Annotated in this window: 44 protein-coding genes (2 of these 44 running past the window's edge); 2 read left to right on the top strand and 42 right to left on the bottom strand. The window is 33.1% G+C overall.

The genetic code is table 11. The features are described 5' to 3' along the window. From HPY57_01785 to HPY57_01830, 10 genes are all read right to left on the bottom strand, one after another. On the bottom strand, positions 1 to 155 hold the start of the coding sequence (locus tag HPY57_01785) for a tetratricopeptide repeat protein (protein NPV10507.1). The gene continues 376 nt to the left of window position 1, outside the view; the window shows 155 of its 531 coding nt (coding positions 1–155); it begins with the start codon at positions 153 to 155; its stop codon lies off the left edge, out of view. Between the two features lie 16 nt (positions 156 to 171). After that, positions 172 to 897, bottom strand: coding sequence for a PEGA domain-containing protein (locus tag HPY57_01790; GenBank protein NPV10508.1), 726 nt, complete (start codon positions 895 to 897; stop codon positions 172 to 174). After that, positions 866 to 1924, bottom strand: a complete 1059-nt coding sequence (locus tag HPY57_01795; protein NPV10509.1) for a PQQ-binding-like beta-propeller repeat protein — start codon at positions 1922 to 1924, stop codon at positions 866 to 868. Before HPY57_01795 ends, HPY57_01790 begins: the two co-directional genes overlap by 32 nt. 74 nt (positions 1925 to 1998) lie before the next feature. Continuing rightward, the gene (locus HPY57_01800; protein ID NPV10510.1) at positions 1999 to 4836 is read right to left on the bottom strand and encodes a hypothetical protein; all 2838 of its coding nucleotides are present in this window, start codon (positions 4834 to 4836) and stop codon (positions 1999 to 2001) included. Continuing rightward, positions 4802 to 5833 carry a bifunctional phosphoglucose/phosphomannose isomerase gene (locus tag HPY57_01805; GenBank protein ID NPV10511.1) on the bottom strand — a complete coding sequence of 344 codons (1032 nt, stop codon included), beginning with the start codon at positions 5831 to 5833 and terminating at the stop codon, positions 4802 to 4804. The genes HPY57_01800 and HPY57_01805 overlap by 35 nt, the downstream gene beginning before the upstream one ends. After that, positions 5820 to 7592 carry a phosphoenolpyruvate--protein phosphotransferase gene (ptsP, locus tag HPY57_01810; protein NPV10512.1) on the bottom strand — a complete coding sequence of 591 codons (1773 nt, stop codon included), beginning with the start codon at positions 7590 to 7592 and terminating at the stop codon, positions 5820 to 5822. The genes HPY57_01805 and ptsP overlap by 14 nt, the downstream gene beginning before the upstream one ends. Next, entirely contained in the window at positions 7582 to 7848 is a 267-nt protein-coding gene (locus HPY57_01815; protein NPV10513.1) for an HPr family phosphocarrier protein, read from the bottom strand. The genes ptsP and HPY57_01815 overlap by 11 nt, the downstream gene beginning before the upstream one ends. 3 nt (positions 7849 to 7851) lie before the next feature. After that, the gene (locus HPY57_01820) at positions 7852 to 8847 is read right to left on the bottom strand and encodes a polyprenyl synthetase family protein (protein NPV10514.1); all 996 of its coding nucleotides are present in this window, start codon (positions 8845 to 8847) and stop codon (positions 7852 to 7854) included. 23 nt (positions 8848 to 8870) lie between these two features. Then, a complete protein-coding gene (locus tag HPY57_01825) occupies positions 8871 to 9995 on the bottom strand; it encodes a dipeptide epimerase (GenBank protein ID NPV10515.1) in 1125 nt (374 codons plus the stop codon). After that, entirely contained in the window at positions 9992 to 11125 is a 1134-nt protein-coding gene (locus tag HPY57_01830; protein ID NPV10516.1) for a C40 family peptidase, read from the bottom strand. Before HPY57_01830 ends, HPY57_01825 begins: the two co-directional genes overlap by 4 nt. Before the next feature lie 326 nt (positions 11126 to 11451). Between HPY57_01830 and HPY57_01835 the strand changes: the two genes are divergently transcribed. Next, the gene (locus HPY57_01835; protein ID NPV10517.1) at positions 11452 to 13026 is read left to right on the top strand and encodes a sodium-dependent transporter; all 1575 of its coding nucleotides are present in this window, start codon (positions 11452 to 11454) and stop codon (positions 13024 to 13026) included. 167 nt (positions 13027 to 13193) lie between these two features. On the opposite strand, the gene HPY57_01840 is transcribed toward HPY57_01835, so the two are convergent. The 19 genes from HPY57_01840 to HPY57_01930 all read right to left on the bottom strand — a co-directional run bounded on the left by HPY57_01840 (position 13194) and on the right by HPY57_01930 (position 41714). Continuing rightward, positions 13194 to 14240, bottom strand: a complete 1047-nt coding sequence (locus HPY57_01840) for a 6-phosphofructokinase (protein NPV10518.1) — start codon at positions 14238 to 14240, stop codon at positions 13194 to 13196. Between the two features lie 31 nt (positions 14241 to 14271). Continuing rightward, the gene (locus tag HPY57_01845; protein ID NPV10519.1) at positions 14272 to 16464 is read right to left on the bottom strand and encodes a UvrD-helicase domain-containing protein; all 2193 of its coding nucleotides are present in this window, start codon (positions 16462 to 16464) and stop codon (positions 14272 to 14274) included. Positions 16465 to 16696: 232 nt separating this feature from the next. Then, entirely contained in the window at positions 16697 to 19432 is a 2736-nt protein-coding gene (locus HPY57_01850) for a T9SS type A sorting domain-containing protein (protein NPV10520.1), read from the bottom strand. A gap of 13 nt (positions 19433 to 19445) precedes the next feature. Further along, the gene (locus HPY57_01855; GenBank protein NPV10521.1) at positions 19446 to 19880 is read right to left on the bottom strand and encodes a hypothetical protein; all 435 of its coding nucleotides are present in this window, start codon (positions 19878 to 19880) and stop codon (positions 19446 to 19448) included. Between the two features lie 11 nt (positions 19881 to 19891). Further along, positions 19892 to 20467, bottom strand: coding sequence for a hypothetical protein (locus tag HPY57_01860; protein ID NPV10522.1), 576 nt, complete (start codon positions 20465 to 20467; stop codon positions 19892 to 19894). 9 nt (positions 20468 to 20476) lie between these two features. After that, entirely contained in the window at positions 20477 to 22348 is a 1872-nt protein-coding gene (locus HPY57_01865) for a family 10 glycosylhydrolase (protein NPV10523.1), read from the bottom strand. Position 22349: 1 nt separating this feature from the next. Then, positions 22350 to 23813 (bottom strand): DUF4159 domain-containing protein, encoded by a 1464-nt coding sequence (locus HPY57_01870; protein ID NPV10524.1) that lies wholly within the window; start codon positions 23811 to 23813, stop codon positions 22350 to 22352. Continuing rightward, positions 23810 to 25126, bottom strand: a complete 1317-nt coding sequence (locus HPY57_01875; protein NPV10525.1) for a DUF4159 domain-containing protein — start codon at positions 25124 to 25126, stop codon at positions 23810 to 23812. Before HPY57_01875 ends, HPY57_01870 begins: the two co-directional genes overlap by 4 nt. 10 nt (positions 25127 to 25136) lie before the next feature. Next, positions 25137 to 25550 (bottom strand): biopolymer transporter ExbD, encoded by a 414-nt coding sequence (locus HPY57_01880; GenBank protein ID NPV10526.1) that lies wholly within the window; start codon positions 25548 to 25550, stop codon positions 25137 to 25139. A gap of 1 nt (position 25551) precedes the next feature. Then, positions 25552 to 26421, bottom strand: a complete 870-nt coding sequence (locus HPY57_01885) for a MotA/TolQ/ExbB proton channel family protein (GenBank protein NPV10527.1) — start codon at positions 26419 to 26421, stop codon at positions 25552 to 25554. A 19-nt stretch (positions 26422 to 26440) separates the two neighbouring features. Continuing rightward, positions 26441 to 29593 (bottom strand): tetratricopeptide repeat protein, encoded by a 3153-nt coding sequence (locus HPY57_01890; protein NPV10528.1) that lies wholly within the window; start codon positions 29591 to 29593, stop codon positions 26441 to 26443. Between the two features lie 6 nt (positions 29594 to 29599). Next, positions 29600 to 32566: a hypothetical protein gene (locus tag HPY57_01895; GenBank protein ID NPV10529.1), complete on the bottom strand. Its 2967-nt coding sequence runs from the start codon at positions 32564 to 32566 to the stop codon at positions 29600 to 29602. A gap of 25 nt (positions 32567 to 32591) precedes the next feature. Then, positions 32592 to 33500 (bottom strand): hypothetical protein, encoded by a 909-nt coding sequence (locus HPY57_01900; GenBank protein ID NPV10530.1) that lies wholly within the window; start codon positions 33498 to 33500, stop codon positions 32592 to 32594. A gap of 14 nt (positions 33501 to 33514) precedes the next feature. Further along, on the bottom strand, positions 33515 to 35227 hold the full coding sequence (locus HPY57_01905) for a hypothetical protein (GenBank protein NPV10531.1): 1713 nt from the start codon (positions 35225 to 35227) through the stop codon (positions 33515 to 33517). 115 nt (positions 35228 to 35342) lie between these two features. Beyond that, positions 35343 to 36299 (bottom strand): aminopeptidase, encoded by a 957-nt coding sequence (locus HPY57_01910; GenBank protein ID NPV10532.1) that lies wholly within the window; start codon positions 36297 to 36299, stop codon positions 35343 to 35345. Between the two features lie 10 nt (positions 36300 to 36309). After that, on the bottom strand, positions 36310 to 37566 hold the full coding sequence (locus HPY57_01915) for an MFS transporter (protein ID NPV10533.1): 1257 nt from the start codon (positions 37564 to 37566) through the stop codon (positions 36310 to 36312). 81 nt (positions 37567 to 37647) lie between these two features. After that, positions 37648 to 39108 (bottom strand): aminoacyl-histidine dipeptidase, encoded by a 1461-nt coding sequence (locus tag HPY57_01920; protein NPV10534.1) that lies wholly within the window; start codon positions 39106 to 39108, stop codon positions 37648 to 37650. A gap of 2 nt (positions 39109 to 39110) precedes the next feature. Beyond that, a complete protein-coding gene (locus tag HPY57_01925) occupies positions 39111 to 39482 on the bottom strand; it encodes a PqqD family protein (GenBank protein NPV10535.1) in 372 nt (123 codons plus the stop codon). 228 nt (positions 39483 to 39710) lie between these two features. Beyond that, positions 39711 to 41714: an oligopeptide transporter, OPT family gene (locus HPY57_01930; protein NPV10536.1), complete on the bottom strand. Its 2004-nt coding sequence runs from the start codon at positions 41712 to 41714 to the stop codon at positions 39711 to 39713. A gap of 295 nt (positions 41715 to 42009) precedes the next feature. Here HPY57_01930 and HPY57_01935 point away from each other — a divergent pair, with 295 nt between their 5' ends. Next, positions 42010 to 42390 (top strand): NifB/NifX family molybdenum-iron cluster-binding protein, encoded by a 381-nt coding sequence (locus HPY57_01935; protein NPV10537.1) that lies wholly within the window; start codon positions 42010 to 42012, stop codon positions 42388 to 42390. Positions 42391 to 42521: 131 nt separating this feature from the next. Here the strand turns inward: HPY57_01935 and HPY57_01940 are convergent, their stop codons facing one another. The 13 genes from HPY57_01940 to HPY57_02000 form a co-directional block, all read right to left on the bottom strand. Then, positions 42522 to 43295: a TIGR02757 family protein gene (locus HPY57_01940; protein NPV10538.1), complete on the bottom strand. Its 774-nt coding sequence runs from the start codon at positions 43293 to 43295 to the stop codon at positions 42522 to 42524. Then, entirely contained in the window at positions 43288 to 44004 is a 717-nt protein-coding gene (locus HPY57_01945) for a pyridoxine 5'-phosphate synthase (GenBank protein NPV10539.1), read from the bottom strand. Before HPY57_01945 ends, HPY57_01940 begins: the two co-directional genes overlap by 8 nt. A gap of 219 nt (positions 44005 to 44223) precedes the next feature. Then, positions 44224 to 45771, bottom strand: a complete 1548-nt coding sequence (locus HPY57_01950; GenBank protein ID NPV10540.1) for an efflux RND transporter periplasmic adaptor subunit — start codon at positions 45769 to 45771, stop codon at positions 44224 to 44226. Then, positions 45768 to 47066, bottom strand: a complete 1299-nt coding sequence (locus HPY57_01955; GenBank protein NPV10541.1) for a TolC family protein — start codon at positions 47064 to 47066, stop codon at positions 45768 to 45770. Before HPY57_01955 ends, HPY57_01950 begins: the two co-directional genes overlap by 4 nt. Position 47067: 1 nt before the next feature. Then, positions 47068 to 50412, bottom strand: a complete 3345-nt coding sequence (locus HPY57_01960) for an efflux RND transporter permease subunit (GenBank protein NPV10542.1) — start codon at positions 50410 to 50412, stop codon at positions 47068 to 47070. A gap of 75 nt (positions 50413 to 50487) precedes the next feature. After that, positions 50488 to 50934, bottom strand: a complete 447-nt coding sequence (locus HPY57_01965; protein ID NPV10543.1) for a hypothetical protein — start codon at positions 50932 to 50934, stop codon at positions 50488 to 50490. An 84-nt stretch (positions 50935 to 51018) separates the two neighbouring features. Next, positions 51019 to 51276, bottom strand: coding sequence for a hypothetical protein (locus tag HPY57_01970; protein NPV10544.1), 258 nt, complete (start codon positions 51274 to 51276; stop codon positions 51019 to 51021). After that, positions 51273 to 52055 (bottom strand): hypothetical protein, encoded by a 783-nt coding sequence (locus HPY57_01975; GenBank protein NPV10545.1) that lies wholly within the window; start codon positions 52053 to 52055, stop codon positions 51273 to 51275. Before HPY57_01975 ends, HPY57_01970 begins: the two co-directional genes overlap by 4 nt. A 250-nt stretch (positions 52056 to 52305) precedes the next feature. Beyond that, positions 52306 to 53913 (bottom strand): T9SS type A sorting domain-containing protein, encoded by a 1608-nt coding sequence (locus HPY57_01980; protein ID NPV10546.1) that lies wholly within the window; start codon positions 53911 to 53913, stop codon positions 52306 to 52308. After that, positions 53910 to 56048: a TonB-dependent receptor gene (locus tag HPY57_01985; GenBank protein ID NPV10547.1), complete on the bottom strand. Its 2139-nt coding sequence runs from the start codon at positions 56046 to 56048 to the stop codon at positions 53910 to 53912. The genes HPY57_01980 and HPY57_01985 overlap by 4 nt, the downstream gene beginning before the upstream one ends. Positions 56049 to 56110: 62 nt before the next feature. After that, entirely contained in the window at positions 56111 to 56656 is a 546-nt protein-coding gene (locus tag HPY57_01990; GenBank protein ID NPV10548.1) for a hypothetical protein, read from the bottom strand. Positions 56657 to 56764: 108 nt separating this feature from the next. Beyond that, entirely contained in the window at positions 56765 to 57556 is a 792-nt protein-coding gene (locus HPY57_01995; GenBank protein NPV10549.1) for a Gfo/Idh/MocA family oxidoreductase, read from the bottom strand. Between the two features lie 43 nt (positions 57557 to 57599). Beyond that, positions 57600 to 57671, bottom strand: partial view of a hypothetical protein gene (locus HPY57_02000; protein ID NPV10550.1) — the end only. Its footprint extends 99 nt past the window's final position; the window shows 72 of its 171 coding nt (coding positions 100–171); its start codon lies off the right edge, out of view; its stop codon occupies positions 57600 to 57602.

Raw genomic sequence — 57671 nt, forward strand, 5'->3', positions numbered from 1 at the left:
ACTAATTTTTCTAAATTTTCAATTGCTGCTTGAGTATTTCCGTTTTTAATGTCTTCGAGCGCGGTTTTGTAAATTCCTTCTTCTTTCTGTTTTTCACAACCAAAAAGATTAAAAACCATTATAAAAACGATTAGCATTTTCAAAATATTTTTCATTTAGAAGTCTCCTGATTTATTCCTGCAATAATAAGTACACAAAAATACCAAAACTTATTTCCATACCAATGGTAAAAATTCCCGAATATCGATCATAAACTTTAACTTTTCGTAGATCTTCATCACTTCTATCTAACTTGTAGAAAAATTTATTTGCAAGCTGCTTAGTATATGCAGCCAGCGCTCCACTTATAATTGTAGAAGTTAAGGCAATATATTTATAATCAAATACGAATGATGGCTTTTCAAATTTTTCCTTTTCGAGGTTGATGAAAAAATCGTAATTATAAAAATCGCTAATATCTTCTTGATGCACTTTATAACCATTTTTTCTCAACTCAAGAAGTGTCGGTTTAAAAAGTAATTTGAGATTTAGAGGAGTTGCTCCGAAATACAATGAATCAAAATAAACCTGAGCGTCATCTGGATTACTCCGAACATTTACAAAGTAAAAACTATCTAAACGAATAATTAGATCAGCGTTGAGATAAACAATTTTCTTAAAAATGTTTTTAATCGGTTCATCTTCTAAAATATATGCCTCAATCTTATAAACATCAGTTTGAAGTAATGTATCAAAATATAAGTGTGTACCGAACGAGAAATCGTTTAGAAATAACTCAAATGGTTTTTCCGCAATGATTTGTAATCTGTGCTTTTCTGTCTGTGAAAACCCGGCAGAAATAAAAATTAACAGAACTAATAAAGCTTTAATTAGAAAGTGCAATAACTTTTTTATCATCACATCCAACAATAATTTTTTTATCTACAAAAACTGGAGATAATTTTACTCTGCCCTCCATCTCTATTTCTTGTAAAATTTCTCCCTTTGACTTATCGAGAACTAAAATTTTTTTGTGAACATTAGGAACTATTAACTTATCTCCTGCTATTAAAATTGAATTATTGATCAACCCACCATAATTTTTCTTCCATTTTATTTCACCATTTAATCTACTTAGACAAAAAATATTTCCAGATAAATCTCCAATAAAAATATTTTCATCATCTATTGATGCAAGAGATTTGAATGAACTTCCTACTTTTTTCTGAAAAAGAACTCGCCCTGATTTATCGACACAATAAAGATATCCTTTATCGTCACCAAAATATACTCTTGAGTCCTTAATCGTAAAACCAGAGTTAATTGAACCCTGAGCGACAAATGATGAGATTATCTTCCCATCCTTCGACACAAAATATACTTTCCCCGATAAGGTTCCTGCGACAATAAAATCTTTTGTTAAGGCAATGTGGGAATTTATTGATGAACTTAAATCAAGTTTCCATTCAATGTTATAATCTTTATCAAATTTGTAAAGCAATCCATTTGTAGTTACCAGATATAATTTTTCTTCTTCAAGAATAGGATCTTTTTCAACCGAACCGTCCAAAGTTATTCTCTTTTTTTCATCGCCCTGGATCAAATTGTAAATCAATAAAAACGATTTTTTATCTTTTGAACCCGCTACAGGAATAATTAATTCATTCTCTTTCACCAGTATTGAAGTAAGGATGGGTTGTTTGTAATTCATATAATTTTTGATAATGCCTGTCTTCAAATCAATTTTGTAAACATACCCTTTCGTATCTCCAACAAATATTGATCCATCCATCACAGTAACTGATGAGTAATTCAAACCAGATTTGAGTTCAGTTTTAAATAGAACTTTTAAAGGCAGATTTATTGAATCCTGAATGAAAAAAACTCTCTCAGGTGTTTGACCAAACATTATCCAGGAATTTTCATTCTTTAAATAATTATTCAAAATAATTCTCTTACCGCATGAAAACAGAAATACTAAAGCAAACAATATTGAGATTTTCTTAACAACAATTTTCATTAAAAATCCCAGCCAAAGAAAAATTGATAAAAGAGACGATCTTGAAATCGTCTGAAACCGTCTTCAATTCTCTTTCCAATATCGTAACGCAAAACGAGTACTCCAAACAAATTCATCCTTACACCAAATCCAACACTCCCTAAAGTTTGGTTATACTTTATATCCCAGGCATTTCCCATATCAAAGAATGCTGCACCTCTAAATTCAAATAAATTCATAGTGAGAAATGGAAATTTAATTGTAATTTGATCAACTAATGGAAATCTTAGTTCAAAAGATGTAAGCCATAATTTTTCGCCTCGAATTGACCAACGCGGATAACCTCTTAGGTCCCAATTGCCGCCCATAAAAAATCTTCTTGCTTCTCTTCCTTCATTAAAGAAAAACTGAAACCTTGTTGCAAATGCGCTTTTCAAGCCAAGTCGTAAATAATAACGATAATCCAGCATAAAACTGTAATAATTTACATTTGAAAATTTGATATCATTTGTCTGCCCAAGCAAAATCATAAATCTTGAACCATCAATTGGTCCGGAAGAAGCCCAAAGGCTGTTATCAAATACATAAGAAATTGAATTAGTGAGAAGCAAAGCTTTGCGACTCTTGGTAGTAAAGAAAACTTCCTTGTCTGAATTTGCCAGTGAGATACTCGCTTCAAGTCTGCGGAAAAAAGAGAATGGATAGCTTAAAGCAAAATAAGCACCAAAACTTCTTTCGTAGAAATATTCATCTGAATCTCTGATATCATATCTTCGTCCTGAAAAATGAAAAACACCAAAGGCGTAATTAACTTTCTGAGATAGTGAAATTTTTGAGATTGCGACATTAAAACTCTTCAGAAATTCATCACGACTTTGAGCCGTGTTGAAAATTAAAAACTGATAATGATCATCACTCAATAAGTCGCTGATTGAAAATAGTGCACCGCCGCTTGTTCCATAAACTGGATTAGTTGTTATATGACTTTGGGCAAAATCTAAATTATATTCTCTTTCATATTTTATTCTTTCTCTGACTTTTATTCCATCAATACCCTTTGCCACCCAATTCAGTCTTAAAGAATCAGCCGATTTATTCTTCGACTGATTGATTTTCTTTATCTCTTCATAAGCATCGTTGATCTTATAAATTTGAAAACTAAAATTTTCAAAAGCACAGAAATAAATTGAACTATCGACTATCACTGGATCATACACATTGGAAGTAAAAGAAGTAACTTTTTGCATTTTATCTTCAAAGTAAAGCTCATCATCTTTCTTAATTACATTAATCATCCAGATATTTGAGACTTTGTCAATGTTAGAGGTGAAAAATAATTTAGATCCATCTTCAGAAAAAACAGGGTATGTTTGATCAAAATCGAGAGAGGTGACTTTGAAAATTCTAAGATCTGATATTCTCAAAAGAAATAGATTGTAGAAAAATTTACCATCTTTTGAAGTTCTATCAGAACTAAATACAACATAATTGTTATCAATATATAAGGATGGATTGCGATCATCATAATAATCATTAGTTAACCGAATCAAATTATCTCTATCAATTTCATAGACATATAAATCACGGTAACCTTTCAAATCAATGCCGCTGAACACAACCCGATTTCCATCTTTTGAAAATTTTGGATTTGAAATACTTAAAATATGTTCAAAGGATTTTGAAATTGAAATCTTATTTTCTTTTAGAGTATAGAAATTCAAACGATCTCTTCCCTTTGATTTAGATGAAAAAACAATCACTCCATTTTTTGATACATCAATGCTGCTTCTAAAAAGATGAAATGATTCAAATTCATCTGATTTTTCACCTTGAATTATCAACTCAGGTTTTGAGAAACCTTTACCTTCTAATTTTAAACGATAAATAGACGAGTATCCATCTCGATTTGCAAGAAATATTAAATACTCATCATTTTTATCTTTGAAATAAACAGGACTGAAGTTAAAACCAAAATCTGTAATTTTATTTGAAGCATAACCGGGCAGGTCATTTTCTCCAACAACTGGTAGATATTTTTTTTGAAGATAGTATTTCCATTCTTTATCAAATTCTGAATAATCAACACCGAGTGTGACTTTCCAAATATCTTCAAAATTGTTTGATTTCCAGAAATTTTCTAAAAGCAGTAGTATTTTATCTTCACCATATTTTTCAGCGACAAATTCAAGAATTTTTTGACCAACTTTGTACATTAGAAAAGTACCCGAGATTCTATCAATATCTTTTAAACCGACAATGTAACCATTCAAAACAGCATCTCTCAAAATCATTTCAGCTTGATCATCCCATTCAGTTGACCAGAACTCTGCCAATCCTTCAACAAACCAGAGTGGAGGCAACAAATCGGAAGTGATTCGAAAATCGGTCTGAATTCTCCGCACTTTATTAGTCATAAAAACATGAACAAGCTCATGTTTTATAACATGTTTAAATTGTCTCAAAGAGCCATCAAAAGGAAGGACTACTCTTCCTTTCATGAATTCAAAAAATCCACCAACACCTTCAGGAAGAAGTCCAGGCGTTGTGTTTGTTTGCTCAAAATGAAGATGAGTATTGTAAAAGATGAGAGGAATTCTTTGAAGGACGATGTGATTAAATTTTACTTTTAGATTTTCATAAGATTCTTCAGCGTATCTCGCTCCAATCTCTGCGATCTCAGTGAATTCAGGATAGTAATAAATATCAAAATGTTCAGTTTTTATTACCTGCCAATTGAAAGTATCGTACTGAACTTTATTCCTACCAAAATAGGTAAATTGAGCTTCAACACTTGCAGCAAAAATCAGAACAAGAGATAAAACCTCAATTAATTTTTGACAAAGCTTCTTTGAGAGCATTTATATTCTTGATTGGTGTTGGATCGACCTTTCTCATTACTGCAAGAAAGAAACTGACCCAGTCAACGAAATAAATTAAATCAAAAACTCTTAGATAAAATTTCTGTTCTTCACTTTTTAGCCTTAGAATTTCAACCTTAACTTCACTTAAAATATCTCTGGTTATATCAAATCTCAGTTTATTTCTTGGATGGTCATTTTCATCAATCATCTGAATTAGAATTGCAGGGAAAAACTTTTCATCAAATTTTTCCCAGGCAATAATTTCATTGTGATTAAGTTCTGGAATAATTCCTGAATAAGCTAAAACCTTAGAATTTTCAGCAAGTTGTGATCTAAATCTAACATTAAGTGACTGCAATAATTCGGTTGAGTGAATAACTGGAAATTTTCCAATCAACTTTGTGGCAAATTCGTAAGGTGAGCCATTTTCTGTAGAATAAGTCTCTGATTTGTTTTTGAGCAGATTAATTACATTTTCATAAAAACCATTTTCAAAAAATATAAATCCACTCTCTTCAAGAAATTTAATTAATGTGGTTAACATCAAACCAATTGCACATCTCGGCTGATAACCGCTTTCAACTTCAAGATGCAAGAGATTATGCGATAATGCTTTGTCTTTTAATTTTCCGCCTGAGCTAATCGTTACTACTTTACAATTCTTTGCAATTGCTTCATCAAAACTTGATAAAGTTTCTTCGGTATTTCCAGAATAACTACATGCGATAACGAGTGTATTTTCATCTGCAAATTTTGGAAGATTATAATTCCTATTGACAATAAAAGGAATTGAAAGTTGATCTTGAAAAAGAGTAAATACAACATCTCCTGAAATAGCAGAACCGCCCAAACCCGTTACAATTATTTTCTCGATTCTCGAATAGATAGTTTTATCAATCTCTAATTTTTTATCAGCGACCGACTGAACCTGTTTGTAATAATTTTTAAGGACATTAAACATATCTCCAGAATCATATTGCTTATAAGGATTCATTATTATCACCTTTTATTTTTTTGTAAAATTCGTTAATTAAATTAATGATTTCATTTTGATTTGCAGCCTGTAAACATTTAACAGCTAATTTTTTACAATCACTCAGCTTAATGTTTAGAATTAGTTTTTTAATTTCCGGTAAAAGATATTCACTCACACTCAAATTATTATAACCCAGACCAATCAATAAAGGTACAGCTTTAAAGTTTGAAGCAATTTCTCCACAAATACCAATTTCCACTTTTGTTCTATTTAATTCCTTTATAATTTGCCTCAATACACGAATTAATGCAGGATGAAATTCTTGATACGAACTGAAGACTCTTTCATTTCCTCTATCAACAGCGAGTAGATATTGAGTTAAATCATTTGTTCCAACACTAATAAAATCAATATACTTAGAAGCTTCTTTTAAGCAATACACGATAGATGGAATTTCAACCATTATTCCAAATTTAATCTTTTCATCAAATTTTATTCGAGCTTCTCTTAATTCTTTTTTTGCCTCTTCAAAAATTTCCTTTGCTTTAATGATTTCATCAGTTGATGAAACCATTGGAAGCATTACACGAATATTTCTATATGTTGAAGAAATTAGAATAGCTCTAAACTGAGTCTTAAGTACCTCAGGCATATCAAGTAAAAGTCGAATCCCCCTCCAACCTAAAAATGGATTATTTTCTTGGTATTCTTCATCTAAAAAAATTTTGTCTCCTCCGAGATCAAATGTTCTGATCGTAACAAAGTAGGGATAAAATTTTTCAGCTAAATCGATGTAAGCTTCAACTTGTTCCGCTTCTGTAGGGAATGAACCTTTCTGGAAAAACAAATTTTCACTTCTATAAAGACCGACACCTTCTGCACCAGAAGAGATTGCAAAAGGAATTTCATCGAGAAAATCAATATTCGCTAAAAGAGTTATCCTATGGTTATCTTTTGTCTTACATTGAATATTTCGTAGTTCTTCGTATTTCTTTTTTCGTTCAGAGTATTTTTGAATTTTCTGTTCATAAACTTTTAGAGTTTCTTCATCTGGATTAGAAATAATTAAACCATCAAATCCATCAATAATAACTGTTTCATCATTTTGTAATTCCTTTGATATATTGTGGATACCAACCACTGCCGGAATATTCAAAGCTCTTGCAAGAATTGCTGTGTGAGAGGTTAAACCTCCCATTTCAGAAATGTAAGCCAAAACATCATTCCTCGTAAAAAGAATTGTATCTGCTGGTGTTAAATTCTTGGCGACAATTATAACAGACTTTTTTAATTTCGATTCCCATCTTTTTCTTTGAATGTTTCGAATGATCCTCGATTTAATATCTTCAATATCATTGGCTCTTTCGTGCATTGATAATTCGTTTGACTGCTTCATTAAATTTATGTATTGATTAAATTCTACCTCGACAGCATATTCAGCACTATGTCGTTGATTTTTTATCTTATCTCGAATTGAAGAAAGTAAATGTTCATCTTCCAATATCAATAAATGGGCTTCAAAAATTCCGGAGATAACTTCATTCAATTTCTCTTTAGATAAATCAACTATTTTTTTTAATTCTTTTTTTGATCGTTCTATAGCAAATTCGAAGGCGCTTAATTCTTGATCTATATCAAGCGAAACAGAAGGATATATCTCAATATTTTCTTTTTGATAAATATAAACAGGACCTATAGCATAACCCGGTGCTGCTGGTATACCCTTAAAGATTTTGTTTTTTTGACTATCTAATTTTTGAGATCCATTATAACTCATCGAAACCTCTATTGAAATATTCAACTATTTCTTTAGCTGCTTCTTCTTCATCTTCTCCTTCAAATCTTAATTTTAATTTACTGCCCTGCTCGGCGCATAGAGTCATGACACCAATAATGCTCTTCCCATTTACCACCAGATTGTCTTGAATAATGTAAAAATCTGATCTGTATTTTGAAGCTAATTTCACCAAAGTGGCAGCCGGTCTAGTATGCAAACCTGCTCTATTAAGTATAGTGACTTCTTTTTCAATCATTCTTCAATAATTACGATTGATTATAAATTCAAGAAAATTATTCAAATCGTTGATATCGTATTTTTTGTTCAGAATTTCTAAAGTATCTTTTGCTTTTTGGTAATATTTTGAAATTTCTTTTTTTGTTAATTCAATTATTCCCAGGTTTTTATATATATCAATGTATTTATATATTTCATCAGGCTTAATGCCTTTATTTTCAATAAGTTTTAGAAGTCTATCTAAATCTTTTCCTGTAGCCTTTTTTAATGCACTTATCAACAAGAAAGTCTTTTTACCTTCTATCAAATCAAGAGCTTTTGTCTTGCCAAACAATTTTTGTTCACCTACAATATCCAGTAAATCATCCTGCAGTTGAAATGCAATGCCAAGATATTCGCCGTACTCACCAAACCTTTTCAAGTCTTCGATACCAACCTTTTTATTAGCTGATAGTGCTCCAATTTTGCAGGCAGATTTAATCAATGCTCCAGTCTTCATAGAGATCATTTGAAAATATTGCTGCAAGCTAACTCGATTTCGTGTTTCAAATTCTTTATCCAAAGCCTGACCTTCGCAAACTATTCGCAGAGCACTTGTAAATTCTTTGCAAATCATCATAGAATTTTCAGTTAATTCTTTATCCAAAAACTCATAAGCAATGGAGAGCAAAGCATCACCCGCGAGAATAGCTGTACTTAAATCATATTTTCGATGCAAAGTGGGTTTGTTATGGCGCTTATCAGAATTATCCATTACATCATCATGGATAAGAGTAAAATTGTGAAGAAGTTCAATTGCAATTGCCTGGTTCAACGGTAAGGATTTTAAATTTTTGTTAATTGATTTCGCAACCAATAGAACTAAAATTCCGCGTAATCTTTTACCGCCTGACTTCAAAAAATAGTTCAATGGAGCGTAAAGTGATTTCGGTTTTCTTTTACTTAATTCTAAAAAAATTTGATTGTTGATTTGTAATTTTAATTCGTCTAATAATTTGGTAAAAGGTTCTTTGGTCATAAAAAAATTAAGTTTGTATAAAATTATATTTTCTTAATTCCAATACCGGGCAGATTTGTCAAAGTTACTTTACCGTCAATGATTTTTGCACCATCGAACAAATCATTCGAGATCAATTCTGCACCATCGAGGTCAGCCCAATCTACCAGTGGCGAAAGCTGTGCTGCTGCAGAGATTGCACAGGAAGTTTCTGTCATACAACCAAGCATAACTTTCATTTCCAGAGCACGGGCAAGAAGTATCATTTTATAAGCTTCTCTCATTCCGGTGCTTTTCATCAATTTTATGTTAATACCATCATAAGCACCGTAAGCTTTTTTGACATCCGGTAATCTTTGAACACTCTCATCCGCAATAATTGGTAAAGGACTTCTCTCCCTTAACCACGCATGTTCGTCATACCATTCCTTAGGCATAGGTTGCTCAACGAATTCAACATTTTTATTGGCGAGCCACTCGATCATCTTCAATGCTTCTTCTTTATTTTTCCAGCCTTGATTTACATCGCATCGAATTGGTTTATCCGTAACTGAACGAATTGTCTCAATCATTTCTTTGTCATTATCAAGACCAAGTTTGACTTTCAAAATTTTATACTGTTCTGCTTCTTTAACTTTTTGTCTAACTACATCTGGTTTATCGATGCCAATCGTAAATGAAGTGTAGGGTGTTTTTTCAGGATTTAATCCCCAGATTTTATACCAGGGCTGTCCGATTAATTTACCAACTAAATCGTGAAGTGCAATGTCGATTGAAGCTTTTGCTGCTGGATTACCCGGTGCGATTGAATCAACATAGTTAAGAATTTCTTCTATTCGAAATGGATCATCAAATTGAGATAAATCAACCTTGGATAAAAATTCAGATGCAGTTTGGTGTGATTCTCCAAGATACGGAGGCATTGAAGCCTCTCCATAACCGATCATGCCATTATATTCTATCTCTGTCATCATCACTGGAGTAGTTTTTCTTGACGCAGTTGCAACAGTAAAAACATGTTTCAATTCAAGTGTATAAGGATAAAATCTTAGTTTCATCTTTTCCCCATCTCTTTTGGATTTCTTCGCTAAAATTTCTGGAAACTTACCAACCAGAGGAGTTCCCAGTGAAATTAGTGCACCTGTTTTAAGAAAGTCTCTTCTCTTCATTTGTAAAATTCTTCCCTATAAAATTTATTGTTCTTGATTTTAAGTTCTTCTAAAATTTCTGCTTGATCAAGAATTCTTTTTACTCTTACAATTGTATTTAATCTATATTCATTATAATTAGGGTCATCTTTATCGAAACTATCAAGTCTAACTCTACCTGAACTGTGAATAAATCTTTTATCACCAAGATATAATCCAACATGAGTAATTCTCTCTGGTCTGGTTTCCGAAGCTCTCCTTCCGAAAAATATTAAATCACCCGGTTTTAATTGAGAAAAATCAGGATCAAACGGAATTTCACTCCCGAGCAGAGCTTGCTGATTTGCATCACGAGATAAAATTAGTCCATTTAAGAAAAAGATCGTTTTCATAAATCCAGAACAATCAATTCCTTTAATTGAAGTTCCACCCCATAAATAAGGAAAACCCATCATTTGTTTAGCGGTCTTTATAATTGAAGCAGCTTGAAAATCAAGTGAATTGTACCAGTCATCAAATAACTTTGCCTCTTTTCTATTGATATAACCTTTTCTGCCATCTGGTAATTCGACTTCAAAGGTTTTTTTATCTGAATTAACTAGTTTTAAAATATTCCCAGCTACTATATCACTAATTTTCTCGCTAAAATTTTTGTCTGAATAGATGAAGCCGAAAAATTCTGTATAAATTATTTTTTTCGATTTCAGCCAGTTTATCATTTCTTCCGCATTGTAGCGAGCAATACCGTCATCATCAACCCACCCTAAGTAATCATCGGGTGTTTGAATCAAAAACCAGCCATTGGATTCCTTCAGTATTCGAACAGGCGTTCCCATTAATGCTTGGGTAGAAAGCTCTTCTGGATGGTCTGGCTTCGATCTAATGTTACATACACTCAAATTTACAATACCATAGATCCTTGAACCTAATTTTTTCGACGGCAGAACTTCAATATTATCTACTATGGTATAATTTGGATTGGAACTAAGTTCGTTCAATAATTTTTCTTTAAATAATTTATCAGAAACTTCACCTTGAAGAATCAATTGACTGCCTTCTTGTAAATAAGAGACACTGAAAATAGCTGTTCTTTTATCAGGTGCTAATCTGGACTTTATTTGTCCGATAATTTCTTCAATATCTTGATTCATTGCACTTATATAAGTTGTTAATAGAAGGTTTATTAAAAACAGTAATATTTTCATAAAAACAAAATAATTAAAAAGGTCTATAATTTCAATTGATGTGAGACAATGAACTTGTTGAAGAATTTTACTCTAATGAAATAGAATTTATCGATTAAAAAGGTTCAATTAATTAAATGCGTTCAAAAATTTCGTTTAGCTGTCTGAATTAATTAAAAAACTTTAGAAAATTTTTTAATGAGCATTAGAGAAAATTTTTACAAAATATCATAAATTAGATGAAAATTTATCTCTTTTAGAAAAGATAACTTCAAACAAATCGGAGAGCCTAAATGAGTGAAGAAGCAAAAAAAAGAGAACAATGGGGAAGCAGAATAGGACTAATTTTAGCCGTTGCAGGGAATGCAATTGGCCTTGGAAATTTTTTGCGTTTCCCTGTTCAGGCTGCTCAAAATGGCGGCGGCGCTTTTATGATTCCATATTTTGTCGCCTTTTTATTACTTGGAATTCCATTAATGTGGATTGAATGGGGAATTGGAAGGTATGGTGGAAAGTTCAGACATGGCAGTGCCCCTGGTATGTTTGATGTACTGTGGAATCACAAACTCGCTAAATATTTAGGTGCGACTGGTTTATTTATATCTTTAACGATTATGATATACTATACTTACATTGAGTCCTGGACGCTTGGATACAGTATTTTTTCAATTTTAAAGATGTATTTCGTCAGTAATCCCACATTTGAAAATATGAAAGGATTTTTAGATGCTTATCAAGGTATTCAAAGCGGACATGGTTTTGATTCTTTGTGGACTGCTTATATAATTATGTTGATTACATTCTCCATAAATTTCTTTGTACTTTATAAAGGCATATCTGCAGGAATTGAAAAACTGGCAAAGATTGCCATGCCGATGCTCTTTATCTTTGCTATTATTTTAGTAATAAGAGTTTTTACATTGGGAACCCCTGATCCAGCGAAACCTGAGTATTCTGTATGGAATGGTTTTGCCTTCATCTGGAATCCTGATTTCAGTAAACTTAATGATCCAAAAATCTGGTTAGCTGCAGCTGGTCAAATATTTTTCACATTAAGTGTAGGAATGGGTACAATTCACGCTTATGCAAGTTATCTGAAACCAAAAGATGATATTGCATTATCAGGACTTTCAACTGCTGCTACCAATGAATTTGCTGAAGTTGTTCTTGGTGGAAGTATTGCAATTCCAGTTGCGGTTGCATTCTTTGGTGTTGCAACAACACAGGAAATTGCAAAAGGTGGAGCTTTTAACTTAGGATTTGTGTCGATGCCTATTATTTTTCAAAAACTTCCAATGGGTGAAATTTTTGGATTTCTTTGGTTTTTACTTCTATTCTTTGCTGGTATTACTTCATCGGTGGCAATGGGACAACCAATTATCGCTTTTCTTGAAGATGAGTTTGGTTTCTCAAGAAAGAAAGCCACATTTTCACTTGCCGCATTCACACTAATTTGTGTTCAGTTTGTTGTATTCTTTTTGAAATATGGATTTCTCGACGAGATGGATTATTGGGCTGGTACATTTGGTCTTGTGGTATTTGCATTGATGGAAACAATTTTATTTATGTGGGTTTTTGGTGCTGATAAAGCTTTTGAAGAAATAAATTCTGGAGGTGATATCAAAATCCCCATTATCTTCAAGTATATTATGAAGTATATTACACCATTAATTTTGCTTGTAATCATGATTTGGTGGTTTGTAAATGATGCAATCCCAATTTTATTACTTGAAGATGTTCCTGCTGAAAAAGTCCCATATATTTGGGGTGCAAGAATCTTGATGCTCGTCATCCTTGGTTTGATTTTATTAATGATTCATTTAGCATGGAAAAATAAAAATTTAAATAAAGTTGAGGAGGTAAAATGAAATTAACTACCGAAGGTATACTCTTCTGGATTTTTGGATGGAGTGTGGTTATAGGACTTGTTGCCTTTTGTTTTTATAAAATTCTTAAAAACCCAAACGGAAACAATTTAAACGAAGAATAATAGATTAAAGCGAATCGGTCTTAAAAGACCGATTCGCAATTGATTTTATCCAAAAAATACTTCTGCAACTTCAAACAATTTCAGATCAACTAATTTCAATTCACCGACAGCATCCTTAAGTGGGACATCGACAATTTCATTACCTTTTAATGCAACCATCCTACCAAATTTGCCATCTTTAATTAAATCAACAGCAGCAACACCAAATCGAGTACCCAAAACACGATCATAAGCAGTTGGGCTTCCGCCTCTCTGGATATGACCTAAAATTGTAGCTCTTGTTTCGAAACCTGTACGTTTTTCTATCTCTTCTGCTAAAACATTACCAATGCCACCCAACCTTACATGGCCAAATTCATCTTTCTTCAAACTACTCAAAATCAATGAGCCATCTTTATCAACTGATTCTTCAGTTTTAATTTTAGCTCCTTCACTAACAACAACGATACTAAAGTTCTTTCCTCTTTCATGTCTTTTCTTGATAATATTTGCAACCTCATCAAGATCGAAAGGTCTCTCAGGAATTAAAATCACATCTGCACCACCAGCAAGTCCAGCATATAAAGCAATCCAGCCAGCATGACGACCCATAACTTCAACAACGATAACTCTATTGTGACTTTCTGCTGTTGTGTGGAGTCGATCAATTGCTTCCATCGCAATGTTGACAGCAGTATCAAAACCGAATGTAAAATCTGTTGCGTTCAGATCGTTATCAATTGTTTTTGGAATACCGACGACTTTAATTCCCTTTTCGGAGAGTTTGTATGCAACTCCTAAAGTGTCTTCTCCACCAATTGCACAAATTACATCGATATTAAATTTTTCTAAATTTTCTCGAAGTTTTTGTTCACCTTCAGGGACTTTGAATGGATTAGTTCTGGAAGTTCCAAGTATAGTCCCGCCACGATGAAGAATTCCACTGATTGAATTTAAATCTAAAGGTTCGATTGTGCCTTCAATCAAACCTTTCCATCCATTGCGAATGCCCTGACAACTATAACCGTAATTTAATGCTTTTCTCACCACAGCTCTAATAACGGCATTAAGTCCAGGGCAATCACCACCACCAGTTAGAATACCAATGTTCATTTTTCAACTCCTCTATTTGTTTAACATTGATTCATTTTATTACTTTTAGTTTAGCATATTTAACCATTAAATGCTTTCTTACACCACTATTAAATTCTACGATTACTTTTTGATAATCACCATATCCATCGAGATAAACCACTCTTCCTTTTCCAAAAACATCATGCTCAACGATAGAACCAGGCTTTATTTGTTTTGAAATCTGAGAATACTCATAATCTTCAAATGGATCAACCTGACTAAATTCGTCAGTAATTATACTTCTACTTTCTAAATTTTTCTTCAAATAAATTTCAGCAAGTGGAGTAGCCGAAATGTCAACAAATGTTTTATCTATTTCTTCGATAAATCTTGAATGAATTTGCGGATAGGAATTTCCAAACCTGTTTCTATTTCTTGCGTAACTAATGAATAAATGTTTTTTCGCTCGAGTACAACCGACATAGAAAAGTCTTCGCTCTTCCTCGATATCCTCAATTTCGCCATCTCTTTTAAGCGGGAGTAATCCTTCTTCACATCCAACAATAAACACAACATCGAACTCAAGTCCTTTGGCTGAATGTAATGTCATAAGCACTATCGCGTTTTTACGATCTTCCCAATTATCAATATCAGCAATAAGCGATATTTCAGAAAGATAATCTACCAAAGTTTTATCTGAATTTGCAGCTTGAAATTCTTGAATTGAATTTAGTAATTGAATGATGTTTTCATAACGCTGGATTGAGTCTTCTGTCCCCTCTTCCTTAAATAATTGTAAGATGCCAATTTCATCTATTAATGTTTTGATAACTGAATAAAAATCTGATTGATTAACTAAATCCTGATATTTTATGATTAATTCATAAAATGCTTTGAAATTTTTCTTTATTCTATCGGATACATTTTCAGAATTAATTAAATCTGGAATAGCTAAGAACAAAGATTTTTCTCTTTGTAAAGCAATAGTTCTTAATGTTTCAATCGAGACATCACCAATTCCCCTGGCTGGGAAATTTACAACTCGTAAAAAGCTTTCATCATCTTTTGGATTAACTAACAACTTAAGATAAGCAAGAACATCCTTAACTTCTTTTCTTTTATAAAATTCAACTCCACCTACAATGACATAAGGTATTGAACTTTTTATTAATGTTTCCTCAAAATATCTTGATTGAGCGTTTGTCCGATAAAGTATAGCAATATCTCTAGGATTATATTTTTTTGAATTTATTAACTCGACAATTTTCTTTGCGATATAATTTGCTTCATCTCTTTCATCAAAACAGACAGTCACAGTAACTTTTTCGCCTTGCTCGTTGCTTGTCCATAAAGTTTTTTCAATTTGATAAACATTGTTTTTGATAACTGAATCAGCTACAGCCAGTATTGATTTGGTTGATCTATAATTTTGTTCAAGTCGAATGATTTTGGTTTCAGGGAAGTCTTTATTAAAATCTAAAATATTTCTGACCTCAGCTCCACGCCATTTGTAAATACTCTGTGCATCATCACCGACACAACATATATTTTTATTATCGTTCACTAACATCTTCAGGAGATAATATTGAGCAACATTTGTATCCTGATATTCGTCGACAAGAATGTAATTAAATCTTTCTCGGTATTCTTGCAAAAGTTCAGGATAATTTGAAAACAATTCTATTGGTTTAATGAGAAGATCATCAAAATCCATTGCGTTTGAATTTTTAAGACGCCTGTTATATTCCTCGAAAATTTCTGAAAGCTTTTTATTATATGAACCGAAGAATTTTTCAAACCCATTTTCTTTGAAAAGCAATTTATTTTTTGCTTTTGAAATAACATTTTGAATGAATCTGGGTGAAAGATGATTTTCTGAAATGTTAAAATCTTTTAATATACCTTTTATTACATTTTCTTGATCATCAGTATCATAGATGGAATAATCTTTCGAATAACCAATTAAATGTGCTTCTCGTCTTAGAATTCGTGCAAATATTGAATGAAAAGTCCCCATAAAAATGTAATCAGCTCTTTTGCCAACGAGATTGCGAATTCGTTCTTTCATCTCGCTGGCTGCTTTATTTGTAAAAGTTAAAGCAAGAATTGATGAAGGCGAAATACCAAGTGAAATTAAATATGCAATTCGATAAGTTAAAACTAATGTTTTCCCACTCCCAGCACCAGCAACGACAAGAACCGGACCTTCAGTTGTAGTTACTGCCTCTTTTTGTTTTGGATTTAATCTATCAAGATTTATCAAGCTGATTTCCTGTATTAGTTATACCAATAAAGCAATTTTAATTTACAAATATAAGATTAAAGTAAATTTTAAATGACAGAATTTTTAATAAAAATCGTTCAACAAACAATAAAAAAGTTGTCATCCATAAACAAACGTTACGGATGACAACTTGAAACGAAAAATTTCTAAAGAATGAATAAACAAAGCGCCTGATTGAAAGAAAACAACCAGACGCTAAACATTATAAAAATTATTTCAGCATCATCATTTTCATTGTCTTTACAAACTTACCAGCTACCATTCGATAAATGTAAATACCACTCGAAACTCTTGAACCATAATTGTTTGTTCCGTCCCATTCAACACTATGATAACCTGGTCTTAATTCTTCATTTATTAAAGTTTTAACTTCTCGTCCTAAAACATCATAGACTTTAATTGTGACTTTTTCTGCAACCGGCAAACCAAATCTGATTATTGTACTCGGGTTGAATGGATTCGGGAAGTTTTGACTCAAGAAGAATGTATTTGGAACAACATTCGGATCAATCACACTAACCTGTCCTGATGCTTCCTGGAGAATTATTGCATCTGCACGAGTTACGAAACTATCCTGTAATGCACGATTAACTACACTATCTTGATAATAAATATTTACTTCATTATGGTCATTAATCAATTTAATATTTCCAAATATAGTTCCACCGCCATACATATCCTGGCCACCTCTTAAGAATATATATCGACCTAAATAAATTCTACCATTGGATGGAACATCACCACCATAAGCAGTTGAGTTTTGATTCTTCTTTACAATAGTTGTTCCCTGAGTATGGTTAATTTCATAAACAGCAACTGGGTTTCCAGTGCTTGAACCGGCTGGAACAACTGCCCAAACATCGAAGCTGTCTGGTTCAACGGGTGGATGTCCAGGTTTTGATGGAAATCTTGGGAACCACTGAATAAATCTTAATGGATCGTTTGGAGTTCCGTTATATTGACTTCCATAGATATAGGTAATTAATCTTTGATTGTTAGTTCCGCTGCCAGAGATTCTCTGCCATTGATTGAGGTTAGTTGGATTTGTTGGATTCCAATCAACGATTGGTGTACTTACATAAGTTGTTGGATCTGAATCATCAACTAAGATATTTGTTCCAACACCCTGACCGGAGAGCGTAATGTTGATGTATCTGTTATTAACAGTATCATTAGTCCACATTCTCAAGGTTGCTGAATGAAGTCTTATTGAATCAGGTAAGAATGAGATTGTCAGGTTATAAACACCATCAATAGCAGGAAGAGTTAAAGGCTGAGGAGGCATATTTTCAATTACGAAATAAGCACTATCACGACCAATGATCATAATTGAATCAACTACAAGAGGTGTTTCACCATTGCTTCTGATTTGTAAACCTCTCTGGTAATTAAACTCAGCTTGTCGTATTGAGTCATAGATAGAAACTGAGCCAAAGCTTAATATTCTATTAGTTGCATCTGCTGATGTAGTTGCTGTCGGTGCAATTGGGAGAAGTCTTACTCTCAACAAATCAGTTCGTAAGAAATTACCACTGGCCTGACCTGGATTTTCAAATTTAACATAAGTTACACCACCACCATTCAAATCAAAAACTCTTGTATTATTATCTTGAATTTTTGCCCAAAGAACCGATCCAGTGACCTGTCTTTCATTAAAGTTGTATACTCTTTGTGTATCAGCAATGAAAGGAGTGACAACTGAGATTGTTGCATTTGTAGCAGCATTTGGAGATCCTGATGGACCAGAATATTCCATCAAATACTTACCAGCTAAAGTATCTGGTAATTGGAAACCATAAGTTGCTGATGGAAAGTCGGTTGTTCCAGTGTAAACACGGCTATATTGGTTACCACCTGGAATTGGGAAAATAAAATTAGACTTCGCTGAATTAAGCCATGCTTGAATACCAGTTTCTACATAAGAAGTTGGTTCAGGGGCATTCCAGTGTGGTTCATTTCCTGAAGAGGCATTCATAATAAAATTATAGTTGATACCCTCACCGCGAACTGGTAAAATGGCTTCAGGTTCATATGGGTCATTACTATGAATTACCATTGTATCCTGTGTTGCTTCCTCGCCTTTAGGTGAAAATCTGATAGTTAATTCCGCCTTATCACCAGGTTGCAAAGTTATTGGTAATGGAGTTATGCATGAGAAACGATTTGTGGAAAAAGTTACATTAGAAATGACTAAATCTGAATCACCTAAATTCCATACTGGAATTTTTTTATCTGAATACTGTCCCCATTTAAATGTTGTTTGAGGAAAATCTTCAATCATTCTTGTAGTATCGAATGCAGTCATATGACGACGGCCAAATTCAAGATCTGGCCCTGGACCAGGACTTCTTAAAACTCTAATAGCATCAACACGCATAAATGCTGGTGTAAGTGTATCAGCACCAATTGTAACAATCAAACCTTTTTGAGCAGCCGGCACATTAATTATTCCAAGTGGTTTCCAGCTTCCTGTGGAACCAGTAGTTACATTATTGCTCTGGATATCGTAACGGAAACTGTCAGCAGTTACTCCTTCACCAAATCGTTTAAAAGTTACATATGCATTACTGGTTGCATTACCAGTAAATCCCATATAATGATAAACAAGATAGTAATCTGAAACAGGAATATTAATATAATATGTAGCCGAAGCTCCGTTAGGCGAACCAGCTGTTCTTGGTGTTCGTCTATGAGATCCGCCATACCAGGCACTTCCTACATTTGACCACCATCCATCAGTTTCATTCGGTGTTCCAGCAAGCGGCGCAACTTCGCAATATGTAGAATCATCACACAATACTGTTCCAGGTGCATTCGCAGTATTGTTATCATTCAGGTTATCCACAGTGATATAATTAGCTGGATCAAGTATCTGCTGTGCCTTTACTGGCAAAGCGATTAAAACAATAAATAAGATTGTTATAAAAAAGTATTTGTTTTGAGCCATAGTACCTCCTGATTTATTTTTGTTTTTTTAAAGTTACAACCAAGGTATCAGAAGGTGGTCCAATAAAAGATACTTTGACACCCGTTCTGATATCTGTTTTGGTTCCAATTGGATAGACCAGATAATAAAGCCTCAAACTGTCCGTAACAGTTGGTAATACAGAATCTGCAAAGGTATATTTCTGATAATTAGAAACTATGATTTTAAAATTATCTGGATACTTTTGAGAACGATAAATTTCAAAATATCTTAAATTAGAAGTATCGGGCAACTCCCAGCTCATCACAACTCTTCGCTTGCCTGTCAATGTTGTATCTACTGCGTCAACTTTAAAGTTGGTTACTTTCGGAACTATTGAAAAATGGTAAGGGGATATTAAATCTTCGGTTTTTGAACAACCCATAACTATTAGTGTCAAGATAAAGATTATAAGAATATATTTTTTCATACCTGCCTTCATTAATTTAATGGTATTGCGATTGAAATTAAGTGACCTTTATTATAATCTGATTTATAAGAAAATTCGATCGGACCTTTATCTTCTGTCCAGAATAAATAATCAACTAAATTCAATGACCACACAAAAATTGTCGCTGCAGTAAAAATATTTCTTGCTTTTTCGTGCATCTTTTGTTCATCGCGAACGCTCACCATTTGTTTCCAATAATAATCTGCAAGCGTAAATCTGTCCGCATTTAGATAATCAAACTCTAAACTTTGCAAACGTTCTCTATTCCCAATAAAATTATTTTGTGAGACAATTGCACCAACCAAACCAGTAAAAAATGTAACCGCAAAAGCAGCACCTTTTGTCTGATGCCCTAAATATATTTGACCACTTCCAGGTACAAAAACACTATATGCAAGTCCTGTGATTCTCCTCGAATCAAATCGGGGTAATTGAAAGAGCTCTTTTTTATTCTTATTAGATCTTAACTCTTGATAAATTTGATTTGAAAAATTAGAACCGCTTTGTGCATAGGAAATATTTAAAACTGATAAGAACAATACAAGCAAGAATACTTTTTTTATCATACTAACTCTCTACTTAATTAGAACAAATTTTTTAATTAGAGACCTACCGGTCGTTGTTAGTTTATAAAAATATGTTCCACTCGAAATATTGTAAAGTGATGAATTAAATTCAACTTCATACTTCCCTGGTGTTTGATAATCATTAATTAAATCAGCGATTTTTTGTCCGAGCAAATCGAAAATTTCGAGTTTAATTTTCTCTGAGTAGAAAATTTCATAACTAATTTTTGTAGTTCCATTAAATGGATTTGGAAAGTTCTGATAAAGGATAGCGGTGCTTGGAATATTGGCAAAATCATACTCAACATTTGTTGAGACCATATTAGAAATTTCGCTCTCATTATCAAGTCGATCAAGTGCTGATACGGCATAATAATAGACTTGAGTTGTATCAGTAATTGTATCAAAGAAAAATGTATCAGCAGTTGCAGTTATTTTATAAAGATGAGCTGGATTATTCTGGTTAATTGGTTCTGTAGCTCTAAAAATATTATAATATTCTGCTACTTCACCATCACTGGCTACCTGAGGTTTATTCCAGATTAACCGATATTTATCAGATGAAATTTTCTGAACTATTAAATTCGTTGGTTTATTGGGTGGAATAGGATCTTTCCATGGCATCGGCGGAACATTAGCAGGATACTTGAATAGATCCTGAGCAAGACTATCAAGAAAATTTACTGAATTAACCATACTTCTAAATCTGAAGAAATTAACGCCAGCACCGCCAATTAATCTTGTATAGATAATTTGATTTTTTATTTCATTAAAATCTCCAAATGTTGGATCTCCTATTCTATATGCAGCAATCCCCATCCATGCCTGTCTTCCGCTCAGATTATTTTTCCACCAGCTTGCAACTTTTGTAAACTCGGGACAAGTCGACATATTCCAGTAAATCTGTGGATTGTGATAATCAATATAACCTTTTGCAGCCCAGGCTTTTGGATCTGATCTTAATTGAGAATACAACTCCCAGACAGAACAATTTAATCCCATTGCTGCTGCAGTGTATACTCCCGGAGTTGTCGTACCAATTTTAACCCATGGTTTATATTTCTTTACTGAATCAGCCACCATTTTCAATAGACGCTCTATATTTAAACGAGCGAAATCATTTCGATTTAAATTCCATGGATTTCCATTTGCTGAATCAGTCCTGTTTGTAAACCAATAATTTGAGGCATCACCATATAGAAGAGCTTCATTTCCTAGATCAGTATAACGAATAAAATCAAAATGAATTCCATCTACATTGTAATTTTTTACAATTTCTGTTGCAACATTTGCGATATGGGCTCGAACAGCTGGATTTCCAGGATCAAAGAAAAATCCGCCATCGCTTTTCATCTGACCTGTTGAAGTTTTCGCGAACCATTCTGTTTTCCAGTATCTTTTACCATCAGAACTATCTTTGATCGCCGGGTGTCTTGGAAATGAAATCACATTCAGATATCCTGGCAGAGTATCATTAAGAACATAAAATGTATTTATCCATGCATGAACTTCAATATTATGCTGCTTAGCTCTTGAAATCATTTCTGAAAGAGGATTATAACCAGGACTCAAACCTAAATTATTCGGATCAACACAAGGGCTGAAGCAAGTTAAATTAGATGCCCAAGGTAAAAAATTAGATGAGTAATAAGCATCACCACGTGCACTCACCTGAAAGACAATTGTATTAATATTGGCTCTTCTACAGGCATCCACAAAAGATTGAATTTCGGCCCTTTGAGCTTGAACTCCCTGTGTTGTGGGGAAATCTAATCTTCCAGCTGTTGCAATCCAGACTGCTCTAACCTCTCTTCGCTGAGCTTCAAGAAAATTAAAAAGTGAGATCGAGAACAAAATTGCTAAAATTAAAAGCTGTCTCATTTTATCTCTTTCTTTCAGAAACGTACTGAATTAAGTTTTGGCCAAAATTCAAAGCTTCTGTACTTTCTGTTTTTTCATGCCAGAGAGCCACATAACCTTTATTCGAAATAATTGCAACAAGTTTTCCATCAACAAAAAGTCCGTCAATCACATCATTTTTACCGACTTTTGGATTAACATCATCATATCCTTTTGGAAGCTGATAGAAATTATTTGGTGATTTAAATATTGGATGATCAATGGAAATTCTTTTTATTTCACTTTTACCCTGCAAGCGATTAGAAATCTGGGTTGTTATATCTAACATTGTTTGATAATATGGCCAATCCGCAGTTACAAATGCATTATCAAAAAAGATTACACCACCATTTTGAATTACCTTTGCTAGTTTATCAAACATTACAGAACTTACATCTGGTTTTCCGTATCCGCCAATTAGGATTACAAGATTTGCTTTATTTACATCCAGAGCATCAACTGTGGCTCTTGAGAATTGGCAATTTGCTGTGCCTTTGGAGTTCACATATCTGACAAGTTCCGGGATTGCTTCAGGGAATGGATTCCAGGTTTCCAATGCCTGATATCTTGATTCCGAAGAAGTGTATTGCAATTGAACAATATTAATCTCTTTTGCTTTTTTCAGAGTGTCAGATTTTTGAACACCAGTTGTATCGAAAGTTCTTACACCAGCAACCCAATTTTTATCAAGCTTAGTTTTTCTAAAGTAAAATGAATAATTAGCAAATTTATCAGGTTCATTATTCTCGTTATAACCAAGGATAAATTTTCTAAGTGTTAGCTTAATTCGATCGACCGATTCATCTAAAGGATCAAAGACAATGAAACCTTCACGATAGTCACCAGCATAAATTGGTTTTCCGTAAGTCAACATAGTCCGTCGGACAATTCCCATCCTTGATTCAAAAACATCATCATCAATACCGCTTGAACCTTTTCGCTTTAAGAAATACTCTTCAATACTTTGATAACGAGCATCTTTCTTTTCTCTACCATATGCGTTTAATTTATCTCCGCGATCTGTTTCGAGTAAAGCTTCTTCAGGATCGATGTTAATCTTTGAGCTTGTATAATTATAAACTGTTACCTTAAAGACAGTGAACCTTTGAGGTGTGTAACCCTTTTCTGGATCAATCCAATCTCCATAAGTGTAAGGATTTTTCGAATAGAAGCCGCCCTTTGAATCTTCAGGAAATTCGAAAGTATTCAGCTGATAGTCTGTCATATATTTGACTTCAATTTTGAAATCTTTTTTATCCATTATGATAGTCAAACTGTCTTTAGAAAATCTGTAGGTTGAATCACAGAAAAATAAAGTGTTTTCCCTATCTGGAATGAACATAAATTCTTCTCTTTCGGGCGGCATAAAAATGTATCTATAGACGGAGTCACACCCAGTTAAAAACACTAAAGATAGAATTACGAATAGTAAAATTTTCTTTTTCATTTGTTTAACTCTGCTGCAACTTTTTGTTTGTTCTTTTCAATTATTCCACCTTTTTGAGTGGCTGCAAATACAATGATATTTAAACCGAGTTGAAGTTGTCTTGTATTATCCTGTGGACCACCAAAGCTCGATGGATTTTTCAACCAATCTCCCCAAGCACGTGAGTAACCTTTGCTTGATAATACAACTGCTAATCTACCATTGAGAAATACTCCTTCAAGATACTTGTATCTTTCAGGGACAGGTTTAAGTCTCTGAGCAGGATTTGGATTTGCTAATGCCATTCCATTAGGTCTGATGTTATCGTCACCAGCAGGAGGACCATCAAAATCTTCCCAGCTATGGTAGATAGGATGATTATTTGGAATTCTTTCAAAAACTGCATCAAAACCTAAAGCATCTTTAATTAATTGTCTTGCTTTTCGATTAAATGCACCTGATTCATAGGCAAAAGCATCATCAATGAAAAGAAATCCACCTTCTCGTAAATATTTACCGAGGTTCTGAGCTTCTTCTTTTGTATAAATTGGCTCAGCACGATATCCTATCATAAAAATAATTGGAATATTCATCAACTCTCTTGAGTCGAGGCGCACACTTCCTTTTAGAGTTACTTTAATTTTAGTATTGTTATTGATAAAGTCAGCTAAGTTTTGAAGAGCCTGAGGAATACAATTCCATCCCGGTTGGTTATTATCTTCAACTTTACTTCCACGATATTCAAGCTGATAAAACTCAATAAATCCACTAACATCTTTTTTGTTCGTACCTTGCTCAATCATTCCAGAAAAGCGATCTTGAAAATTCATCCAATCGATTAGATTATCTTTTAAGCCTGTCACTCCTCGTTTAGAAGACATTCTCGTATTTTCAACTTCCATCTGAATATTTGGTCCATAAAATTGTGCTTGTTGCGGTGACCAGGTTCTATCGACATAATCACCAGGACGACCAAGTGAAGCAAGAGCAGAACCACCGTGCGAGACAGCTGTGGTCATTGTTCTTGGCATCGTAGCCATTCGTGATCTTTGCGGAACCATTCTTTGCATTGTTCTTTCTACTACTTTTGGAGCCTTTTGCAATTCAAGCTGTTTCTGAAGTCGTGGTGCTCTTTGAATAAATTTCACAGTTGTAGGCGGCCGCTTAACTTCTTTTATACTCTCCACATATTTGATATTTAAGATTACAGGCAAAAAATGAATTATAAAAGAAATTAAAATAAAAATGAGCAAATGCTTCCTGTAATAACTCAGGAACGCTTTGATCTTTTGACTTAAATTATAATCTGAAATAAAAATCGATTTGACTGACATTTCAGCTCATCTACTCTTTCTTTTCTTCTTCTTTATCCGTTGCTATCGCAAGCTGATCTATTCCCACAATTTTGGCTGCATCCATTACATCTACAACTATTCCGTGTGGAGTCTTTTTATCTGCTTTAATGATTAAAACTTTACTTCCAAAAATATCTTTCTGAATTCGTAACTGCTCCTCAAGATTATCAAGTGTGACAGGAGTTCCATTTAAATCCATTTCACCTTTTTCAGAAATTGTAATGCTTAAGTCTTTTTCAGGCGGTGCATCAGAAGTTGCAGCCTGTGGAAGATCAACCTTCAATCCACTTTGAACAGCAAAAACTGTTGTAACCATAAAAAATATTAAGAGCTGAAATACGCAGTCAATCATCGGGGTCATATCAATGCCCCGTTCTTCCCAGATTCTTTTCTTCCTTGCCATCTTATTTATATCCTAAAGATTTTAAGACTTCTTCTTCAAGTTTTTTCCCTTCTTCATCTGAAATGTTCAGTTCAATTCTTTTCTGTTTTAAGAATTCTTCTTCTTCTTTATTTAGAACACCATCTCTGTAAGCAGTCTTCAGCATTTCTTTATATGTAGAAAATCTTGCAAGATCTTTTAGAATTAAATTGACAAAATGATTTGTAAATGGCTCAACATACTTAACCAATTTCATTGCTCTTCTTTTCAAAAAGCTATAACCAATAACCGACGGAATCGCAACTATTAATCCACCCGCAGTGGTGATCAGAGCAACGGAAATACCACCCGCAACTACAGCCGGATCTCCTTTTCCACCTTTTGCGATTTCATCGAACGACATAATCATCCCAAGAATAGTTCCAAGTAATCCGAGAAGCGTTGCCACACTTGCAATAGTATTCACAACTGGTAGAAATTCTTCAAAATATTCTTCTGCAGCTTCGTCACCTGTATCAAGAAGTTCATTTCTCATATCGAGTATTGGTCTTTTTTCCACAACCAGAAAATTAAATCTCTTCAAGACTTGAAGGAAAACATAACCAAGCACACCTTTATTTTTCTCGCACCATTGAACTAAAGGCTCAACTGAACCGTATCTATTCAAAAGATCAGCAAGCTCTTCCAAAATTTTTTGTGCCTTATCCTCTTTTGGCACTGAGAGATATCTATAAAGTCTTTCTATTATAATTCCAAGCGAAACAATTGAAAAGAAAAGGAGCGGATACATTATGTACCAGCCGCCTTTGTTTAGAATTTCTACTAACCAGTTTTCAGTTAACCAGCTTCTTAAAGTATTTTCAGTTTGAAGAATAATTAATAATGTTCTCAAGGTTAATCCTCCATTAAAATTATTGACTTTCTAACCATTCTTTATGTTCCTTGGCAAATAAATATGCCGCCCTTTCATTTTCATCTTTGCTGTTTTCATAAAGTTTTATCACTTCTTCATACCATTTTATTGCTTCTTTTTTCTTTTCAAGCATTTCATAAGATGCAGCAATATTCACTCTGCAGCCAACAGCTACACTTGCATCCGGATATTTTTTCAAGACCTTCATCAATTCTTCAATTGCTTTCTCGTAATTTTTTTCATCAAAGAATTTCATTGCTTTTTCGTATTCAAGGTATGAATTTATTTGGCTTAAATCATAAAGCAATTCATCAACTTCTTGAATCTTTTCATAATCAGGATATCTTTTCTTCAATTCTGAATAATAGTTTGCTGCATTCTGATAATCCTTGATGTTGTAATAATAATCTCCAATTGTGTATAGCCCGTGTGGTGCATATTCACTTTTTGGAAATCTTTGAGCTAAAATTTTAAAGGTCTCAATCATTTGATCGGGTTTTTGAAGTTCGTAATAACACCAACCTTCATTGTACATTGCAGCTGCAGCTAAATCAGATTTAGGGTAACGGCGATAAGTCAATTGATATTCCTTTATCGCTTGATCAAATTTTTTCATATTAAACATGCATTCGCCAGCGTAATATTGCATATCCGGAGCTTTAGGATCCTGTGGGTAAAGGGAAACAAAAGTTTTCATAGTGTTATATGCATTTTGCCAATCACCTATTTCATATTGTGCATAAGCTTTAAACATTATAGCGTCTTTTTTATGAATTCCATCAGGATACTGACTTAAGTAACGATTAAAAATTTTAATCGCCTGTTCGAAATCTTGATTATCATAATAAAGTGCTGCAAGCTGGAATAAAATATCCTGTATTTCTGGTGCAGTTGGAAATTTATTTGAAGCTTCAAAAAGTAAATCACCAGCTTTTTTCAGATCGCCAAGTTCTTTGTAGCTGTTAGCAAGATTAAGATAATTGACAATGATTGTTGATGTATCGAGTCCTGGGACTGCCAGAGACTTATTAGCATATTCAATGCTTTCTTTATATCTATTACCTTCGAAATAAATTGTTGATAAAGTGGAATAGTATTTACCAATTTGAATTTGATCATTTGTTTGATTAATCAAATTTTGAAAAATCGAAACACCTTTCTCAAGTTCACCAATTTTTGCATAAGATAGAGCAAGTTTTTCATAGGCATTATCAATATTTTGAGCAAAGGCATTTTTAAATAGTTTATTATCCAGAACAAACTCCAGATCACCAATTGCGCTAGTAAAATTTTCTACCTGATAATTTATAATTCCACGAATGTATCGAACTTGCAATGCAAAAGTTTCTCGTTTTTCAAATATGGTTGTGTCAGATAATATTTTGTTTAAGTAATCGAGCGCAGAATTATAGTCACCTTTATTAATGTAAAGATCTGCAAAATTAAAGTAGATATCATTAATGATATTTAAACTATCTTTTCTCTCTTCAGTAATCTTTAGAACATTTTGCAAAAATTTCTCACCAGTATCGAATTCAGAACGAGCAGAATAAATTTTGCAAATTTTATTAACTGCCCCTGGATAATAAGGTGAATAGAAATTAATATTTTCAAAAGTTGCAATTGCTTCATCGTAGCGTTTGCTGTCCGCTAAAGTTATTAAGCGATAATAATATGCTTCGCTTGTATCAATTTTCTTTTTTGTATCAGGATTATTTAAGATTTCATCAATCGTTTCAAGGGCTGAGGTATAATCACCAAGTTTATATAAAGTAAATCCAAGCTGAATTTTTGCATTTATAGTTTCATCATGAGTTGGAAAGTTTCTAATCAAAGTTTCCAGGGTTTTTCTTGCAGCTTCATAATCACCGGCAAAATTTTGAGAGGAAGCTTTTATATTAAAAACTGTCGGAACTAAATCTGAATATGCGTATTTAGTAATGAATGAGTCACAATGAGCAATCGCATTTTGAAATTCTTTTGCATTATAATAATTAAGAATTACTGCAAGTTTTGCTTTATCAACACTAAAATCTATTGCATCAGCCACAGATTCATAGCTATAAATGTAAATGTCATATTCTTCAGCTGCTTTTGAAAACATCCTTGCATTTTGATAGGTCTCTGCAATTTTGAATTGAAATTTTGCCTGCAATTTTTTGTTCTGAAAATTCTGATCAATTGCATCACGATAAACGGCAATGGCTTCCTGCAAGCCTTTAGCTTCGAGAGTGTAATCAGCAATTTTTATCCAGGCTACCTCCTGCAAACTCGGAATTAGAGTAAATGTTGTAATGATTTTTCTGTAATAGGAAATTGCAAGATCATAATTATTTAATTTCCGATAGGCGTCACCGATTTTGATATACGCTTTAGCTACAAGCTCTAAATCTGTAGTTTCTACATCCCTGCCTTCTGTAACTTCAAAAAGTCTTCTCTCTTTTTCAGCTTTAAGTTCAATTTTTTCCCAATCTTTTTTTGTAAAAATTTCAGGTTGAAATTTGTTGATTAATTCTAACCAGTGTTCAAGCGCTAAATCATAATTCCCCATATCGAAATAATTCTGAGCAATTTGATACAAAGCTCGTGCGTAATATTCTGTATTTGGATATTTCTCTAACAGCTTGTGGAAAAGGATTGATGAACTATCGAGTTTATTAGTTTCTCTATATGCCCAGCCTATGTCGTAAAGGGCCTGTTCAGATTTTTTATCATTTGGGAATTTTATAAAAAGTTTAAATGCTTCTTCAATTGCTTCATCATATCGACCAAGCTTATAATAAATATCGTAAATCTGAAATTGTGCTAAAGCAGCAAGTTTTGGTTCATCTTTTCTCAGCGAGACAATTCTAAAATAGTGAATCGCAGAATCGGAGTAATTCATTTGTTTAAATGCATTACCTTTCATATATGCAGCAGCTGCTCGAACACTTATAATAAACTCGTTATTGAGAATTCCAACTTTAATTGAATCTTCATCAACAAATTTGCTTTCAGTATACAAAATATAATCATACATTCGTATCGCATTTTTATAGTCTCGTGAGACAAAATAATTTTGTCCCGCCTGGAACGCATTTTTGAATTCCTGCGGTGTTGGAATAAAATAACTAACTATTGTTGCGATTACAAAAAAAATCAACTGCCACATATTCAATTAGAAACCAGTGTAAATTGAGAAATACAAAGTTGATTCTTCACGACCTTTAAATCTGTCTTCTTCTCGCTTGAAATCTCTTGTTGTGTATTTATACCCGAAATCAATTACAATATTATAACCAGCATATTGAGATTTATTGCTCAAAGATAAAGCAATGGTTCTGCGATCTTCACTTTCAAAATCATCCTTTAAATTTCTAATTCTATAAGCGAGTGGTGAAACTCCTTTGAGAAATGTAATACCTTGCATTCCAAAATGTAATGTTGTGCTTTGAGTTAATCGATAATCCACTCTTATGATTGGAATAGTTTCCTGCATATGTTTATTGATTACTGTAATCTTATCTCCATCTTTATTCTCAGTGAACTTTGATGATTTTTCTGTTCTTACTTTGAATTGTGGAATTACTTTCAAAGCGTTATTTAAGAAAGAAAATTCATATTCTATTTTATTAACCATTCCGAAGAAAGAAATCCTGCCTTCTACCTGATCATTCAACAATCTGCTTTCATTTGCAAATGCAAGAAGTCTATTACCTTGAGCAAATTGATGATTAAGCTGAAATCTTAAATTGTTTTCAATTCTAAGATTTGGAATTTGCGTGTAAGTTGTCCCGATATAAAGATTATTAACTAGACTGTTTTTATATAATAAAGGATCAAGCACATAATCAGGGAATGGGTCAGCTGTTGTGATTACACCAGGGAATTGATAACAATCATTTGGAATATTGTCTTTAACCTGTTTCAAGACATAAAAAATTCTTAAAGAACCAAATTTGGGTGTCTCTGTGAAATAAGTCAGTTTGAAATAATTAACATAATTTTTTCCGCCTTTTAACAATCCTTCTTCTCTTAATAATCCAAATCCAATATTAAAATTTTTAATGAGTTCGAGTGTCGTAAATAAATGATAACCTTTTTGATCAGGAGTATATGGATAATCCGGCAAGATGTCGTTTTCCTGTTCGTCGATTACATCGTTATTGTTCCAATCATCTCCATAATCGAGACTTGGTGGATCGGAATAGAATGTTAAGAAATCCTGTGCATAATCTGGAATTCCATCGGCATTTTTATCATCATCAGGAATTCCATCACGATCTCTATCTTTCCCAGGAAAGATACCGGTGTCAGGTCGTCTTAAAATTGTTGCTAAACTTACCAGCTCATTTGTATTTTGACGATAACCAAGTAAGAAGAAATCACCTACTCTATTCAAAACATCTCTATTCTTGCCTCTTGAGTCAGTTGTAAATACATTGTAATGATAAAATCCATCTTCCCATCTATCATTATCATCATTGTCATCAACTAACGCATAGTATGCACCGCCAGGAATAATTGCACCGCTGCTGGATGCGTCATAACCCAAAAAGTCGGGATAAATAGGATTTGGAATTAAATTATCAGATGGTGAGCTGTAAAAACTATTTTCAAGTGTGTAAATATTCAATGCTGTAGTGTAAGTTCCATCAATTCTATAAATTTCTCCACCTAATGTTAATCTTCCAAGTTTCTTTTTTCCTCTCAAGAACCAGGCTTGTCCAGATATATCTTGTTCTTCTCCAGATTTACCGGTAAATCTTTTATCACGAATTATTGGATACTTGAAATGTTCTTTACTTTGATTGAATTCACCTTCAATTTCAAATCCTTTCCAATTAAAGGTGAAATTAAATCCATAAACTTCCATACCTGTAACAAGTCCGTATGAGAAAGTTACAATTTGTTTATTTGAAGCATCTGTTACATTTCCTTCAGCTCTTCGAATTGTTCTAAATGGAGTAGGCGTTGCATAAAGTTCAGGGTCAGTGTGAGATTGAAATCTTGCGTCACCAGTGTATTCGTCAAGTCTATTTAACCAATCGTGAGCGATGTCAATTCGATAATCATTGGCAAGGATTAATTGAAATTGAACCGAAGTTGCACCTTCAGGAATTACGAATGCGTAGGTGATGTTTTCACCATCACGACTTCCAATCTTAACTGGATAACTTGGTGGAAATGTTGAGTATCTGTCTCTGTAATTGATATATCTTGTAAAACTTGTTGTATCAGCGCCTGCAAAGAAATCTTTTGCATTAATCCAAAAATTTCTAAAAACCCAATACTGGATTGGATCATTCAATGTAGTTGCCGCTGAGTTTGGGACAGAGCCGTGAATATTTTTAATTGGTCTTGCAACACCATTTATGATAATCGTTGGAGGCTGATAAATAATTGGACCCGAAAGATCTCCAGGACTATCATCACTAATTCTAACAAAAATTACTCTTGGAATTGCATTTGAAACAACTCCTTTTAACGAAGACTCACGACTATCAATGCTTGCTCTTCTCTGATGCTGATTTAAATAAGTTATTCCAACTGTTAAAATATCACCAATATCAGTTTCGAAATGTCCGCCAAGAAGATATTGCGTCCAATCTCGAATTCTTCTCACACCATCTGAATAAAAGCCCTGATCAAATCTAAATCTAATTGGATCGCTTATTCTTGAAATTAAAACGGTTCCTCTATTTTTAGCCGTTGCACCATCCCATCTGATACCATTAAATCTTGCTTTGTCGAGAGTCAAACTCGTGAATTTTGTTCTAATTGCATCACCGACCATAAGTCGAGTAGTGAACCCACCATAACTATCATTTCCAATTACAAGATTGCTGAAATAATTTTCATAATATCTGGACTTTAAAAAATTGCTCTGACCGCCAGGAATATTTTGATCAATTGCTTGTTTTTGCTGTTCATTAAACTCAATAACAGGATAACCTTCAATCAAGAAATTTCCAAAGTTGTCGAAGAATTTTTTCTTCTCAATTTTAGAGCTGTAATTCTCATAATTTCTCCCGGAAAGGTTTATGTATTTTTCTTCTTCCTTTCCGAGATTTGAAATGAATTGAGCATTTGTAATTGAAACCAAACTTAAAATCAAACTCAATGAAGTAAATATTCTTTTCAATTTAACCTCCAAAGGTTTTCATCAATTAAAATTGATATGTAAGGGATATTTTATGACCACCGCTAAGACCAGTAATTTGAATATGATTTGAATATGCATAATCAATCTTTAATCTATTAACAAAAACTCCAAAACCTCCATTTAAGGAATTCTGCTTGAATGGACTCTCATTCACGATACCATTGTATCCTCCTCTCAAAAACAATCCGGATTCAACACCATAAACTTTTGATTTCATTGCAAGGAATTCAGCGCCGAATTTTATCAATAAATTTTCTTCTTCTTTAATTCCGTCAATTGCAAATAAATATTCATAAGTTGGTGAATAATAAGAAATTCCAAAAGCTAATTTCATTGGTAACTTTGCATCATCTGAACCATTAATTGAGATACTTGGTTGAGTTATATCTTGAGCAGCAGCACCAAATTTTAATACTCCATTTCCAAACACTTGATAAATTGAATAAAAAACTCCAGCATCAAAAGTAAATCCAAGATAACTTTTTGCTTCTTCGCCCGGTGCAGCTTGAGCACTCCATCCTAGTAATTTAAAACTTCCGCCTAATCCAAAATTGCCAATGTCTTTTGCATAACTTAAGATCAGAGTATTTTCTTGCCAGGCACCTGCTTTCAAATGAGTTAATCCTGCACCAAGGTCTCCGAATTTCCACAAAGGCACTGTGGAAGAAAAAGCTAGATAATACAAATCTTCATCCAAACCAGTAAATAGTTGATTATAAGTCGAAGAGATTTCAAATCTTTTAACATTTATTAGACCCGCAGGATTATAAAATACGGTGTAAGATGCATCACCAACTCCAGTATAAGCTCCACCTAGACCAATTATCCTGCTATGAACACCGAGATTTTCAAATCCGCCAGCAAAGATGCTTGAGCTAATGAATACCAGAATTAAAATTAATATCTTTTTCACTTTGACCTCAAAAATTAATAGACAACTGTTACAATTTTTGCAACCTGTTCTGTTTTAGCATCTGCTTCAACTAAAACCTGTACAATATATGGTCCTGGTCGAACTGTCTTACCATTTTCATCTTTACCATCCCATACAAATGAATTTTGTGCAATAAATGCTGCTGCTCCAGAAGTTGAATTATAAAATTCTCTCACAAGTCTACCTTGTAAATCATAGATCAGAATTTTTAATTTTCTTAATTCACCACCGACAAGACTTCTTGGTTCAGCAATATTTGCAAGGAAAAAAGAAAGAACAGTTTGATCATTAATTCCATCGCCATTTGGTGTAAATGGATTTGGTTCTACTTTAAAATCAATAATTAATTTCGGAGGAACTCCTGTTGTAACAATACTCCAATTTTCAAGTCCACCAAATTTTTTTGTATCAACTCTCTGTGGATTGTCAGGACTTTGTTTACTATGTAGATAAGAAACAAATCTATTCACACCTAAAAATGGCGTGCATTTTAATGTAGCCTCAAAAGTTATTGATGTTGTAATTGGAGACTGTGGAATAATTACAATCTTGTTCGCATAAATCTCTGCTGAGTATTGAATCGGATTATTATCAAGTTTTACTCCAAGTAATTGTGTCGGTGTAGGAGTAAAAATCGTAATTGTATCAATTGGATAATCAGTTGGAGATTTATTGATTACGATTTTGTAAGAAAAAGTATTTTCCTGCAAGATTGGTGAATATTGAGGACTGATTGTTGCATCAGTTGATTGAGCGATTAAAGTCTTATCAAAGAAAATTTCAACTTCATCTACTTTGGGAGTTTGTAATGTTAATGTTCCCAGTCTGACCTGATATTGAACATATCTCCTCGGTTCATAAACTGGAAGTTGTGTTCCGGAGATCGTAGTTGAATCTTCATTCCAATTACTCCAGGTTGTATCAACTTTTGGAGTATTTCCTGTTCTCATTCGCAGAGAGATTTGAGTACCTTCAGGTTGTTCTGCCTTCCATGTAATTTTTGACCAGTTAACCGGTTGACCTGCATCGAGAACCTTTGAAGTGAAATATCCTTCAGGTAAATAACCTTTTCCAAAAACTTCAATTTCCGAAATAACTGTACTTTGAACTTGATCAATTACATCAATTGTAATTTTCAAGAAACGAATTTCAACTACTCTATCGAAATAATCATCTGTTACACCTAAAGTATTTTCCGGAACTTGAACAAGTTTTTCCATAGAAAGAGTATCAAGTCCGCCATAAATTGTATAAGCTCTAACTCGAAGGTTGGTTGGAATATTTGTAGGACCACCGGGATAAAATCCAAGCTGCCAGATTCTTACTCTATTGACAGCACGAACAGCTTGAAGATCAATTACGATGTAAGTCCCTTCTCCACCTGGCCCAGCATTTAAAGAAAGAATTTGAACATATGAAGGTGAGAAAAATTTTCCATCGATTAGTTTTAAAGCATTTCTAGCGGCAGTATCAGGTGGAAGATTTCGGCTTTTATACACAATGTAAGCATATTTATTTCGAGCAAGATTTTCATTCTCACCTGTTTGAAGAAGAAGTTTTCCCTGTTCAGTTTTCCAGTCGACTGCGGAAGTTAAAGTTGAGTCAACAGAGAAATCGTTCCAGGTTGTATCTTTTATTGAGAATTGGCTATGAAGAAGAGAAGAAGTAAGAATGGTTATTACAATTGCGAGTTTAAGTTTTTTCATTTTGTATTTCAGCTCTATAGTTTTTGTTTATTAAACTATCACAAAATTAATAAGCAGTTAAAATTAAAAAAATTTACAATACACAATTAACTATAAAAACCGGTCTTGATGATTTCTAAAGGAGTAAAACTCCACTCTCCATTATTACAATATCATCAACAAGTACGGTGGGCTTTTTGACTAATCCATCAAGATGAATTGGAACATTAATATTTCCACCCATTGAAATATTATTTCCAAATGCAATGTGAATGGTTCCTAAAACTTTTTCGTCTTCTAAAATCTGTCCAATAATTTTCGCTTTATAATTAGTACCTATTCCAAACTCACCAACTGCTCTTGCGTCTTTTCCAACTTTGTCTAACATTTTCTGAAATTTTTTTGCTTCAGTTTTGCCGATAATTTTTTCTGCGTATCCATCTTTAACAGTAACTTTGATTGGATTCTTCAAGATACCAATTCCAGCCATTGAACCATCGAAAACAATTACACCATTAGTTGAGCCTTCAACTGGAGCAAGATAAACTTCTCCTGATGGAAGATTTCCACTTTCACCTTTATTTCTCAAAACTCCAGTGCTTGGAATAATTTTTCTTCCTTCGATGTTCATTTCAACATCGGTTCCATTTTTTGAAATGACTCTAATCACTTTAGAATTTTCAAGAGCGTTCTTGACTGAGTTTGTTAATTCAACAACTTTTTTCGAATCAGCTGATAAACATCTGATCATTGTTGATTTGCTTATGCCCGGCATAGTTGCAACTCTAGCGCCAGCTTTGACAGCTTCTCTTCTAGCATTTGTATGAGTTAAAGATTTTGCAGTTGGGCAAACTACTACATCAAATTTTTTCATTAACTCTGCAATTTGTTCTGGTGGTTCTTCACCATTCATTTCTCTCGATTTCATTTCAACATAAACAGCTTCTTTACATAATTTCTTTCCAACTTCAAATAGCGAGTAACCAATTTCTTTTTCAATCTCATCAGAAATTACTAATAACGTCTCTTCTTTTTGAAGACCGAGTAAATCTCTTAATGCGATTAATGAACTTTTTTGTAATTCCTTATTCATTTTTTCTCTCTCAATTTCTTAAAATTAAATTTTTCTCTTCAACTCGAAGCAAGTAAGAGAATAACAAACCAGAAAAACCAAGCACTGAAAAAATCCACATACCCGGAATATATCCTTGCGGATTTGCTGCACTCGCACCAAACAAATCATTGCTGTATCCAATTATCAAATTAAATGAAAACAGACCAATATTTTGAATCATTGTCATCAATCCGTAAGCAGTTCCCAATTTTGAAGAATCAACAACCAGAGCAACATAAGGCCACATCACTGCTGGAATAAGTGAAAATGCGATGCCCATCATTGACATTGGAATAATCAAATAAAAAGGAATTGAAGTGTGAATATCGAAGAAATCAAGATTTATATTTATACTTCCGCTTAACCCGAGCGGAGATGCAAGATCAACTTTGTAAGCCATTATCAAATAAACAGGAATAATCAAAAACGAGCCAAACATCATCAAATAAGATTTTTTCTTTACTCGATCAGCAAGTAAACCAAAAAGCGGAGTGAAAATCATTGCCGACAAAGTCAAAATGCTTGAAAGATTCCCACCTACTTCTCTTGATGTTCCATGAACTTCCTGGAAAAATTTTATTGCAAATGTTTGAAATGGAAACATTGCTGAATAAAAAGTCACACACAATGCTGAAATAAACCAGAACGCTTTTCCAAATCCGAAAATTTCTTTCAATACAACTTTGTCTTGATTTCCTTCTGGGGGCAATTCATATTTCTTTGAGCTGGCTAAATCAATAAAATAATAAATCAAGATAAAAACTAGAGCTGAAACACCAGCATAAAAAGAAATCCATAACGGTTTTTGCCAGTAATCATAAAAATGTTTTGCCCAGGTTGGTGAGTTGAGAGCCATAAAAGAACCAAGTCGTGCAAGAGTTAAATTCAATCCAAAAGCAAATGAAAGTTCTTTACCCTTAAACCATCTTGCAATAATTGTAGTAATTGCAACGATCATAGACTCAGCACCAAGTCCAAAAAGTAATCGACCCGATGCCATTACAAAAATATCTCCCTTAACAGCAGTAAGAAGAGAACCAAGCATTAAAAGAGTTGTAAAGATCAAAACTGCTTTTCTTGTTCCAATTCGATCAATTATAATTCCACCAATCAAAACCATAATAACATTTGGAAAACTATAAATCGCATTAAGCAAACCAATATTTGAGTCAGAAAATCCAAGTTGAGTTTTTAATAAATCAGCTAATGGACTAATGCTGTCATAGATATAATAATTACCAAACATTGCAAGGCTTATAAATAGCCAGACAATCCATCTGATTGAAGCTGGTGGTTCTCTTCTTACCTGTTCCAAATTTCAATCTCCTTAATTTTTCGCAGGGATATTTTTCAGAACTTCTAATAATAAATCATAAAATTTTTCTACAGTACTTATCTGGACTCTTTCATCAGGTGAATGAGCACCCATAATGGTTGGACCAAAAGATATCATATCCATATTTGGGTATTTTTCTTTTATGATACCGCATTCAAGTCCAGCATGAATTGCTTTTACCTCAGGTTCTTTTCCATATTTCTTTTTATAAACTTCTTTCATCAGTTTCAAAATTTCTGAATTAATGTCTGGTTTCCATCCCGGATAACCATCGCCATGTTTTACTTCTGCATTTGCAAGTAGAAAGACACAACGATTCATAATCACGATATCTTCTTTTTCACTTTCTACTGAGCTTCGTTGACTTGTACCAACAACAATTTGATCACCGAAAGTAATTGTAGCAAGATTTGTAGATGTCTCCACAAGTCCAGGTATATCAGCACTCATCTTTATTACTCCATGCGGAAGGGCATAAAGAGCATTTAAAAGATTTATTTGTGTTGATTTGTCGATTACAAATTCGGGTAAATTTGATCGTTCAAATTCAACTTTTAAATCTGGTTCAACAGAAGAAAGTTCACTTTTCACAACTGTATTGTAATAATTGACGAACCCTTCAAGTTCATCAGCTCTGGATTTATTGACAACGATTTCTGCGAAAGCTTCTCTCGGGATTGCGTTTCTTTTACTTCCACCTTCAATTTTTGAAAGTCTTATATCAAATTGATTCTGAAGATTCCAGAGAAGTCTGCTCAAAATTTTAATTGCATTTCCTCTTCCGAGATGAATATCAAGTCCTGAATGTCCACCTTTAAGTCCTGTAACTTTTATTTTATATCCAAAAGAATTAGCTGGTAAATTTTCCTTTGAATAAGAAAATCTGCCTTCCGTATCCTTTCCACCAGAACAGCCGATATAAAGTGCACCATCTTCTTCGGAGTCAAGATTTAGGAGAATTTCAGCGGTAACAAATCCTGGTTTTAGACTGTTTGCGCCAGTTAAACCTGTTTCTTCATCAAGTGTAAAAAGAAATTCAAGCGGACCATGTTGAATATCTTTAGCTTCCATAATTGCAAGAGCAGCAGCAACACCAATTCCATTGTCCGCACCTAAGGTTGTGCCTTTTGCTTTTACCCAATCGCCTTCAACATAAGGTTGAATTGGATCGTTATCAAAATCATGTTGAACATCACTGTTTTTCTCACAAACCATATCTAAATGTCCTTGCAGACAAACTGTTTTTAAATTTTCAAATCCTGGTGTAGCAGGCTTTTTAACTAATATACTGCCAAATGAATCCTGTTCGTAGGGCAATCCAAGTTTTTTAATCACAGACAAAACATATTCGACTACCTTAGATTCTTTTTTGGAAGGTCTTGGGTATTTACACAATTCACCAAAATATCTCCAGACAGCTTCGGGTTTAAGATTTGCTAATGCGTTTGACATAACTAACTCTCCTCTTTTTTAAAATCTATGAACTGATGAAATTTTAATTGAGTAAAAAATTTTGAAAGTCTTTCTTCGATTGGTTGAATTTTTGCTCCAAATTTTTCTTCTAAAATTTGGGCTATTTCTCCAACTTTTTTCTTCCCATCAATTTCAAGCCAGACTGCAGAGCCTATTTCATCGAGCTTGACTTTAAAGAATGGATACTTCAATCGAGGCATTAAGTGTCTGACCAAAAACTTATTTGTGAATTTGGGAATTAGAATTGTGATGAGGTTATTTTCAGATTTTTCGAAATCAAATTTTCTGATTGGAATGAGTTCCCAGAGATTTACTTCGACTTTTTCTTTTGATTTTCTTTTAAAGGATATCATTTCAATTTTTATTTAGTCCTATCAATGCTTTTATGAGAATTTCTAAAGTTCTAAGATTAACCCATCGTAAAATTTACGATAGAATTAAACTCCTTAAAATTCAAAATCAATTTTTCAATATTCGATCAGAACCTGTTTATAGACAATCTAAAGCAAAAAAAATTTTGTCAGGTTGAGTATAACCCAACCTGACAAATAAAAATTTAATTAATACAATTAAACAACATATTACATCATTGCACTAGGTGGAGCTGGTTCATCGGGACGACCAGCATTCTTAATTGGAATTTGAACCAATAACCAGGCAATGAAGACAAACACAAGCAAGCTGATAGCAAATGTCGGTTGTTCAAAAATCTTAAATAGTGAAACCTCAAAGAAGGCAAATGCAGCAAATACTAATCCGATTAACGCTTCACCGGCAATTAAGCCAGCCGCAACCAATACACCTGTATTCTCAACTCTTGCTCTCTGAGCTTCATTGAAATTCTTCTTATTATTAATCTGTTCAACTATACCTTTAATCAACCCACCGACGAAAATTGCAAAAGTTGTTTCAAGAGGTAAGTACATTCCAACTGAAACAAGCATTGGACTTCTGACCTGCATTAAGATAAATCCAAAGCCCATTAACATTCCAACAATAATAAGTGGCCAAGCCATCTCGCCTTTAACAATTCCCTGAGAAAGTAAAGCCATCAAACTTGCTTGAGGAGCTGGTAAATTCTTTCCGCCAAATCCTGTTCCACCAGTATTAATATCACCCTGATGCAGAATTAAAAGTGGAATAAACATAACAAATGCGGCAAGTCCAACTCCAATTATATCACCAACCTGCATTTTCCAGGGAGTACCTCCAAGAATGTGACCAACTTTTAAATCCTGCAACATTTCACCAGCAACAGCAGCGGAAACGCAAACTACCGCAGCTACTCCAAGAACTGCTGCAACTCCCGTTGTACCTTTCATTCCAAGAGCAACCATTAATAAAGCAGCGACAAGCAAAGTTGAGAGTGTTAATCCACTGATAGGATTATTACTTGAACCAATAATGCCAACCAGATAACCCGAAACTGCCGCAAAGAAAAATCCGGCAATTACCATAACAATGGTCGCAACCAGTGCAGCAACAACATCCTGTGCGAAGTAATTATAGATAAAGAATGTTGCAACTGCTGATAGTAAAATACCAAGCATTACCCATTTGAAATTGATATCTTGCTCTGTTCTGATTTCAACATGCTCACCTGTTGCAGCTTTCTTGACATCACTAATTGATCTCTTTATTCCAGTAAGTAAACTCTTCCTCATTCTGTAAAGAGTGTAACCAGCGCCTACCAACATTCCGCCTATTGCAATCGGTCTAACAATAAATCTCCAAACATTAATCGATAAATTAATCCAATCACTTTCTGCTGGATTTGGATTAGATGCAAGCAAAGAAGGTGCAAGGAAATAAGTAATAATTGGAACAAACAATCCCCATGCTAAAAGTCCACCACTGAAATTAAGTGAAGCTAATTTTGGACCAATAATATAACCCACACCGATGTATGCAGGACTAACTCCGGGCGAGCTTAATAAAATACCACCTTGTGCAGTAGCTTCACCTGAGCTTCTTAAACCAATTGTAGTTTTAGAAAAATGAACAAACTTTTCCCAGCTTTTTGCAAAGAAATTAAATTGACCGAGTGCTTGAATTAAAGCCCCAATCCCCATTGCACTAAATAAAAATTTTGCACCTGTTCCGCCGGTTCTTCCTGCTTTATGAATCTCACCAGCTGCAACAGATTCAGGGAATGGTAATTCTGCATCTTCAACCATAACTCTGCGAAGCAAAGCGACAAACATAATTCCAAGCACACCACCAACAAACATTATAATTGATGACTCAAGATAATGCTTCATTGTAAATTCGGGCCAAATACCAGCGATGAAAAATGCAGGGATAGTGAAAATTGCACCTGCTGCAACTGATTCTCCAATTGACCCAACAGTACGAGCAAAGTTTTCTTCAAGAATTGACCCTTTCATTGCTCTCAAGAGAGCCATACCAATAACTGCTGCTGGATATGTAGCTGCTATTGTCATTCCAGCTTTGAGTCCCAGATAAGCATTTGCTGCACCAAGAACCACACACATTATCAAACCAATTATCAAAGCCCGCACTGTAAACTCTGGAAGAGTTTTATCAGGTGAAACGAACGGAACATATTTTTTGCTTTCCGTCATAACAACTCCTTTGATTTAGTTTTTGATGGGATTATTTTTTAAAGATTTGAATTCAACTCTCTCCTGATTTTTTAACTTTAAAAATTTTTTCAAATATATGGATGAATTTGACTGACTTCAAGAAGGGAGCAAAGTAATTCGTAAATAAGATTTAAGATTAGATATTTTCTTCAGATTAATTTCTTTGATCATAAATCTCTTTTGATATTAGTCAAAAGTTTGAATACATTTCTTTAAAAATAGAATCTTAAAAAATCTTAATTCATCTAATTGTAAAAAGTAATGGAGATTAAATATGTTAATACTAATTGGTGCAGAAGGAAAAGATTTGAACAGTAACGTCTCAATGAGATTTGGTCATTCAAATTACTTTTTAATTTTCAACACAGAGACCAAATCAGTAGAAGCGTATGAAAATGTTGGTCACAACAAGAAACATGAAAATCTTAGAGAACTCATAAATAAAGGTGTTGAGGTAACCATAGTTGGCAATATTGGTCCTCATGCATTCGAAACAATTAATACTTCCAGAAACAAAATTTATCTTGCTAGAAAAATGTCTGTGAAAGAAGCGATTGAAAAATTTTTAAAAGGTGAACTTAAACAATTAAGCGAACCGACTGCCAAAAAAAGCATTGGCCATAAGCACAGTCATCATAATCATCATAATGATTAAAAAATATTTTAAAGTATTGTTATAAAAAGTTTGTAAGAAAATTCAAAAAAATTTGAAAACTACTGATCTGGCTTTTACGACAAACACTTAAAATTAGTTGAACGATTAATTAAAGAAGAAAAAAAACTAAATCACTTAATCTTCAAATGCGATAATGCGAAATCATATTTAACTGGGTCTTCTGCGTCAAACTTTTTTAAGTTTTCTGTAATCTCAACAGCCATATTCCAGGATGGACTTTTTAATCTTGTCAAATCATAATGCTTAGCTATTTGGTAAATATGTGTATCGAGTGGAATTATTAATTGAGAAGTTCTTATCTCATTCCATAAACCTAAATCAACATTATCTTTCCTGACCATCCATCTTAAAAATAAATTTATTCTTTTACAGGCACTTCTATTCTCTGGTGATGGGAAAAGAAATTTTATTTTTCTTGATTTGGTACCAAGACTTTGCATTTCATTCCTGAGGTATCTTGAGAAAAAAATGATCGCTGTTTTTAAGTTCTTATCTTCACTACTATAATGTTTAAGAAATAATTTTTTAAGCGAACCATATTCAGCATAAACCTTATTTAAAGTTTTCATTAAACCAATAAACTCGGAATGAAATAAGAAGCGGTGATTAATTTCAAGATTTCTTTCCAAGTAAGAAATATAATCAAGGTCAAGAATTCTGTTAAGAGCTGAAGGTAAAAAGATGTTCAGAATTTTTGAGAGAGTTTTGTTGATTTGCTTTATATTCCCGAAAGCATATAATGCAGATATGAATGCTAAAATTTCCTGATCAGTTTTATCTTGCTGAATTAAAACATTCCAGACAGGATCATCGGCTGAATTTTTTCGATTATATTTTGAGTAAAGATTTTCTAAAAATTTTTTCGTTAACTTTACTTTAGACACCTTTAACCAATCTTACCATTTCTCTTACAGCATTTTCTAATCCCACGAAAACAGCACGTGCAATAATTGAATGCCCGATGCTTACTTCATCAATTTCTTTAATTTCTCTAAAAGGAATAATATTTAGATAATTTAAGCCGTGACCAGCATTTACACCGAGATTTAGACTTTTTCCAAATTTTGCAGCTTCTCGGATTTTTTCAAGTTCTTCTAAGGCTTCTTCTTCACTTATTGTATTTGCATAAAATCCTGTATGAATCTCAATCATATCAGCATTAGCTTCAGCAGCAGCTTCGATTTGTTCTTTAACTGGATCGACAAATAAACTTACTTCAATTTTGTTTGAATGAAGTTCTTTTACAACATCAACAACTCTATCAAAATATTTAACGACATCAAGTCCACCTTCGGTAGTAAGTTCCTGTCTGCGCTCAGGAACTAAAGTTGCCAGATCTGGTCTTACTTTACATGCAATCGATACAATCTGAGGGTCCATCGACATTTCGAGGTCAAGTTTTGTTTTTACAAGTTCTCGTAAAAGATAAACATCACGATCATTAATGTGTCTTCTATCTTCCCTTAAATGACAGACAATTCCATCAGCACCTGCAAGTTCACAAATCAACGCAGCAGTAACTGGATCTGGTTCAAATTCTCCCCTTGCCTGACGTAGAGTTGCAACGTGGTCAATATTAATACAAAGCCGCATTTTTTACTCCTTTTTTCTCAAACTTAATAATTAGAAGCGATATTTTATGAACAAAATAGGTAGTGAACAATCGTCAAGTTTATATTTTAATAAAGATAGACCTGAAAAATAGTTTTGAAATAAAATTTAATAGTTAACCAAAAAAATGTGCATTATCTGTACAAGATAAATTTTCAATTCAATTTGTTTAAGGGAATTAATCTCTAATTAGTTTGAATATCAGTTTGCTTCACCTAAAAATTTTTTTCCATCTTTACTCAAATTTCTAATATACTTCTCAGGATCTTTCATAAATTTCTCATCACATCCTTTGCAGCAAAATCCGTAAACCTTCCCTTTGTATAAAACCTTTGGTGCATCAGGATCAACTTCTTCTCCCTGAACAGGACAAACTAAATTGAATGGTTTAAGATTTTTATCGGAAACATAAACAGGTTTATCATCTTTATTCTTAAAATTTTTAGACTTTGATGCTGTTGAATTTTGATCTTTACTTTCGCTCATTGATGCTTCACGCATACTCGAGTGTTGATGAGACTGTGAAATTGATTTTAATTCACTTTCAGAATCCAAAAGGAACGAACCAGATACAACTATTTCTTCATTCACTTTTAATCCAGAAATAACCTGATAGTAATCACCAAATTTTTCTCCAAGTTTTACTTCTCGGGGTTCAAAAGTATTTTCACCAGATTTAATCCAGACAATATTTTTTTCACCTTTAAATAGAACTGCACTTGATGGAATTTTTATTCCTTTACCAAAATTCTTAACAACTGACATTTCACCAAACATATTTGGTTTCAACTTGCCATTTGAGTTATTAATGACAGCTCGAACTTTAACGGTTCGTTTTGTTTTGTCAACAATCGGATAAACATAAGAAACAACCCCATAAAAAATCTCGTCAGGTTTTGAATCGATTTTTATTTTAACTTTATCACCAACCTTCAAATTCCAGATATCATTTTCATAGAATTCACCAATTGCCCACAAACTTGAAAAATCAGCAATATCATATAATACATCTCCTTCTCTTACATAATCACCTTCTACAATTTTTTTCTCCAAAACAATTCCATTAAATGGGGAATTAAAATCGATACTAAAATCAATTGATTGCGTCAACTCCAGATTTTGAATCTGTCCTTGTGTTAATCCAAGAAGTAATAATTTACTCTTTGCTGATTTCAATAATGAATTTTCTAAAATTGATTTTGAATTACTTGCAAGCGAAGAATTATTCATTGCAATCAAATATTCATTTTGTGCCTGAATTAAATCGGGGCTGTAAATCTGAAACAATGGCATTCCTTTTTTTACATAATCTCCGACTTTATCCACATATAATTTTTCAATTCTTCCATTAAAGCGAGCTGTGATTTTCTTTTTATTTGGTTCAGCAAAATCAAGAATTGCGAAAGCTTTGATTTCTTTTTCGAGCGGAGAAATTTCCACTTTGATCGTTTTTACATTAGCAAGAATGATCTTCGAATTCGAAAGCATAATCTGATTAATTAAACTATCCCTCATTTCTTCAGAGTTTGATTTTTTCACAAGATCCATATGACAAATTGGACAAACACCAGGCTTATCAGAAACAACGTTTGGATGCATAGGGCAGTAATAAATCTCTTTTGTCTCATGTTGTTCTTTATGATTAACCTCTGCTTTTTCTTTCGAGCAGGAAGTAAAAATGAACGAGGATAAAACAACTAAAAGAATAATCAAATTAAAACTTAGCGATTGGATGTTTTTAATTTTCATCTCAAATTCTCCTTATGTAAATTTTGACCTGTTATTTTTTCTAATTCTGCAAAAGACATTAAATACTCAGAGACAAGCATATAGTATTTCATTTTTTCCATCAATCTCATTCGATTTATCTCAATAATTGAATTGATAGAAACTCTTCCTGTTTCGAATTCAATTAATTGCGCATTAAATACATTATCATAAGAAGGAATTACTTTTTGTTCATAAAGTTGAATCAAGTCCTTGTTTGAATTAATTGTGAGTAAAAGATTTTGCACTTCTTTTCTCATTTGATTAATCATATTTGTCTTTTCATATTCAATCGATTTTATTGTATTCTCAAGTTCTTCAATTTTATAAGTGAACTTTTTCTTTGACCATGGGGCAAAAGGCAAATTGATTGATGTCATTAATCCAAACATTATTTCTTCCCGGCTTCCATCCATAGGCAAGGGATATTTTGTTGTTAAAATCATTCCCTTCGGCATTCTCATTATCATCCCGCTGATCATCAGATCAGGGATTAATTCTTTTTCCGTCGCTTTTATTTCGTTCTTATTCATCTCAATCATAGATTGCATTGATTTTAATTCAGGGTTAAGACTGAAGATTAAACTATCAAATTGTTCGATGGTGAAGTTTATTGCAGGTAACTTTATTTTTTTGTCCGTAAAAATTTCTTGCTCAAGATTTTCTCTTCCGATCAGAAAATTTATTTCCTTGATTAATGAGTTTCTCTTACGTTCTAGATTGATTAGTTCAACTTCCCCTTTGGCAATTTCACTTTGAATAAGAATGAGATCCGACTGATTTGTCCTGTTTATTTGATATAAAAGATCAAGTGAATTCTGAAGTCTTCTCAGTTCTTCCTGGTTTTCTTTCTGAATCATTATTTCATTTTCAAGTTTCCATAACTCAAAGTATTTCACCTTAATTTTTGTAAGTAAGTCATTCTGAATCTCATCTAATTTATTTCTGCTCAATAACAATTCACTCATTGAGACTCTTTGCATTGCATTTATTTTTCCACCGAGAGGTATCATCTGAGATAATGAAATTGTATTTGATAATGAATTACCTAGTATGTTTGCTCTATCAAAATTAAATTGATTAATCTCAAAACTGAGTACAGGTGATGGCAAAGCTGAATTTTGAATGACCTTGTTTTTCTTTGCTTCAACAATTAATTGAGATGATTTAAGTATTGGATTTTTAAATAATGCTTCATTCAGCAATGAATCAAGACTCTGTGAAAAAGCATAAAGGTTAAATTGAAATAGAAATATCGCCACAAGTTTTAATTTCATTTCAAGCCTCCTTCATCCAGTCAGACATTTTTGAGAGTTGAAGTTTTCCTTTCTTCAATGCATTTTCTTTCATAATTGCAAAAAGAATTGGAGTTACAACCAAAACATGTATTGCCGATGTTAGTAATCCTCCGATCATCGGGGCAGTTAAAGGTTTCATTACATCAGAGCCTGTACCAGTTGACCACATCACAGGAATCAATCCAACCATACTCGTAAATACAGTCATTAATTTCGGTCTCAATCTTAAAACAGAACCTTCAATTGTTGCCTCATAGATATCCTGATTTGTTATCTCACCTCTCTCACCATTTATGTAACTTCGAATTCTTTTATCAAGCGCTTCGTGAAGATATACAACCATCACAACACCAGTTTCGACTGCAATCCCATACAAAGCTATAAAACCAACCCAGACAGCAACAGAAAAATTATAACCAAGAATAAAGATCATATACATACCACCAATTAATGCAAAAGGGACTGAGAGCATAACAACTGCTGCTTCTTTATAATCTTTCAATGCCAGATAAAGTAAGACATAAATTATAAGAAATACGATTGGCATAATTATGGCAATTGTTCTCTGTGCACGGATTTTATTTTCATATTGACCACTAAAAGTATAACTATATCCTTCTGGCAATTTTAATTTTTGCTGAATTAATTTTTTTGCATCTTCAACAACGCTTCCCATATCTCTCCCCCTCGCATTCATAAACACAATCGATCTTAACATTCCATCTTCGCTGCTGATCATAGGAGGTCCTGTTGTAATCTTTACATCTGCAATCATATTTAAAGGAAGATAGATATTATCACCTTCAAAACTTTCTATTAATGAACTCGATGAATTTGGTTCACTGGATGAAATCTTACTTATCATATTTCCTGTTTCACCCATTCTCATCAACGCCATAGATTTATTATTTGAGATTGAAGATGCAATCGATGGTTTCATAGATTGCATTTCATTTTTATAAACCGGAATAGGAATGATCAAGTTTTTCAAATCCTCGATTTCATCTCTAAAATCTTTCAGGAATCTAACTCTTAAAGGAAAACGCATTCTTCCGTCTATTACAACACTAAGATTTTCACCGCCGATTGCTGTTTCAATTATATTTTGAATATCCTGAACATTAATTCCAAATCTTGACGCTGCATCTCTTTTAATTGAAATATCCAGATAATATCCATTCTGAACTCTTTCAGCTACAACATCAGCAGCACCTTGAACTTGTTTCAGAATTTGCTCTGCCTGAATTGCAAGAAGTTCAAGGGTATCGAGGTTTGTTCCAAAAATCTTTAATCCAATGTCAGTTCTAACACCCGTGCTTAACATATTAATTCGATTAATTATTGGTTGAGTCCATCCATTTGTTACGCCAGGGATTTGAAGTTTTTGATCAAGTTCCTGAATAATATCATTTTTAGTAATTCCTTTACGCCATTGGTTTTTTGGTTTGAGGAGAATAATGGTCTCGATCATACTTAAAGGTGCATTGTCTGTTGCAGTTTCTGCCCGCCCAGCTTTACCCAATACATATTCTACCTCAGGAATTGTTTTAATAATCTTGTCCTGAATTTGTAGAATTTTTGTTACTTCTGTTATTGATACATTTGGTAAAGTCACCGGCATATAAAGGATTGAACCTTCATCCAGAGGAGGCATAAATTCTGAACCCGTCTTTAAAACCATTGGAATAGTAATCAGCAACGCAATCAGATTAATCGCAATAGTTGTTTTTCTGTGTTTCAAAACCCAGTGAATTACCGGTTCATAGATTTGATTAAAAAATTTTGTCACAGGATTTTGATGCTCAAGCTTAAACTTCCCTCGCATTAAAAAGGTCATTAAAACAGGAATTAAAGAAATTACAACAATTGCTGAACCGAGCATTGCAAATGTTTTTGTGAAAGCAAGAGGTTTAAATAACTTGCCTTCCTGTCCGGTCAGAAGAAAAACTGGTAAAAATGAAACGAGTATTATTAATTCAGAAAAGAAGATTGCCCTGCCTACCTGCTTTGCTGATTGAATTGAAATTTCCTTGTACTCATTTGATGTCAACTCACCTTTTTCATTTAATTTTCTCGCAATGTTTCGATAAGCATTTTCAACCATTACGATTGATGAATCCACAATCACACCAATTGCTAAAATTATTCCGCCAAGACTCATAATATTTGATGTAATGTTAAAAACATACATTAGAATAAAAGCTATCAAAACCGAGATAGGAATTTCTATCAAAATTCTTACAATACTTCTAAAATGAAGTAGAAAAATCATCACCATCAGTGAAACAGTTATTGCCGCCTCAATCAATGCTCGTTCAAGTGTACCAACAGCCTCTTTTATCAATGTGCTTCTATCATAAGATGTTTTTATTTCTACACCTTCCGGCAATCCAATTTTAATTTCCTCAATTTTTTTCTTTACTCTATCAATAACTTCTTTTGCATTTCCCCCATTTCGCATCACAACAATTCCACCTACAACCTCACCTTTACCATCTTTTTCAAGCGAACCACGACGAATGTCAGGACCTAACTGAACTACTCCGATATTTTTAATCAGCACTGGGACCCCATCGCTTCTAATCTTTACAACAGTATTTTCTAATTCTTCTTTAGTATGTATATAACCTTGCCCTCTGACAAAATATTCCGCATCGTTTACTTCGATTAATTTTCCACCAACTTCACTATTACTTTTCTGAACTGCAGCAACAACATCTGATACATTGACATCGTAAGCTCTTAGTTTAATTGGGTCAATATCAACTTGATATTGCTTGACAAAGCCTCCAACACTTGCAACTTCTGCAACACCTTCTACAGCGGCAAGTTTGAATCTTATATACCAGTCTTGAATTGCTCTCAACGTCCCTAAATCGTAATTTTTTCCTTCAACAGTATACCAGAAAATATGTCCAACACCAGTTCCATCTGGTCCAAGGGTTGGGGTAACGCCGGCAGGAAATTGTGATTGAATAGTCGAAAGTCTTTCTAAAACTCGATTTCTTGCAAAATAGATATCGACATTATCTTCAAAGATTACGAAGACAAAAGACATTCCGAACATCGAGGTCGCTCTTACTGCTTTAACTCCAGCAACTCCTTGCAAAGAAGTAACTATTGGATAGGTAACCTGATCCTCAACAACTTGCGGTGATCTTCCCATCCATTCAGTGAAAATAATGACTTGGTTTTCTGATAAATCAGGGATAGCGTCGACAGGTAAATTTGCAACTGAGTATATTCCAAATCCAACTATTAACAAGTAAAATAAAATAACCAGAAAACGATTTTGCGAACTCCATTCTATAATTTTTTCAATCATTATTAGACTCCTTAATTGAATTTTAAACACACTAATCCACTTTACTTGAATGAAAAAAGCAGAAAATTTCGGAGTCTAAATAAGCAGAATTAAATTTATTAGATAGGAAGGTATTTTTTGTGGTGGTGAATGGGTATTGGTTACTTGAACTTCAAAAGTATTGGTTGTTAATTCAGGAATTGAGGGTAGAAGAAAAGCAACTTGAAGTTGATTAAGTTCATTTATTTCAGTCTTTCTTACAATAACATCATCAATTTGATTTGTGGTCTTTACAATATTTTTACAACATGGATCGTCTGAAATATCGTTTATAGAAAGATTAAAAGAATTTAAATATATGGCTTCATGATCTTCTTCACACATTCCGCATTCTGATTTAGACAATTGCTTCATCGTATCACAATAATGAAGCACGACGGTAAAGTTAACATTGGCAATAAAGAAAAGTAAAATCAGAATGCCGATGAGTATATTTTTAAATTGCTTTTTCATCTCATCGAAACTTAAAAAATAATACTTCACAAATCAAGCTCTTTATTTATAGTATGTGGTTAAAAAACAAAAGCCAGCCATTGTATAGAATGGCTGGCGATTAAACTTTTTAATTCATCTTTCTTTAAGAAATTTCAAAATTTCGTTTTCCTGTTCAGCAGTAATTTTTGCTTTATTTCTCATTGAAACAACAATAGTGTCCCATTGAGCAGGAGTGAACTCATTTCTTACATATAATTTATGACAACCACCACACTTTGAGATATATAACTTTTTGCCTTCAATAAATTGTGTTTCTTCATTATGGATAGAATGTTTTGTACATCCTGCAAAAATCAAGATTGCAGAAATTATAATTAAAGTTAATTTCATAATTCAATTCCCAGGATGCTCCTAATTTCATATTTCTCATGTCCAATAAGATCTAGGCGTGAGTTGTTTGTAGAGGTACCATTAATCTGGGCGATTAAATTTATTGTGAAATAAAATTTTTCAGTTTGAAAATTAATTGTTGGTCCCATAAAAAATGCCTGGTTTACTTTCTTATCGTAAACATTGGTGAAATTCAGATGATTTCGAAATTCTAATCCCGCTGCAAAATTTGCATTTATCTCATAAGCTAATCCACCAGTAATTTCAAATTCTGATTTGGTTGAATTCATTGGGATATTCTTTTCAATCTCTGAATTAAAATTAATCACACCAATAAAATTTGCAGATCGTTTAGTTAAAAATATTTTAGGTTCGTATTTGACTTTATCACCGCCATAATAAAATTCTGCATAAAGAGTTGGGTCAATAAAATATTCTCCAATTTCAAATAATCTATATCGTAATTCGTATGAAGTGGATGTAAAACTTAATGACTTAGGTGGATATAGATTGTTTTTTGATCTGATCTCTTCAAAATTAAAATAAATTGCGGCAGTTAGTTTATCAGTTACCCCATATTCAAATTCAATTCTGGGCTGCCATTTATAATAATAACCTTGATCTTTTTGAATTTTTCCTGTATTCCAGATCTCGAGTTCAAGGACTTTTGCAGGAATTGTATAAGATGTATATGAACGAGCAAAATATCTACGATCAGCTCTAAGAACCGAAGATGTAATTATTATTAATACAGCTGAAAAAATTAAAAAATTGCGCATTTTTTACTCCTTATTTTTTTATTACTATTTAGACCAAATCTAAATAATTTAAATAAATTTTGCAATAGTAAATTTTGCACCGATATAAATTTTTCCAGAAAAAGATTTTTCAAATTAAAACAGCTCTGTTAGATTTTTCGGGATATAATAAGATATGGGATTATAAGCATTTTTAGGAAATTACCTAAAAGTTAATGTGGAGAAATCCCCTGCTGGGATTGATGATCGAATAGAGGTTGAATTTGTTCTACTATTTTAGATAAATCATCTTTTTTATTAATTCTTTGCTTGAGCTTTGAAGTTTATAAATATAAATTCCCGAAGGTAATTTATCTGCATTAAAAACAGTCTGGTAGTGTCCCTTTTTAAGATAATCATTTACGAGGGTTTTTATTTTTTGACCTAGTAAATTAAAAATTTCTAAACGAACAAAATCATCTTCAGGTATTTCAAATTCAATGTTTGTTTGAGAATTGAAAGGATTTGGAAAATTTTGAGCAAGATAAAAATTCTTTATCGTTTTCGTTTGAGTTTCTCTCTCAACATCAAGTAATTGATTTATATTAACCCGTGCAGTCCAGAGTTGGTAGTTACCTGTCGAGTTATCCATCCAGATAGGAATTAAGTAATTATCAATTGATGTTAAAGCAATCAAATCTCCTTGATATCCCTGTCCAAGTCCACCAATTGCTTCAGGTTTGAAATTATGATCACTAATTTGGTAATCAACAAAAGAATTACCGCCATCAGTTGATCTTGAAAGAAAAACTCCAGTTGAGTCTGATGTTGTGTTTCTATCATCATAATAAAGAATATTAATTGCGCCATATTGATCTATTGTTAAAGCTGGGAAGTACTGTATTTTTCCATTATTTAATTGATCTTGATTTACTCTGATTGGTCCTTGCCAGCTTAAACCTTTATCTGTTGAACGATATAAAATCACATCAGGATCTCTACCTGCAGCACCAAAATTTTTTTGAGTGGTAACAATATAAATCCATCCGTCTCGCTCACCACCTATTGTATCAATTGCAATTTTGGGTTGTCCATTTACTCGAATATTTTGTTTTTCCGGTAATTGTCCTTGAATTCCATTAACTGCAAAAGCTTTTTCAGTGACTTGCCATGTTGCACCGCCATCTGTTGACTTTGCAAATCCTATGAATTGTTCTTGAAATGGAGAACTAGCAGCAACAACCGCCCAAGTCAGATAGACTTCACCATTTTTGCCAATAACAATATCTCCGCCAGCACATCGTTGAGTAGGATTATTAATTTGTCTCGGCTGTGACCAGGTTATTCCACCGTCATCACTATATGAAAAGTAAAGAGCATACGGCGGATTAAATCGAACCCACACTGAATATGTTCTTCCATAAAATGGACTGTTAGGGAAAACGTCTGATGCAAGAATTGCTCTTTCTAGGTCATGATCATTTATTGCATTCTGAAATGACCAGGTTTTTCCAAAATCTGTTGAATAATGTACATAAAGACCAACAAATGGTGAACGACCTAACCTTGTCAAGATAAATGTTCCATTTTTATCGATAGCAACTGCAGGATCACCACCATGAAAATTTATGTATTCACCTTTGCATGTATCTGAACCAAACCAATTCAATCCCGCATTTGTTGAAACATATACACCTTCAGAAACAAAAAATGGAAGGAATTTAATTGTATTCGCTGAAACAAATAAAGTATTTCTATCGTGAGGATGACGAACTACAACAGGTTCTGTTTGAGAAATAGAAGAGGGGTAAAGAAGAAAATTCTTCACCCCCGTGTTTTGAAAGGATTGAGAAAATACTTCAGCACCAAAAACTAAAAGAAGACAAATAATAAAAATCATAAAGTATATCCGAGGTGTATGTTTATGAAATACATTCTTGGTTCACCGAGTTCATAAAATCTGTTAGATGTTGAGTTTATATTGATGAAACCAACATATCTTTTATCGAATATATTATTCACACCAGTACTCAACAAGACATTTACTCTTCCAAATCTTTGATCAATTCCAATCATAAAATTGAGAAGATTATAAGAATCGGTTTTTTCTGAATTTACATCATTTACATACATTCCACTAATATATTGATAGCTCAATTTTGAAAAGAAATCTGTATTAAGTGCTAATGATTTTTCATAAGTCAATGCAATGTTTAAGTTATGTTCAGGAACGCTTGGAACAACATTTCCAGAATAGTTTTGCTCTGTGATTACAAAATTGTTTTGATTACCAGTTATAGCTTGTGCTGTGTATTCTACATAACGGAAAAGTGAATAAGTATAACTTGTCTTTAATCTAAAACCATACATTAATTTTGAGTCACTACCAAATTCAATTCCTCTTCTCCATGTTTTAGCAGCATTTCGGTAAAATACACTTCCAAAAACTTCGAATGGAACAATTTCATCTCTAATTACACTGCTGAATAAAGTAAGATCAAATGTATTGTCTGAAAAAACTGGTAAATCAACAAATTTTAATCTTCCTTTTAAGCCGAGTTCGAAGTTTGTTGAAAATTGTGGTTTCAAATCGGGATTAAGTAATCCAGCTCCAGCATCTGAACTTAACGGGAAATTATCAAGCTCATTTCCTGCTGGCACATCAAAACTGTATCCTGCTGAACCATAAATTGCAAGATCAGGGTGTAACTTATAATTCAATCCAAGTTTAGGAGTGAACGCATTAAACTTTCTAATTGAATTCCTCGACTCGGCAAGTCTATCTATATCATAGAAAGTTACATTATCATATCGTCCACTAATTAAAAGATTTAATTTATCAGGTATAAGCGAATATGTATCAAGCAAGAATAAACCAGCATTAGAAATTGTTTCATTTGTTATTCCACGCAGCACATCTGTCTTTAGTCCATTTACATTTGAATAAACTTCAATTGGTCCGGTTTGATAAAATAAATCAATTCCAGCGGTGAACTCATTTTTCTTACCAAGGAATAATGTCCTGTTTGTATATTTAGATGTTCCACCCACACCCCATCTATTAAAAATCCTAAATCTCCTATCAACTCTTTCAAAGTATTTGATTGTTCCATAACCAGAAATTTCAATTTCGTTAGCATTATTTTCACCCCAGAATTTATTATATCTCAAACCTACTCTGCCCTTTCTCGAATATCTTCGGTAATCAAAATTTTTTTCATCAGGTGCAGCTTGAAATGGATCTTGTTGATATTCTGCAAGTTTCAATGAACCCGGAAGTTTTATCATACCATCAACAAAATATCCAAGAACTTCTAATCTGGAATTATCTCCAGGAGTTACTTCAAACACGGTATTTAAGATGTTCCAAAAATCAGGGCTATGTTCACGATATCCTTCGTAATTATGGTAAGTGTAAGTCATTATCAACCCGGCGTTTTTCGATCTTAAATTTACTTTAAAACCATTTCGTCGCAAACCATAACTACCAATTTCATTAAATTGAGTCACATAATTTACTGGCGAATAAACATTATTAATGAAATTTACAACTCCACCTGGAGCGTTTGTATAAAGTGATGACGAGTTGCCTTTTACAATCTCAATTCTACCAACAGCGTTAAAATCAATTGCCTCAATTCTTGTTTGACCATCTGGTTCAGATTCTGGGATACCATCAAGTAAAATTCTCACTCCTCGAATTCCGGTATTCGATCTACTTCCAAAACCTCGAATTGAAATTCTGACATCATGATTTCCATATCTTGACTGCATAAAAACACCCGGCACAAATCCGAGCACATCGTTAATTGATGTCTTCTTATCAAATTTATAATTCAGGTTTGTTAATGTAGTAACTGAATACGGAATATCGATTGCTCGCTGGTATGTTCTTGTTCCTGTAACCACAACTTCTTCAAGCTGATATGATATTGTATCTGATTTTGGAATTAGATAGTATTTATCATCATACTTTTGCTGTGCAAAAGAAAGTAATGGAATTAGAAGAGACAATAAAATATAATGAAGCTTCATACTTCCTCCACTTAAGTTTTTTTACAATAAAAGAATTTAATTCTAATTAATTAGTTGGCTGATTAGAAAAATAATCGTGGAGGAGGATCAGGAATGATGAGACAAAAATCAAGAGGATTTTCAGAATTTAAAGAAATACTGATTGAATAATTTTGTTGAAGAAAATTATTTAAATCTTGAATAACGAAAAATTCAGTTTGAAGTGAGCTTAACAATTGTTTTATTGGTAGTGGTAAATCCTGGCGGTGTTCATTATTTACAATATAACTAACAAATATTGCCTCTAAATTTTCTTCTTTTGTGTCATTAATGCACTTATAATAAATAGAATCTCCCGACTCCCATATTGTAATTATATCATACATCTTTCCGTTATACTTAAACTCATGATCTTCTATGAAATCCAGTTTAATTTTACCATTTAATAAATCTTTTTTTGAAAAACCTAGAACATCTACAACCTGATTAAAATTATTCTTTTTTATTTGTTCTTTGATAGCCCTTTTGTGATAAAATTTAATTTGATTATAAATGATAATTATTCCCACCGAGTTGGAAACAGTAAAAACTACAATTAAAAAAAATATTAGAAGATTTTTTAATCGCATAAATTACCGGTCATAATCTATTGAAATTTACAAAATTCGAGAAAAATTTTTTAACAAGATCTTTGAAAAGAAACCCTTAAAAGTTAAAAGAGAGGGACATGAATGAAATTACAAACGAATTTCTTTATTATTTTTTGCTGATTTATAAATAGCTTCAATTAACTTTATTCTCAAAACGGCTTCGTGAATTGTAGAGACCCAGTTTCCTAAGCCATTTACAGCAGCAAAAAAGTGTTTCAATTCATTTTCATAAGACTTTAAATAAAGATTTGAAGATGAACTACGGTGTGAATTAGTTAATTCCATTTGGGAGGTTCCAATTTGTTTGAAAATCCTTAAGGGATTTAGTAGACCAACACCATCAACACCGAATAAATTGAAATAAAAAAACTCATTTTCACTGCTTAAAATCCAGCTGACCTCAAAGTTTATTACCTGATCATCTTTTGTTTTAATCATTGCGACTGCAGAATCCTCAACATTTTTAGTTGTATGGAAGAAATTATAAGCACATACAGAATAAACTTCTGGATAATTTAACATCCACATGGCAAGGTCAATAATATTTATTGCCAGATCCATTATAACTCCACCGCCTGCATAATTTTTATTAACAAACCATGACTGGGCGGAACTTCGTGGTCTGAACCATCCTGTGCGTACTAAATATGGTTTCCCAAATTCATTTGCTTCAACTAGACTTTTCAAAAGCATTGCATCAGGACGAAATCTCGTATTAAAACCAACCATTAAATTTGTATTATTTTTTTCTAATACTTTTCTTAATTCTTCAGCTTCTTTATACGATCGTGTAACTGGTTTTTCAACAAACAAATTTTTACAATATTGACTTGCGTATTCAGCAATTTCTTTGTGAGTATTTGTTGGAGTTAAGATCATTACTGCGTCAAATTCATTTTCCTCGAAGAATCTGGTTAAGTCATCATAGGTTTTTTTTTATATCATACTTTTCTTTAATGATAGAGAGTTTTCTTTTGTCAATATCACATATCGC

The organism is Ignavibacteria bacterium, from assembly GCA_013177855.1.
Taxonomy (GTDB): domain Bacteria; phylum Bacteroidota; class Ignavibacteria; order Ch128b; family Ch128b; genus Ch128b.

Bases quoted from the DNA above. Each gene is read 5' to 3' on its own strand.
- HPY57_01880 (NPV10526.1), bottom strand. From the start codon at position 25,550: ATGGCAAGGAAGAAAAGAATCTGGGAAGAACGGGGCATTGATATGACC.
- HPY57_01825 (NPV10515.1), bottom strand. From the start codon at position 9,995: ATGAAGAGAAGAGACTTTCTTAAAACAGGTGCACTAATTTCACTGGGA.
- HPY57_01980 (NPV10546.1), bottom strand. From the start codon at position 53,913: ATGATTTTTATTATTTGTCTTCTTTTAGTTTTTGGTGCTGAAGTATTT.
- HPY57_01805 (NPV10511.1), bottom strand. From the start codon at position 5,833: ATGAATCCTTATAAGCAATATGATTCTGGAGATATGTTTAATGTCCTT.
- HPY57_01975 (NPV10545.1), bottom strand. From the start codon at position 52,055: ATGCGCAATTTTTTAATTTTTTCAGCTGTATTAATAATAATTACATCT.
- HPY57_01960 (NPV10542.1), bottom strand. From the start codon at position 50,412: ATGATTGAAAAAATTATAGAATGGAGTTCGCAAAATCGTTTTCTGGTT.
- HPY57_01990 (NPV10548.1), bottom strand. From the start codon at position 56,656: ATGCGATTAAAAAATCTTCTAATATTTTTTTTAATTGTAGTTTTTACT.
- HPY57_01945 (NPV10539.1), bottom strand. From the start codon at position 44,004: ATGCGGCTTTGTATTAATATTGACCACGTTGCAACTCTACGTCAGGCA.
- HPY57_01830 (NPV10516.1), bottom strand. From the start codon at position 11,125: ATGAATCAAGATATTGAAGAAATTATCGGACAAATAAAGTCCAGATTA.
- HPY57_01995 (NPV10549.1), bottom strand. From the start codon at position 57,556: ATGATCTTAACTCCAACAAATACTCACAAAGAAATTGCTGAATACGCA.
- HPY57_01890 (NPV10528.1), bottom strand. From the start codon at position 29,593: ATGTGGCAGTTGATTTTTTTTGTAATCGCAACAATAGTTAGTTATTTT.
- HPY57_01935 (NPV10537.1), top strand. From the start codon at position 42,010: ATGTTAATACTAATTGGTGCAGAAGGAAAAGATTTGAACAGTAACGTC.
- HPY57_01915 (NPV10533.1), bottom strand. From the start codon at position 37,566: ATGTTTGGTAATTATTATATCTATGACAGCATTAGTCCATTAGCTGAT.
- HPY57_01950 (NPV10540.1), bottom strand. From the start codon at position 45,771: ATGAAAATTAAAAACATCCAATCGCTAAGTTTTAATTTGATTATTCTT.
- HPY57_01985 (NPV10547.1), bottom strand. From the start codon at position 56,048: ATGAAGCTTCATTATATTTTATTGTCTCTTCTAATTCCATTACTTTCT.
- HPY57_01800 (NPV10510.1), bottom strand. From the start codon at position 4,836: ATGCTCTCAAAGAAGCTTTGTCAAAAATTAATTGAGGTTTTATCTCTT.
- HPY57_01840 (NPV10518.1), bottom strand. From the start codon at position 14,240: ATGAACATTGGTATTCTAACTGGTGGTGGTGATTGCCCTGGACTTAAT.
- HPY57_01850 (NPV10520.1), bottom strand. From the start codon at position 19,432: ATGGCTCAAAACAAATACTTTTTTATAACAATCTTATTTATTGTTTTA.
- HPY57_01875 (NPV10525.1), bottom strand. From the start codon at position 25,126: ATGTCAGTCAAATCGATTTTTATTTCAGATTATAATTTAAGTCAAAAG.
- HPY57_01970 (NPV10544.1), bottom strand. From the start codon at position 51,276: ATGAAATTAACTTTAATTATAATTTCTGCAATCTTGATTTTTGCAGGA.
- HPY57_01860 (NPV10522.1), bottom strand. From the start codon at position 20,467: ATGATAAAAAAAGTATTCTTGCTTGTATTGTTCTTATCAGTTTTAAAT.
- HPY57_01835 (NPV10517.1), top strand. From the start codon at position 11,452: ATGAGTGAAGAAGCAAAAAAAAGAGAACAATGGGGAAGCAGAATAGGA.
- HPY57_01790 (NPV10508.1), bottom strand. From the start codon at position 897: ATGATAAAAAAGTTATTGCACTTTCTAATTAAAGCTTTATTAGTTCTG.
- HPY57_01925 (NPV10535.1), bottom strand. From the start codon at position 39,482: ATGATATCCTTTAAAAGAAAATCAAAAGAAAAAGTCGAAGTAAATCTC.
- HPY57_01870 (NPV10524.1), bottom strand. From the start codon at position 23,813: ATGAAAAAGAAAATTTTACTATTCGTAATTCTATCTTTAGTGTTTTTA.
- HPY57_01905 (NPV10531.1), bottom strand. From the start codon at position 35,227: ATGAAAAAACTTAAACTCGCAATTGTAATAACCATTCTTACTTCTTCT.
- HPY57_01955 (NPV10541.1), bottom strand. From the start codon at position 47,066: ATGAAATTAAAACTTGTGGCGATATTTCTATTTCAATTTAACCTTTAT.
- HPY57_01920 (NPV10534.1), bottom strand. From the start codon at position 39,108: ATGTCAAACGCATTAGCAAATCTTAAACCCGAAGCTGTCTGGAGATAT.
- HPY57_01865 (NPV10523.1), bottom strand. From the start codon at position 22,348: ATGAGACAGCTTTTAATTTTAGCAATTTTGTTCTCGATCTCACTTTTT.
- HPY57_01820 (NPV10514.1), bottom strand. From the start codon at position 8,847: ATGACCAAAGAACCTTTTACCAAATTATTAGACGAATTAAAATTACAA.
- HPY57_01815 (NPV10513.1), bottom strand. From the start codon at position 7,848: ATGATTGAAAAAGAAGTCACTATACTTAATAGAGCAGGTTTGCATACT.
- HPY57_01910 (NPV10532.1), bottom strand. From the start codon at position 36,299: ATGAATAAGGAATTACAAAAAAGTTCATTAATCGCATTAAGAGATTTA.
- ptsP (NPV10512.1), bottom strand. From the start codon at position 7,592: ATGAGTTATAATGGATCTCAAAAATTAGATAGTCAAAAAAACAAAATC.
- HPY57_01930 (NPV10536.1), bottom strand. From the start codon at position 41,714: ATGACGGAAAGCAAAAAATATGTTCCGTTCGTTTCACCTGATAAAACT.
- HPY57_01855 (NPV10521.1), bottom strand. From the start codon at position 19,880: ATGAAAAAATATATTCTTATAATCTTTATCTTGACACTAATAGTTATG.